49 protein-coding genes and 1 pseudogene (1 of these 50 running past the window's edge) are annotated in these 57,671 nt (G+C 71.7%); 29 read left to right on the top strand and 21 right to left on the bottom strand.

The features are described 5' to 3' along the window. Positions 1-709, top strand: partial view of a LacI family DNA-binding transcriptional regulator gene (locus tag ACWDD9_RS33790; protein WP_387823737.1) — the 3' portion only. 284 nt of this gene lie to the left of the window's left edge; 709 of the gene's 993 nt are visible here — the last part of the coding sequence; its start codon lies beyond the left edge, outside the window; the stop codon is at positions 707-709. Positions 710-796: 87 nt separating this feature from the next. Here the strand turns inward: ACWDD9_RS33790 and ACWDD9_RS33785 are convergent, their stop codons facing one another. Beyond that, positions 797-2,143, bottom strand: coding sequence for an MFS transporter (locus tag ACWDD9_RS33785; RefSeq protein WP_449813712.1), 1,347 nt, complete (start codon positions 2,141-2,143; stop codon positions 797-799). 952 nt (positions 2,144-3,095) lie between these two features. On the opposite strand from ACWDD9_RS33785, the gene ACWDD9_RS33780 reads away from it, so the two are divergent. The 8 genes from ACWDD9_RS33780 (at position 3,096) to ACWDD9_RS33745 (ending at position 27,116) form a co-directional block, all read left to right on the top strand. Further along, entirely contained in the window at positions 3,096-9,110 is a 6,015-nt protein-coding gene (locus ACWDD9_RS33780) for an acyltransferase domain-containing protein (RefSeq protein ID WP_449813711.1), read from the top strand. Further along, positions 9,107-10,936, top strand: a complete 1,830-nt coding sequence (locus ACWDD9_RS33775; RefSeq protein WP_449813710.1) for a non-ribosomal peptide synthetase — start codon at positions 9,107-9,109, stop codon at positions 10,934-10,936. The genes ACWDD9_RS33780 and ACWDD9_RS33775 overlap by 4 nt, the downstream gene beginning before the upstream one ends. 51 nt (positions 10,937-10,987) lie before the next feature. Then, positions 10,988-12,769 (top strand): beta-ketoacyl synthase N-terminal-like domain-containing protein, encoded by a 1,782-nt coding sequence (locus ACWDD9_RS33770; RefSeq protein ID WP_387967337.1) that lies wholly within the window; start codon positions 10,988-10,990, stop codon positions 12,767-12,769. Positions 12,770-12,771: 2 nt separating this feature from the next. After that, complete coding sequence (locus ACWDD9_RS33765) at positions 12,772-14,004, top strand: cytochrome P450 (protein WP_449813709.1); 1,233 nt, start codon at positions 12,772-12,774, stop codon at positions 14,002-14,004. Next, positions 14,001-14,693 (top strand): formyltransferase family protein, encoded by a 693-nt coding sequence (locus ACWDD9_RS33760; protein ID WP_449813708.1) that lies wholly within the window; start codon positions 14,001-14,003, stop codon positions 14,691-14,693. The genes ACWDD9_RS33765 and ACWDD9_RS33760 overlap by 4 nt, the downstream gene beginning before the upstream one ends. Positions 14,694-15,337: 644 nt before the next feature. After that, entirely contained in the window at positions 15,338-19,726 is a 4,389-nt protein-coding gene (locus tag ACWDD9_RS33755; RefSeq protein ID WP_449813707.1) for a LamG-like jellyroll fold domain-containing protein, read from the top strand. 88 nt (positions 19,727-19,814) lie between these two features. Beyond that, a complete protein-coding gene (locus ACWDD9_RS33750; protein ID WP_449813706.1) occupies positions 19,815-26,336 on the top strand; it encodes an RHS repeat domain-containing protein in 6,522 nt (2,173 codons plus the stop codon). 3 nt (positions 26,337-26,339) lie between these two features. Continuing rightward, positions 26,340-27,116 carry a hypothetical protein gene (locus ACWDD9_RS33745; protein ID WP_449813705.1) on the top strand — a complete coding sequence of 259 codons (777 nt, stop codon included), beginning with the start codon at positions 26,340-26,342 and terminating at the stop codon, positions 27,114-27,116. An 84-nt stretch (positions 27,117-27,200) separates the two neighbouring features. On the opposite strand, the gene ACWDD9_RS33740 is transcribed toward ACWDD9_RS33745, so the two are convergent. Both ACWDD9_RS33740 and ACWDD9_RS33735 read right to left on the bottom strand, forming a co-directional pair. Then, positions 27,201-27,575 carry a winged helix-turn-helix domain-containing protein gene (locus ACWDD9_RS33740; protein WP_449813704.1) on the bottom strand — a complete coding sequence of 125 codons (375 nt, stop codon included), beginning with the start codon at positions 27,573-27,575 and terminating at the stop codon, positions 27,201-27,203. Then, the gene (locus ACWDD9_RS33735; protein ID WP_449813703.1) at positions 27,572-28,270 is read right to left on the bottom strand and encodes a hypothetical protein; all 699 of its coding nucleotides are present in this window, start codon (positions 28,268-28,270) and stop codon (positions 27,572-27,574) included. The genes ACWDD9_RS33740 and ACWDD9_RS33735 overlap by 4 nt, the downstream gene beginning before the upstream one ends. A gap of 147 nt (positions 28,271-28,417) precedes the next feature. Here ACWDD9_RS33735 and ACWDD9_RS33730 point away from each other — a divergent pair, with 147 nt between their 5' ends. Continuing rightward, positions 28,418-29,011 carry a DUF4291 domain-containing protein gene (locus ACWDD9_RS33730; protein WP_449813702.1) on the top strand — a complete coding sequence of 198 codons (594 nt, stop codon included), beginning with the start codon at positions 28,418-28,420 and terminating at the stop codon, positions 29,009-29,011. A 35-nt stretch (positions 29,012-29,046) separates the two neighbouring features. Here ACWDD9_RS33730 and ACWDD9_RS33725 read toward each other — a convergent pair whose 3' ends face one another. Beyond that, the gene (locus tag ACWDD9_RS33725) at positions 29,047-29,562 is read right to left on the bottom strand and encodes a DinB family protein (protein ID WP_074006049.1); all 516 of its coding nucleotides are present in this window, start codon (positions 29,560-29,562) and stop codon (positions 29,047-29,049) included. Positions 29,563-29,898: 336 nt separating this feature from the next. Between ACWDD9_RS33725 and ACWDD9_RS33720 the strand changes: the two genes are divergently transcribed. After that, complete coding sequence (locus ACWDD9_RS33720) at positions 29,899-32,106, top strand: M4 family metallopeptidase (RefSeq protein ID WP_181970787.1); 2,208 nt, start codon at positions 29,899-29,901, stop codon at positions 32,104-32,106. A 401-nt stretch (positions 32,107-32,507) separates the two neighbouring features. On the opposite strand, the gene ACWDD9_RS33715 is transcribed toward ACWDD9_RS33720, so the two are convergent. From ACWDD9_RS33715 to ACWDD9_RS33705, 3 genes are all read right to left on the bottom strand, one after another. Beyond that, positions 32,508-33,350, bottom strand: coding sequence for an alpha/beta fold hydrolase (locus ACWDD9_RS33715; RefSeq protein ID WP_449813701.1), 843 nt, complete (start codon positions 33,348-33,350; stop codon positions 32,508-32,510). Positions 33,351-33,356: 6 nt separating this feature from the next. Continuing rightward, the gene (locus tag ACWDD9_RS33710; RefSeq protein WP_387972324.1) at positions 33,357-34,001 is read right to left on the bottom strand and encodes a dihydrofolate reductase family protein; all 645 of its coding nucleotides are present in this window, start codon (positions 33,999-34,001) and stop codon (positions 33,357-33,359) included. 228 nt (positions 34,002-34,229) lie between these two features. Next, positions 34,230-34,409 carry a hypothetical protein gene (locus ACWDD9_RS33705; RefSeq protein WP_117486762.1) on the bottom strand — a complete coding sequence of 60 codons (180 nt, stop codon included), beginning with the start codon at positions 34,407-34,409 and terminating at the stop codon, positions 34,230-34,232. A 126-nt stretch (positions 34,410-34,535) separates the two neighbouring features. On the opposite strand from ACWDD9_RS33705, the gene ACWDD9_RS33700 reads away from it, so the two are divergent. The 4 genes from ACWDD9_RS33700 (at position 34,536) to ACWDD9_RS33685 (ending at position 37,114) form a co-directional block, all read left to right on the top strand. Continuing rightward, on the top strand, positions 34,536-35,129 hold the full coding sequence (locus ACWDD9_RS33700) for a DinB family protein (protein WP_449813700.1): 594 nt from the start codon (positions 34,536-34,538) through the stop codon (positions 35,127-35,129). 206 nt (positions 35,130-35,335) lie between these two features. After that, the gene (locus ACWDD9_RS33695) at positions 35,336-35,740 is read left to right on the top strand and encodes a hypothetical protein (protein WP_117486764.1); all 405 of its coding nucleotides are present in this window, start codon (positions 35,336-35,338) and stop codon (positions 35,738-35,740) included. Positions 35,741-36,030: 290 nt separating this feature from the next. After that, entirely contained in the window at positions 36,031-36,216 is a 186-nt protein-coding gene (locus tag ACWDD9_RS33690; protein WP_117486765.1) for a hypothetical protein, read from the top strand. Positions 36,217-36,361: 145 nt separating this feature from the next. Next, on the top strand, positions 36,362-37,114 hold the full coding sequence (locus ACWDD9_RS33685) for a phosphotransferase family protein (protein ID WP_375873527.1): 753 nt from the start codon (positions 36,362-36,364) through the stop codon (positions 37,112-37,114). 144 nt (positions 37,115-37,258) lie between these two features. Here the strand turns inward: ACWDD9_RS33685 and ACWDD9_RS33680 are convergent, their stop codons facing one another. From ACWDD9_RS33680 to ACWDD9_RS33665, 4 genes and pseudogenes are all read right to left on the bottom strand, one after another. Then, positions 37,259-37,450: a DUF397 domain-containing protein gene (locus ACWDD9_RS33680; protein WP_375873526.1), complete on the bottom strand. Its 192-nt coding sequence runs from the start codon at positions 37,448-37,450 to the stop codon at positions 37,259-37,261. Between the two features lie 20 nt (positions 37,451-37,470). Beyond that, complete coding sequence (locus ACWDD9_RS33675; RefSeq protein ID WP_375873525.1) at positions 37,471-37,662, bottom strand: DUF397 domain-containing protein; 192 nt, start codon at positions 37,660-37,662, stop codon at positions 37,471-37,473. Then, positions 37,659-37,868 carry a DUF397 domain-containing protein gene (locus ACWDD9_RS33670; RefSeq protein ID WP_449813699.1) on the bottom strand — a complete coding sequence of 70 codons (210 nt, stop codon included), beginning with the start codon at positions 37,866-37,868 and terminating at the stop codon, positions 37,659-37,661. Before ACWDD9_RS33670 ends, ACWDD9_RS33675 begins: the two co-directional genes overlap by 4 nt. Positions 37,869-37,905: 37 nt before the next feature. After that, positions 37,906-38,700: pseudogene (locus ACWDD9_RS33665) on the bottom strand (helix-turn-helix domain-containing protein); the annotation flags it as partial. Between the two features lie 161 nt (positions 38,701-38,861). Between ACWDD9_RS33665 and ACWDD9_RS33660 the strand changes: the two are divergent. From ACWDD9_RS33660 to ACWDD9_RS33650, 3 genes are read left to right on the top strand one after another with little or no spacing between them, the layout of a single operon-like run. After that, positions 38,862-39,296, top strand: a complete 435-nt coding sequence (locus ACWDD9_RS33660) for an ATP-binding protein (RefSeq protein WP_449813698.1) — start codon at positions 38,862-38,864, stop codon at positions 39,294-39,296. Positions 39,297-39,310: 14 nt separating this feature from the next. Beyond that, the gene (locus ACWDD9_RS33655; protein ID WP_449813697.1) at positions 39,311-39,904 is read left to right on the top strand and encodes a hypothetical protein; all 594 of its coding nucleotides are present in this window, start codon (positions 39,311-39,313) and stop codon (positions 39,902-39,904) included. Further along, positions 39,904-40,173 (top strand): transposase, encoded by a 270-nt coding sequence (locus ACWDD9_RS33650; protein WP_449813696.1) that lies wholly within the window; start codon positions 39,904-39,906, stop codon positions 40,171-40,173. The genes ACWDD9_RS33655 and ACWDD9_RS33650 overlap by 1 nt, the downstream gene beginning before the upstream one ends. A 15-nt stretch (positions 40,174-40,188) precedes the next feature. Here ACWDD9_RS33650 and ACWDD9_RS33645 read toward each other — a convergent pair whose 3' ends face one another. The 3 genes from ACWDD9_RS33645 to ACWDD9_RS33635 all read right to left on the bottom strand — a co-directional run bounded on the left by ACWDD9_RS33645 (position 40,189) and on the right by ACWDD9_RS33635 (position 41,531). Then, on the bottom strand, positions 40,189-40,560 hold the full coding sequence (locus ACWDD9_RS33645) for a hypothetical protein (RefSeq protein ID WP_449813695.1): 372 nt from the start codon (positions 40,558-40,560) through the stop codon (positions 40,189-40,191). A 36-nt stretch (positions 40,561-40,596) separates the two neighbouring features. Further along, positions 40,597-41,007, bottom strand: coding sequence for a VOC family protein (locus ACWDD9_RS33640; RefSeq protein ID WP_375873520.1), 411 nt, complete (start codon positions 41,005-41,007; stop codon positions 40,597-40,599). Between the two features lie 152 nt (positions 41,008-41,159). Beyond that, positions 41,160-41,531, bottom strand: a complete 372-nt coding sequence (locus ACWDD9_RS33635) for a winged helix-turn-helix transcriptional regulator (RefSeq protein WP_449813694.1) — start codon at positions 41,529-41,531, stop codon at positions 41,160-41,162. 77 nt (positions 41,532-41,608) lie between these two features. Between ACWDD9_RS33635 and ACWDD9_RS33630 the strand changes: the two genes are divergently transcribed. Further along, complete coding sequence (locus ACWDD9_RS33630; RefSeq protein WP_449813735.1) at positions 41,609-42,256, top strand: NADPH-dependent F420 reductase; 648 nt, start codon at positions 41,609-41,611, stop codon at positions 42,254-42,256. A gap of 196 nt (positions 42,257-42,452) precedes the next feature. Here ACWDD9_RS33630 and ACWDD9_RS33625 read toward each other — a convergent pair whose 3' ends face one another. Further along, positions 42,453-44,852, bottom strand: a complete 2,400-nt coding sequence (locus ACWDD9_RS33625; RefSeq protein WP_449813693.1) for a serine/threonine-protein kinase — start codon at positions 44,850-44,852, stop codon at positions 42,453-42,455. Positions 44,853-45,262: 410 nt separating this feature from the next. On the opposite strand from ACWDD9_RS33625, the gene ACWDD9_RS33620 reads away from it, so the two are divergent. After that, a complete protein-coding gene (locus ACWDD9_RS33620; protein ID WP_449813692.1) occupies positions 45,263-45,877 on the top strand; it encodes a hypothetical protein in 615 nt (204 codons plus the stop codon). A gap of 244 nt (positions 45,878-46,121) precedes the next feature. Here ACWDD9_RS33620 and ACWDD9_RS33615 read toward each other — a convergent pair whose 3' ends face one another. Both ACWDD9_RS33615 and ACWDD9_RS33610 read right to left on the bottom strand, forming a co-directional pair. After that, complete coding sequence (locus tag ACWDD9_RS33615; RefSeq protein ID WP_259316457.1) at positions 46,122-46,628, bottom strand: nucleotidyltransferase domain-containing protein; 507 nt, start codon at positions 46,626-46,628, stop codon at positions 46,122-46,124. A 98-nt stretch (positions 46,629-46,726) separates the two neighbouring features. Next, a complete protein-coding gene (locus ACWDD9_RS33610; protein ID WP_449813691.1) occupies positions 46,727-47,047 on the bottom strand; it encodes a hypothetical protein in 321 nt (106 codons plus the stop codon). A gap of 186 nt (positions 47,048-47,233) precedes the next feature. Here ACWDD9_RS33610 and ACWDD9_RS33605 point away from each other — a divergent pair, with 186 nt between their 5' ends. Next, positions 47,234-47,539 (top strand): hypothetical protein, encoded by a 306-nt coding sequence (locus tag ACWDD9_RS33605; protein ID WP_449813690.1) that lies wholly within the window; start codon positions 47,234-47,236, stop codon positions 47,537-47,539. Positions 47,540-47,674: 135 nt separating this feature from the next. On the opposite strand, the gene ACWDD9_RS33600 is transcribed toward ACWDD9_RS33605, so the two are convergent. After that, positions 47,675-48,253, bottom strand: a complete 579-nt coding sequence (locus ACWDD9_RS33600) for a TetR/AcrR family transcriptional regulator (RefSeq protein WP_380779172.1) — start codon at positions 48,251-48,253, stop codon at positions 47,675-47,677. Positions 48,254-48,339: 86 nt separating this feature from the next. Here ACWDD9_RS33600 and ACWDD9_RS33595 point away from each other — a divergent pair, with 86 nt between their 5' ends. Beyond that, entirely contained in the window at positions 48,340-49,221 is an 882-nt protein-coding gene (locus tag ACWDD9_RS33595; protein ID WP_449813689.1) for an SDR family oxidoreductase, read from the top strand. Between the two features lie 125 nt (positions 49,222-49,346). Continuing rightward, a complete protein-coding gene (locus ACWDD9_RS33590) occupies positions 49,347-50,198 on the top strand; it encodes an NAD(P)H-binding protein (RefSeq protein ID WP_449813688.1) in 852 nt (283 codons plus the stop codon). Between the two features lie 201 nt (positions 50,199-50,399). Here the strand turns inward: ACWDD9_RS33590 and ACWDD9_RS33585 are convergent, their stop codons facing one another. From ACWDD9_RS33585 to ACWDD9_RS33575, 3 genes are all read right to left on the bottom strand, one after another. Then, positions 50,400-50,834, bottom strand: coding sequence for an ester cyclase (locus ACWDD9_RS33585; protein ID WP_380742075.1), 435 nt, complete (start codon positions 50,832-50,834; stop codon positions 50,400-50,402). A 148-nt stretch (positions 50,835-50,982) separates the two neighbouring features. Then, the gene (locus ACWDD9_RS33580) at positions 50,983-51,525 is read right to left on the bottom strand and encodes a GNAT family N-acetyltransferase (RefSeq protein ID WP_449813687.1); all 543 of its coding nucleotides are present in this window, start codon (positions 51,523-51,525) and stop codon (positions 50,983-50,985) included. A 111-nt stretch (positions 51,526-51,636) separates the two neighbouring features. Next, complete coding sequence (locus tag ACWDD9_RS33575; protein ID WP_449813686.1) at positions 51,637-52,239, bottom strand: TetR/AcrR family transcriptional regulator; 603 nt, start codon at positions 52,237-52,239, stop codon at positions 51,637-51,639. Positions 52,240-52,367: 128 nt separating this feature from the next. Between ACWDD9_RS33575 and ACWDD9_RS33570 the strand changes: the two genes are divergently transcribed. From ACWDD9_RS33570 to ACWDD9_RS33545, 6 genes are all read left to right on the top strand, one after another. After that, complete coding sequence (locus ACWDD9_RS33570) at positions 52,368-53,243, top strand: NAD(P)H-binding protein (protein ID WP_449813685.1); 876 nt, start codon at positions 52,368-52,370, stop codon at positions 53,241-53,243. A 105-nt stretch (positions 53,244-53,348) separates the two neighbouring features. Next, positions 53,349-54,092 (top strand): N-acetyltransferase family protein, encoded by a 744-nt coding sequence (locus ACWDD9_RS33565; RefSeq protein WP_449813684.1) that lies wholly within the window; start codon positions 53,349-53,351, stop codon positions 54,090-54,092. A gap of 468 nt (positions 54,093-54,560) precedes the next feature. Continuing rightward, positions 54,561-55,031, top strand: a complete 471-nt coding sequence (locus ACWDD9_RS33560; protein ID WP_375873507.1) for a DIP1984 family protein — start codon at positions 54,561-54,563, stop codon at positions 55,029-55,031. 293 nt (positions 55,032-55,324) lie between these two features. Further along, complete coding sequence (locus tag ACWDD9_RS33555; RefSeq protein ID WP_449813683.1) at positions 55,325-55,894, top strand: DUF6434 domain-containing protein; 570 nt, start codon at positions 55,325-55,327, stop codon at positions 55,892-55,894. A gap of 10 nt (positions 55,895-55,904) precedes the next feature. Next, positions 55,905-56,267 (top strand): ATP-binding protein, encoded by a 363-nt coding sequence (locus tag ACWDD9_RS33550; protein ID WP_449813734.1) that lies wholly within the window; start codon positions 55,905-55,907, stop codon positions 56,265-56,267. Between the two features lie 42 nt (positions 56,268-56,309). After that, the gene (locus ACWDD9_RS33545; RefSeq protein WP_388051468.1) at positions 56,310-57,377 is read left to right on the top strand and encodes a protein kinase family protein; all 1,068 of its coding nucleotides are present in this window, start codon (positions 56,310-56,312) and stop codon (positions 57,375-57,377) included. Positions 57,378-57,671: the final 294 nt, after the last annotated feature.

The raw sequence follows: 57,671 nt of genomic DNA, 5'->3' as shown, positions 1-57,671 counted from the left end.
GGTGGTCTCCGACGCCGCCAACGACACCGCCGTCGAGGCCGAGCAGATCGAGACCCTGCTCGGCGGCCGGGTCGACGGGCTGCTCGTCGTCCCGGTCTCCGCCGGCGCGTCCGGCCCCGCCGTCCGGGCCGCCGCCCAGCGCACCCCGGTCGTCCTGTTCGACCGCTGGGCCACCGGCTCCGGCACCGTGGCCGTCACCCTCGACAACACCGCCGCGATGCGGCTGCTCCTCGACCACCTCGAAGGCCTCGGCCGCCACCGGATCGCCCTGGTCGCCGCCGACCAGGCGTCCTCCTCCGGCGCGGAGCGCCTCGCCGCCTTCACCGGGGCCCGCGGCGCCGACGCCACCACCGTCCTGCTGCCCAGCTTCACCACCGACGCCGGGCGCACCGCGGGCCGCCGGATCGCCGAACAGCACGCCGGGATCGACGCCGTGGTCTGCGGGGCGGACGTCCTCGCGGTCGGGCTGGTCAGCACCCTGCAGCGCTCGGCGATCCCCGTCCCCGGCCGGATCGCCGTCACCGGCTTCGACGACACCGAGATGCTCGAACTCCTCGACCCGCCCATCACCTCGATCCGCCACCCGCTCACCGCCATGGCCGAGCGCGCCCTGACCCTCCTTCAGTCCCCGGCCCGTGAACGGTCGGAGCGGGTGGAGCGCTTCGCGCCGCAGCTGGTGGTGCGCTCCTCCACGGACGCGAACGCCTGAGCGGGCGAGAGGCGGCCCCGGCGTGCGGCGCGCACCCCGGGGCCGCCTCTCGGCGGGCCGCTCCGGCCCTCGACCTGGCGGGGGCCCTCAGGCCTTCCGCCGCACCGCGATGACGGCCGCGCCCAGCACGCAGGCGACGGCGGCGGTGACGTAGGCGAGGTGGTAGCCGCCGAGCTGGTCCGAACTGGTCCCCGCGACCAGGACCATCACCGCGACGCCCGCGCTGGCGCCGATCTGCTGCGTCACGACGTTCACCGCACCCGCGACGGCGTGCTGCTGCTCCGGGACGCCGGAGAGCCCGGCCGTGGTCATCGAGGGGAAGTTCAGCCCCTGGCCGATGCCGCTGACCACCAGGCCGGGCAGCACGTGCAGCACGTAGTTCCCGTCCTGCGGCGTGCCCAGCCACAGCCCGGTGCCGACGCCGATCAGGACCAGGCCGACGGCCATCAGCGTCCGCGGGGAGTACGTGGCCAGCAGCCGGCCGGTGACGAAGTTGGCGGTGAGGAACACCGCCAGGGACATCGGCACCAGCGCCAGGCCGGACTCGGAGGGCGAGTAGTGCAGCATCCCCTGGAGGTACAGCGGGGCGAAGAACAGCATCCCGATCGAGCCCGTGTACTGGAGGAACGCCGACAGGCTCGCGTCCCGCACCGAGGCGATCCGGAAGAGGCCGAGCGGGAGCACCGGGTCGGCGGTGCGGTGCTCCCGGACGACGAACAGCACCAGGGAGACCGCCGCGGCGGCCAGGACGGTCCACGCCGTCGCGCCGCTGCTGCTCACGCCGACCACGAGCAGGGTGAGGCCGAGGGTGCCGGTGATCGCGCCGGGCAGGTCCAGCCGGCCGCGGTGACCGGCGCCGTCGGGCAGTCCGACGCGGGTCGCGGCCAGCACGCCGACCCCGATCAGCACCGAGAACCAGAGCACCGAACGCCAGCCGAAGAACTGGGTCAGGACGCCGCCCAGCAGCACCCCGCCGCTGAAGCTCACGGCGCCGACGGCCGTGTACACGCTGATCGCCCGGTTGCGGGCCGGGCCGACCGGGAAGAGCGCGGTGAGCAGGCCCAGCGCGGCCGGCCCCGACAGGGCGGCGCCGATCCCCTGGACGGCGCGCGCGCCCAGCAGCGTGACGGTGTTCGGGGCCACCGCCCCGACCAGCGCGGACACGGTGAACAGGGCGACGCCGACCTCGAACACCCGCCGCCGCCCGAGGACGTCGGCGAGCCGGCCGCCCACCAGCAGGAAGCCGGCGAAGGTGACGGCGTAGGCGGTCATCACCCACTGGAGCGTGGTCTCCCCCAGGTCGAAGCGCTCTCCGACGGACGGCAGGGCGGCGTTGAGCACGCCGAGACCGCTCACGTCCAGGGCGAACGCCCCGGCCAGCACGCCGAGCGCCAGCCCCGGCCGACGGGCCGACTCGACCACGGCGGCGGTCATGCGGGCCCGCCCGGGAGCTCGCGGCCGAGCGCACGGCGCCGCGGGAGGGACCTTACTAAGGAGCTGTCGGCACTGGCTGACGATGCATCAAGATTCTCAACTGCCATGCGGTCAGCTTGCATTGATCGCTCATCCGCTGTCCACCCCGCCCGGCGCGCATGGTACCGGCAGTCGGCCCTTCCCCAGGTCATTCGATTTCCGTCGACCTCTACCCGACGGCGGCACCCATCACACATTCGTACATCTGTCGCATCGAGGAGATCGAATCGGACACTTTGTCGATCAAATCCCGCCAGCGCTTCATCCGGCCGTCGAAATACGCGATCCTTGAATCGATGAACGCGTAGTCGACACATCTCTCCGCACCCCGAGGGCGGATGAACATACCCGCGCTGCGGAATTCTCAGCAGCGGAAGTGGCCGGCAGCCCGACCGGCAGGAGCCGAACGCGTCGGCCAGAATTCCACAGTGTGCCGCTGATCAGTGAGCCGCTGAACGGCGACCACTCAAGCACCCCCGAAGACCCGACCCTCACCCCGTCCTGCCGCGCCGCGCGGTCGGCACCCCGAGTCCTTCCTCCTGTCGCGAGAGGAGCAGCGCTGCCCGACCGCACGTCCATGCATGTCATGTACAGACCTACTACCGTGCCGGCAGGCTGACCGGCGCTGCCCCGACGCCGCCCACCCTCCACTCCGCCCCGACCGCTTTTCGTTCGCTCCACCGGATTTCCCGTTCACTTCACCGGACTTCCCGTTCACGTCGAGCGCGAACTCCGGAAACACCGGCCCCGTCCGCTCGCCGCCCCGCCGATTCCGCGACGGCCCCCGGCGCGGAGGACGGATCCCGCCGTGCCCCGCCCCCTGTTCCCGGCTGCCCTGAAATCGGCGTCCCCCCCGACCGGCCGGCCGCGAAGCCCCGTCCTCCATTCCATCCGCCCTGCTGAGGGAGTCGCCATGCCCCACGAGCGCGCAGCGCGAGACATCACCGACGTCACGGATTTCCTGCTGTCCCGCTTCGCCGAGCTGTCGGACGTGTCCGCGGCCTCGGTGGACCTCCGGGCACCCATGCACCGGTACGGGCTGGACTCGTTGAAGTCGGTGAACCTCGCGGCCTCCCTGTCCGAGTACCTCGGCTGGCAGGTCCCGGCCACCTGGATGTGGCAGTACCCGACCCTGGACGGACTGGCCCGCGCCCTCGTCGACGGCCCGCGCGCCGCCGGGCCCGCCCCCGGCGCCGAGCGCCGCAAGCCCGCGCACGAGCCGGTCGCGGTCGTGGGCATCGGCTGCCGCTTCCCCGGCGGACCGGACCCGTCCTCGTTCTGGCGGCTGCTGGTCGAGGGCGGCGACGCCGTCGGACCGGTGCCGGCCGCCCGCCGCGAGCTGCTGGGCGACCGGGTGCGCTGGGGCGGGTTCATCGACGGCATCGACCGGTTCGACCCGCTGTTCTTCGGCATCTCGCCCCGCGAGGCCGTCCAGATGGACCCTCAGCAGCGCCTCGTTCTGGAGCTGTGCTGGGAGGCGCTGGAGGACGCGGGCATCGCGCCGGACAGCCTCGTCGGCACCGACACCGGCGTGTTCATGGCCTCCTGCTGGAACGACTACGCCGCGCTGGCGCACTACCGCGGCCCCGACGCCCAGATCACCCCGCACACCGCGACCGGCATCCACGACGGCATCATCGCCAACCGCGTCTCCTACGTCCTCGGCCTCCAGGGCCCCAGCATGGCGATCGACGCCGCCTGCGCCGGATCCCTGGTCTCGGTGCACGTGGGGTGCCAGTCGATCCAGCTGGGCGAGAGCGACCTGGTGCTGGCCGGCGGCGTCAACCTCAGCTTCGTCCCCGACTACTACACCGCCATGGACCAGCTGGGCGCGATCTCCCCCGACGGCCGCTGCAAGACCTTCGACGCCCGGGCCAACGGCACCACCCGCGGCGAGGGCGCCGGCGTCGTCGTGCTCGCCCCGCTGAGCGTGGCGCTGGAGCGCGACCTGCCGGTGTACTGCCTCATCAAGGGCAGCTCCTCCAACAACGACGGTCCCAGCAACGGGATGACGGCGCCCAACCCGCAGGCGCAGGAGAAGATGCTCCGCACCGCGTACCAGCGGGCGGGCATCGCCCCGGACCTCGTGGACTACATCGAGTGCCACGGCACCGCGACGCCCCTCGGCGACCCGATCGAGGCCAACGCCGTCGGCGCGGTCCTGGGCGGCGCCGACCGCGCGGCGCCGCTGAGGATCGGCTCCGTCAAGTCCAACGTCGGGCACCTGGAGGCGGCGGCCGGCATCGTCGGCCTGGCCAAGCTCGCGCTGTCGATGCGCAACGGCGTCCTGCCGCCGAGCCTGCACTACAGCGCACCCAACCCGCAGATCCTGTTCGACGCGTACAACCTCACCGTCCAGGACCGGCTGACGCCGTGGCCGCGCCGCTCCGACGCCCGCCGGGGCGGCGTCAGCTCCTTCGGCTTCGGCGGCGCGATCTGCCACATCGCCGTCGAGGAACTGCCGCGCCCCGAGGCCTCGCTGCTGCTGCTGGCCGCGGACTCCCCCGCGGAGCTGGCCGAGCGGGCCCTGGAGTCGCGGGACGCGACCGACCTGCGCGCGCTCTGCCGCCGCACGCCCGGCGACGGCCCGTTCCGGCTCGCGGCCACCGCCCGCGACATGGCCGAACTCCGCAGCAGCCTGGACGCCTTCGCCGCCGGCACCACGGCCCCCGGCCTGAGCGTCGGGGAGGTCGGGGAGCGGCCCGGCCGGCCGCGGGTGGCGTTCCTGTTCTCCGGCAACGGCTCGCAGTGGGTCGGCATGGGCCGCCAACTGCTCGCCGGCCGACCCGAGTTCCGCCGCTCCATGACGAGGTCCGACCGGCGGATGCGGGAGCTGCTGGGCTTCTCGCTCGTGGAGCAGCTGATGGACCCCGACGGCCGCCTCGACGACATGGACGTCTTCCAGCCGCTGCTGTTCTCCCTCCAGGTCGCGCTGGCCGAGACCTGGCGCTCGCTGGGCGTGGAGCCGGACGTCGTGGTGGGGCAGAGCGTCGGCGAGTTCGCCGCCGCGCACATCGCCGGCGCGCTCGACTTCGAGGACGCCTCCCGGCTGGCCGCCCACCACGGCCGGCTCCTCCAGCAGCTGGCCGTCGGCCGCGGCGAGGGCATCGTGGTGATGACCCCGGCGGACGAGGTCCGGCCGCACCTGACCGGCGGGCTCACCCTCTCCGGCCACAACGGCCTGAGCTCCACCCTGGTCACCGGCACCCCGCAGGAGATCGACGACCTCGTCCGGCGGCTGACCGACGCCGGCGTCGTCAACCACCGGGTGCGGATGGGCCACGCCCCGCACTCGCCGCTGGTCGACCACGTCCTCGCCCCGCTGAAGGCCGAGCTGGACGGCATCAGGCCGCGCACCGCCCGCGTCCCGATGATCTCGACGGTCACCGGCGAGCCGGTCGACGGCGCGGAGCTCGGGCCGGACTACTGGGCGGACAACCTGCGCCGGGAGATCCGGGTGGTCGACGCCCTGACCAGGCTGCGCGACCACGACGTCGACGCGGTGGTCGAGCTCAGCCCCCACCCCCTGCTGCTCAAGTCGGTGTCGGAGATCCTGCCGGCCGTCACCACCCTGCCCTCGCTGCGGCGCGGCGCCGACGAGGCCGCCACCCTGCTCGGCTCGCTCGGCGCCCTCTACGCGGCCGGACTCCCCGTCGCCGCCCACCCCTTCCTCGCGGGCGACCGCGGACGGCACGCCGCACCGGGCGGCGGCGAGGCCGCGGCGGCCGACCGGGTGCACCTGGTCCCCGTCACGGCCCGCACCGCGGACGCGCTGGCCGACACCTGCCGCGCGCTGTCCAACCACGTCGAACGCGACCCGGCCCTGCGGGTCTCCGACCTCGCCTACACCCTCGCCGCCCGGCGCACCCACCACGCCCACCGGATCGCCCTGTTCGCCCGCGACCGACAGGACGTCCTGGACGGGCTCGCCCGGATCGCCGACGGCCGGCCGCACCCCGACGCCGTCACCGGCACGGTCTCCGGCACCGCCGACCGGCGGGTGGCGCTGGTGTTCTCCGGCACCGGCACCCACTGGGCCGGCATGGGCCGCGAACTGCTGCGCTCGCACGCCGGCTTCCGGCGGTGGATGCACGCCTGCGACGACGCCGTGCGCGCGGCCGGCGGCGGCTCGGTGCTCGACCGGCTCACCGCCCCGGACGGGCAGGCCCGGTACGAGGAACTGGACGTCCAGCAGCCGGTGCTGTTCGCCCTCCAGGTCTCGCTGGCGAAGGTCTGGCTCGGACTCGGCGTCGAGCCGGCCGCCGTGGTCGGGCACAGCCTGGGCGAGGTCGCGGCCGCCTGCGTGGCCGGCGCGCTGTCCCTGGAGGACGCCGCCAAGGTCGTGGTCGCCCGCTCGCAGCTGCTCGAACACGAGGCCGCCGCGGGCGCGATGCTCTCGGTCGACCTGCCGGAGGCGGAGCTGCTGCCCCGGCTCGCCGCCTACGCCGGGCAGGCGGCCGTCGCGGCGGTCAACAGCCCCACCAGCACGGTGGTCTCCGGCCCGCGCGAGGCCCTCGACGCCCTGGCGGCCGACCTCGGCCGGGACGGGATCACGGCCAGGAGGCTCCGGGTCGAACGGCCGATGCACAGCCCCGGCATGGACGCGCTGACCGGCCCGCTGCGTGAGCGCCTCGAGTCCGTCACCCCGCTGACGCCCGGCATCGACTTCCATTCCACCGCCCTGGCCGGCGCGGTGAACCCGCTCGTCGACGCCGACTACTGGGTGCGCAACCTGCGCGACCGGGTCCGGTTCGCCGAGGCGACCGCCGCGCTCGTCGACCGGGGCGTCTCCACCTTCATCGAGATCGGCCCGCACGAGACGCTGCGCGGCGCGGTCGAGGAGACCGGGCTGTCCCGGGGCGTCCGGGTGCACGCGGTCAACTCGATGCGGCGCGGGGAGAGCGACCTCCGCTGCCTGCTGGGCGCCGCCGCCGAACTGTTCGTCAGGGGCCTGCCGCTGACCTTCGACCCGCTGTTCGGCGACGACGTCGAGGTGGTGGAGACCCCGCTCGTCCAGTGGCAGAAGGAGCGCTACTGGATCGACTCCGAGCCCCGCCGCGAGCCCGCCCCGGCCCCGGCCGCCGCCGTCGCCGAACCGGTCGCGGCACACCCGGCGCAGGCCCCCGTGGCGGAGCGGCCGGTGGCGGAGGTCGTCCTCGCCGAACTCGCCGACGCGCTGGGCGTACCGGCGGGCAGGTTCGACGCCGGCGCCGGCCTGCGCGACTTCGGCCTCGACTCGATGCTCGCGATCCGCCTCGTCAACCGGATGCAGGCCGTCCTCGGGCACCGGGTCTCGCCGGTGGTGTTCCTGGACGGGCGCTCCATCGCCGAGGTGGTCGGCCACTTCGTCGGGCTCGCCGACGGACCGGCCGCGCCCGCTCCCGCCCCGCAGCCGCCCCAGGCGGTCCAGGCGCCCCAGGCTTCGACGCCCACGCCCGAGCCTGCGCGGTCCTTCCTGGAGGACCTGTCCGAACTGGACGCCGAGGAGCTGCTGGAGGAGCTGGACGCGCGCGGCCTGCTGGAGGCCACCGACGCGCCGGCGCCGGAACAGCTGCGCGCCGAAGGCCTCGGCCTCGAACTGGCGCCGGCCTCGCACGGCCAGGCCTCGCTCTGGTTCATGCAGATGGTCGCGCCGGACGCCGTGCCCTACAACTACATGGTGACCGCCCGGATCCGGACGGCGGTCGACGAGGACGCCCTGGAGCGCGCCGTCCTGGCCGTGCTCGACCGGCACCCCGCGCTGCGCACCCTCTACGTGGAGGCGGGCGGCCGCCCGTACCAGGTCGTCCTGGACGAGCCGGTGTACGAGTTCCTCGTGGTGGACACCGCCGACCTGGACGACGAGGAGGCCCGCGAGGAACTGGCCCGGTACGGGCACGAGCCGCTGGACATGGACAACGGTCCGCTGGTGCGGGTCGTCCTGATGCGGCGCGGCCCGTCCGACCACTTCCTGATGGTGCTGGTCCACCACATCGCCTCGGACGCGGCCTCGGCCGACATCATGATCCGCGAGCTCCAGGAGTTCTACGAGGGCGCCGACCCGGCCGGCCGCACGCCGGTCGCCCCGTACACCGAGTTCGTCGAGTGGGAGCGGCAGTGGCTGGCCGGGCCGGCCGCGGAGGCGGCGCTGGACTGGTGGTCGGAGAAGCTCGCCGACCCGCCCGCCCACCTGGACCTGTCCAGCAAGGAGCGGCCGCCGGGCGTCACCTACGAGGGCCGCGACCTCGCGTTCCGCTGGAGCGCCGAGGAGACCCGCCTGCTGCGGGAGTTCGCGGTGCGCGAGGGCGTGTCGGTCAGCACCGTCGTGCTGGCCGGGTTCTTCGCCACGCTCAACCGCGCGGCCGGGACGGAGGACTCGGTGCTGGCCACCGCGATCGCCCAACGGGCCGAGCCCGGCTGGGAGTCCGCGATCGGCTACTACCTCAACACCGTGCTGGTCCGGGCGAACCCCGCCGGGGACCGCAGCTTCCGCGAGCTGCTGCGCGAGGTCCACGCCTTCTCGCTCGGCCTCCTGGAGCACATGAACTACCCCCTCGACCTGCTGGCCGCCCAGCTCAAGCCGCCGCGCGCCGAGGGCCGCTCCCCGTGGTTCGACGTGGTGGTGAACTGGCTCTCCTCGGACGCCTTCCCCCGCTCCGTCAAGCTCTTCCACGGCGTCGGCGAGACCCTCTCCCCGGACGCCGCGCTGCCGCTCGAGCCGCTCCAGGTGCGCAGGCACCTCGCCAAGTTCGACCTGGAGATCTCGATGGCCGACATCGACGGCCGGGTGGCCGGCCACGTCCAGTTCAAACCGGGCTACCTGGAGAGGCAGACCGTGACGGCCCTGCTCGCGCTGTACCGCACCGTGCTCTTCGACTCGATCGCCCGACCCGACCAGGCCCTCGGCGACATCGCGCCGGCCGGCCTCCCCAAGGAGACAGAGCAGTGACCGAAACCCTGCACTCCGAGTTCATCGCCCAGGCGGTCAAGAACCCCGACGCGACCGCGGTCTACTCCGACGCCGGCGTGCTGACCTACGGCGAGCTGAACGAGCGGTCCCGCGAGCTGGCCGAGCGGCTCCTCGCCGACGGCGCGGGCCCGGGCGTCCCGGTCGGCATCTGCGTCGAGCGCACCCCCGACCTGCTCGTCGCCGTCCTGGCGGCCCTGCGCACCGGCTCCTGCTACCTGCCGCTGGACCCGAACTACCCCGCCGACCGGCTGGCCTTCATGGTCGAGGACAGCGGGACCCGGCTGCTGCTCACCACGCCCGCGTCCCGGGCCAGTTGCCCGCCCGGCCCGACCGTGGTCGTGCTCGGCGGGACCACGGTCACCGAGCCCGGCGCCGAGCCCGTGGCGGTCGTGCCCGAGGACACCGCGTACGTCATCTACACCTCGGGCTCCACCGGCACGCCCAAGGGCGTGGCCGTCCGGCACGCCGGCGCCGTGGCGATGCTCGCCGAGATGGACCGGGTCCTGGAGGGCTGCGACCTGAGCGGCGTCTCGGCGGCCAGCTCGGTCTGCTTCGACCTGTCCGTGATGGAGGTCTTCAACGCGCTGTGCCGCGGCGGCGCCGTCGTGCTCGTCGAGAGCGCCGTCCACCTGACGGAGAGCCGGTACGCGGACCGGATCACCCACCTGTCCGTCGTCCCGTCGGTCATGAACGGCCTGCTCGACGCCGGCGCCCTGCCCCCGAACGTGCGGTCGATCGTCTTCGGCGGCGAGGCGCTGCGCCGCAAGCTGGCCGACCGGGCCTACCGGGAGACCGGCGCCACCCGGGTGTTCAACGCCTACGGCCCCACCGAGGGCACCGTCTTCTGCTCGTTCGGGCTGGTGCCCGAGGACGGGACGGACGAGCCGACCATCGGCCCGCCGACCACCACCGACCTGGTCTACGTGCTCGACGACGAGCTGCGGCCGCTCCCGGCCGGCGAGTCCGGCGAGCTCTACCTCGGCGGCGTCGGCCTCGCGCACGGCTACGTCAACCGGCCCGGCACCACCGCCGAGCGGTTCGTGCCGGACCCGTTCCGCGACGGCGAGCGGATGTACCGCACCGGGGACGTCGTCAGGTTCACCGAGGACGGCGAACTCCGGTTCCTCGGCCGCTCCGACCACCAGGTCAAGCTGCGCGGCTACCGGATCGAGCTGGAGGAGGTCGAGGCCCGGCTGACCGGCTGCCCCGAGGTCCGGGAGGCCGCCGCCGCCGTCCGGGGCAACCGGCTGGTCGGCTACGTCGTCCCCGCCGGCGAGGGCGCGCCGCAGGACGGCCCCCGGCTGGACCCGGCCCTCCAGGGCGCGATCACCGGCCGGCTCGCCGCCGAGGTGCCCGACTACCTGGTGCCCGCGACGCTCGTCTTCCTGCCCGCCCTCCCGCTGGGCCCGGGCGGGAAGCTCGACCGCGACGCGCTGCCCGAGCCGCCGGCCGCCGGCACCGACGGGCCGCGGTCGGCCGCCGGCACGCCGACCGAGGTGGCGCTGGCGGAGATCTGGGGCGAGCTGCTCGACCTCGATCCGTCGGGCATCGACGTGCAGTCCGCCTTCTACGACCTCGGCGGCGACTCCCTGCTGCTGATCCGCCTCGCCCGGCTGATGACCCGTCGCTTCGACCGCCGCGTCCGGGTGCCCGACCTGTTCAGCTTCCGCGACATCGCCTCCCTCGCCCGCTGGCTCGACGACGACAGCGGCGCCACCCCCGAGGTGGTCGAGTCGGCCCGCCAGCGCGCCGGCGCCCGCCGCGCCGCCCTGCGCGGCCGCGGCGCCGGCGGCACCGGCCGATAGCCACCCGCGTCACCTCCACCCGACACGAAGCACACGAAGCAGGAGCCTTCCATGACCGACAGCCCCGAGCAGGAGTACGACCCGGGTGACGTGGCCGTCATCGGCATGTCCCTGCGGGCGCCCGGCGCCCGCACCAAGGAGCAGTTCTGGGACGTCCTCGTCCACGGCCGGGAGACCGTGTCGTTCCTGGCCAAGGAGGACATCCACGTCGACGAGACCCTGATCCACAACCCGTCCTACGTCCGGGCCTGCGGCGTCCTCGACACGTACGACAGGTTCGACCCGTCGGTGTTCGGCATCAGCGACCGGATGGCCGCCGCGATGACCCCGGAGAACCGGCTCTACCTGGAGAGCGCCTGGGAGTCCCTGGAGGACGGCGGCTACGACCCGGACCGGCTCACCGCCGAGATCGGCATGTACGGCGCCAACAACCCGCAGACCGCCGCGCTCTACAGCTCCCCGCCGGACCGGGCGTCGGTCGGCCCCGAGGCGATCGAGGCCAGCCTGGCGTGGTCGCCGGACAGCATGACCTCCAACGCCCTGTACTACATGGGGCTCACCGGCGAGGCCGTCACGGTCGCCGCCGTCTGCGCGGGCTTCCACTACGCGGTGCACCTGGCCTGCCAGTCGCTGCTGCTCGGCCAGAGCGACATGGCGATCGCCGGCGGCGCGATGGTCCGCCTGCCGCACCCGCGCGGGCACCTGTGGGAGGAGAACCGCATCCTGTCGAAGGACGGCCACTGCCGTCCGTTCGACGCCAACGGCACCGGCAGCGCGCTGTCCAGCGGCGTCGTCACCCTGCTGCTGAAGCCGCTCGGCCGGGCCGTCGCCGACCGCGACCACGTCTACGCCGTCGTCCGGGGCTCGGCCGTCAACAACAACGGCGTCAGCGCGATGGCGTACGGCCTGGCCCAGCCCGAGCGGCTGAGCGCGTGCATCGCCGCCGCCATGGAGGTCGGCGGCGTCAGCCCGGACACCGTGTCCATGTACGAGGCCAACGGCCTCGGCCTGCCGGTGACCGACGAGCTCGAAGTGCACGCGGCGACCATGGCGTTCGGGAAGCGGACCGCGACCGCCTCGATCGGCGGGGTCAAGGGCAACGTGGGCCACGGCGGCGTGGTGTCCGGCGGCTTCGGCACGGTCAAGGCCGCGCTGGCGCTGTACCACCGGACGCTCCCGGCCACCATCAACCTGACCGAGGTCAACCAGGACCTCGACTTCCCCAGCACCCCCTTCGTGCCGCAGATCGAGGGCGCGGCCTGGGAGCCGGAGGCCGGCATCCGCCGCGCGGGCATCACCTCCCTCGGCGGCGGCGGCTACAACGCCCACCTGGTGCTGGAGGAGCCGCCGGCACCGGCCGGACGCGCCCCCGAGGAGGCGGGCCGCCCCCGGCTGGCCACCCTGTCCGCGATGGACGACGACGCGCTGGCCCGTCAGCGCACCCGGCTCCGGGAGTGGCTGGAGGCCCGCCCGGAACTGCGCCTGGACGACGTCTGCTTCACCCTCAACCTCGGCCGCAAGGTGATGGGCCGCCGGTGGGCGGCCGTGGTCCGCAGCCGCGAGGAGCTGATCGCCGCGCTGTCCGACGACGCCCGCGGCCCGGTCGCCTCGACCGCCGCCGCCCCGCGCACGGACCCGGGCTCCTTCTCCCGCACCGACGACGGGATCGTGCCGGCCGGCCAGGACGCGCCGGCCCTGACCGGCCTGGCCGCCGCCTGGGTGACCGGCCTGCAGGTGGACTTCGACGCCCTGCACCGGGACGGGGCCGGCCGCCGCGTGCCGCTGCCCGCCTACCCCTTCCAGCCCCGCCGGTTCTGGCGGACGGACTGGTAGGCATGAGCACACCGGCACTGGACACCGTGGACCTGGGCGACCCGGCCACCTTCGCCGACCACGACCTCGACGGGTTCTGGCGCACCCTGCGGGACACCGCGCCGATGCACTGGAACCCGCCGGTCGACGGCCGCCGGGGGTTCTGGGTGCTCTCCCGCTACGACGACATCATGGCCACCTACCGGGACAACGTGAACTTCACGTCCCAGCGCGGCAACGTGCTCGTCACCCTCCTGGAGGGCGGCGACGCCGGGGCCGGCCGGATGCTGGCCGTCACCGACGGGCCCCGGCACCTGGAGCTGCGCAAGATCCTCCAGCGCGTGCTCTCGCCCCGGGTGCTCGACGAGGTCGCGCGGACCGTCCGGGTCAACACCCGGCAGTGGATCCGCGAGGCCGTCGGCTCCGGCGGCTGCGACTTCGCGGAGCGGATCGCCTCGCGGATCCCGATGACCACCATCTCCAACCTGCTCGGCGTCCCCGAGCGGGACCGGGACTACCTGCTCAGCCTCACCAAGACCGCGCTGTCCGCGGACGACGAGGACGTCGAGGAGGTCGACTCCGAGATGGCCCGCAACGAGATCCTGATGTACTTCATGGACATCGTCGAGGAGCGGCGCGAGGCACCCGGCGACGACGTGATCAGCATGCTGATCGGCAGCGCCGTCGACGGTGTGCCGCTGTCCGACGAGGACGTCGTGCTCAACTGCTACAGCCTGATCATCGGGGGCGACGAGACCAGCCGGCTGACGATGATCGACTGCGTCCGCACCCTCGCGGCCCACCCCGGGCAGTGGCACCGGCTCAAGCGGGGCGAGGTCGCGATCGAGACGGCCGTGGACGAGGTGCTGCGCTGGGCGTCGCCCACCATGCACTTCGGGCGCAGCGTCGAGCGGGAGACCGAACTGCACGGCGTACGGCTGCGGCCGGGCGACATCGTCACGCTCTGGCACGCCTCCGGCAACCGGGACGAACGGGTCTTCGCCCGGCCCGGGGAGTTCGACCTCGGCCGCACCCCCAACAAGCACCTGGCCTTCGGCTACGGCCCGCACTTCTGCGTCGGCTCGTACCTGGCCAAGGTGGAGATCGCCGAACTGCTCAAGGCCCTGCGGGACTTCACCCTCGGGTTCGAGCAGACCGAGGAGGCGCTGCCGATCCGGTCCAACTTCCTGACCGGGTTCTCCACCATGCCGGTGCGCTTCACGCCCGACCACTCCGGACTGAGAGAGTGCGGATGAACATCTACATGTCAGGACAGGGGGCGTTCGCGGTCCAGGTCGCGGAAGCCCTCCTGGACAAGGGGCACAAGATCGTCGGCGCGGCCGCGCCCCGGCTGCGCAAGGGCAGGACCGACGAGAGCGACGCGATGTCCTGGGACCGCCTGCGCGCCTGGGCGTTCCCCCGGGACATCCCCTGGACGGACTCGCTCGAACTGCGGGCGATGCACATCCCGGACGGGGTGGACGTCATCCTCGCCGCCCACTCGCACGCCTTCCTCGGCCGGCGGACGCGCGCCCGGGCCGGCATCGCCACCATCGGCTACCACCCCAGCCTGCTGCCGCTGCACCGCGGCCGGGACGCGATCCGATGGACCATCCGCGACGGCGACAAGGTGACCGGCGGGAGCGTCTACCACCTCACCGAGCGCACCGACGGCGGCCCGCTCGCCGCCCAGGAGCACCTGCTCGTGCCCCCGGGCTCGACCGCGCAGAGCCTGTGGCGCGACCACCTGGCGCCGCTCGGCGTGCGACTGCTGCTGAAGGTGGTCGACGACCTCGCCGCCGACCGGCGGATCGAGGTGCCCCAGGACGAGAAGCTGGCGACCTGGGAGCCCGCGATGGACACCCAGCCGCTGTTCAAGCCCGAGCTCATCGCCCTGCCGGGCAGCGCCCGGGTCGACGGCAGCGCGCGGGCGCTGCACGAGTGAGAGCCGTGTAGCGCCGCGCCGGCTGAATTGCCGCGATCAACTCCTCAGGTGCCCCCGGGTGTTCGATACTCCGGGGGCACCTCTGTGCTTTCGGAAGGCCGGAGTTGGCAATTCTTCTGCCCATTTCTCCGACAACTCGACTGCGGTGAAGCCTGGTTATCCGACCTGACGGCCAGCCAGCAGGAATCGGATTTCCCGCGCCGAACCTCGCAAGAACGACCTTTCGGATCCCGGGAACCGTACGGCCCCGCCGAGCGTCCCGCCTCGCGCCCGCCGCCCGGATCCCGCCGCGAAACCCATGGTGACCAGCGGAGATTGCCCGGCGGAGCGTCGTCGATCCGGCGGCCGGAGCGGCGCCCCGGTGCCGTGCGTCACCGTTCGCGACCGCCGGACGTGCCTCGGAGGCAGGCCGGCGACCGCCCTTTGGGGCGTGATTTACCTCACACCCGAGTGGTCGGTTCATCCGTTTTCACCCGAGCTGCCCCCCGTCTGACAGGGCCGCAGCAAGGGCTCTTTTCTCATGCATTTCTGATGAAGCGTTGACAGCTCTTTTAGGTGTCCATAAAGATCCGCTCAAACTTCGCCCACATTCCGGAAGTCGGAGCTTACGCACAGTGAGAACAGCAGCAAGACGGTCGGGCAGCATGCTCGCCGCGGCACTCGCCGCGGTCGCGCTCGCCGCGACCGCGGTGGTGCCCGCCGCCGCCGCCGGAGGGACACCTCCCCCCGGCGTGACGGAGCCCCAGGACACCGCCGAGACCCTGGCCGTCCAGGAGGCCGCCCGCACCGGCCAGCCGGTCGAGGTGCTCGCCAAGCGCGGCGAGACCAGCGACACCGTCGCCCAGCCCGACGGCAAGCTGAAGACCACCACCTACGTCCAGCCCAAGCGGGTGCGCAAGAACGGCGCCTGGGTCGACCTCGACCCCACCCTCCGGACGCTGCCCGGCGGCGCGATCGCCCCCAAGGGCTCCACCGCCGACCTGACGTTCTCCGGCGGCGGCACCGCACCGCTGGTCACCATGGCCCGGGCCGGCAAGGAGCTGAAGCTCAGCTGGCCCAAGCCGCTGCCCAAGCCGACCGTCAACGGCGCGACCGCCGAGTACGCGTCGATCCTGCCGGACGTCGACCTGAGGCTGTCCGCCACCAAGACCGGGTTCACCCAGGTCATCGTGGTGCACACCGCCGAGGCCGCCAAGAACCCCGAGCTGGACCAGCTCCGGCTCGGCCTCCAGGGCAACGGCCTGACGGTCAGCCAGGAGGCGGACGGCACCCTCAAGGCCAAGGACCCCTCCGGCGGCGGCACCGTCTTCGAGGCGCCCGTCCCGGTGATGTGGGACTCCTCCAAGCCGGCCGGCGCCGCGCCCGCTCCGAGTGCCCCGGCCGCCGCGCCCGCCGCACCTGCCGCGCCCGCCGCACCCGCCGCGCCGAAGGCGTTCAAGGCCGCCCCGCAGGCGGCACCGCAAGCCGAGGCCGCGGCCCCCGCCGCTCCCGCCGCTCCCGCGCCGACCGACCCGGCCGTCGCCGGCTACGGCGACCTGCCCGGCGAGGGCGCCAAGATGACCCGCCTCAAGGTCGAGCTGCCCAAGGACGCCCTGCTGCTCTCGCCCGACCAGGCGATGCTGGACGCCCCGGACACGGTCTACCCGGTGATGATCGACCCGGCGTGGAACACCCCGCACGCCGGCGACTGGGCGGGCGTCTCGCGCACCTACCCGAGCCAGGCGTACTGGCACTTCACGTACAACAGCAGCTACGTCCACGACTGGGGCGTCGGCTACTGCGGCGACACCTCCCGCTGCGCGCCGACCGACGTGAAGCGCGCCTTCTTCCAGGTGTCCAACCCGTTTGTCGGCAAGCAGATCCTCGGCGCCACCTTCGGCACCTACGAGAGCTGGTCGTACTCCTGCGACGCCCGGCCCGTCGAGCTGTGGAGCACCGGCTACATCTCCCCCGGCCTGAACTGGAACGCCCAGAACGCCTCCGGCTTCTGGAGCCGCTACCTGCAGACCATCAACACCGCCAAGGGCTGGAGCGGCAACTGCCCCGGCGGCTGGCTGGAGTACGGCGAGACCGGCGCGGTGAAGAACCTCGTCCAGGACGCCGCCAACTGGGGCTGGCCGACCATCACCTTCGGCCTGAAGGCCCAGAACGAGGGCGACACCCTCGCCTGGAAGCGCTTCACCGACGACGCCTACCTGCAGGTGTACTACAACCTGCGGCCGAACCAGATCCCGATGTCCGACATGACGATGTCGCCGGGCTCGGTCTGCCAGTACCCGGGCATCAAGATCAACAAGATGCCGCAGGTCACCACCCGGGCCACCGACCCGGACGGCGAGGCCATCGGCGTGCAGTTCGCCGTCGGCTGGGACGACGGCACCGGCCTGCGCCGGCGCTGGTGGTCCACCGGCTCGGAGGACGCCGCGCCGGGGGGCAACACCTTCAAGGCCTCCGGCTCGATCTTCTCCTGGCCGCTGCCGACCGACCTGCCGAAGAACCTCCAGCTCGACTGGGAGGCCCGCGCCTGGGACGGCGCGCAGTGGGGGCCGTGGTCCTCCGACGGTGACCCGACCGGCTGCTACTTCATCGTCGACACCTCCGCACCGGACGGCCCGGCGATCACCTCGGACGCCTACCCCGGCTCCAAGGACGCCACCGCGGCGCTCCCGTGGACCGACGGCGTCGGCAAGAGCGGCCAGTTCACCCTGAAGTCCGCCGCCACCGACGTGGTCAAGTACCAGTGGGGCCTGGACACCTCACCGTCCGCGGCGAACGAGGTCGCCACCAGCGGCGGCGCCGGCCAGACCGTCCGCATCCAGCCGCAGACCGCCGGCGTCCACTTCATCTCCGCCCGGGCCGTCGACGGCGCGGGCAACGCCTCCCAGCCCGAGACGTACTACTTCAACGTGCTCACCGGGCAGGCCCAGCGCACCGGCTGGTCGATGGACGACCCGAGCGGCACCAGCGTCACCGGCACCGGCGGCGGCTTCGAGGCGACCCTCGGCTCCGGCGCCACCGCGGGGGCCCCCGGCCACCTCGCCGAGGGCCTCGCCCTCGACGGCACCGCCAACGGCTACGCCGAGACCCAGGGCAACGTGCTGGACACCACCCGCGGCTTCGCCGTCTCCGCCTGGGTCAACCTCACCGGCGACACCACCCGCAACCGGGTCGCGGTCAGTGAGAACGGCAACTGGGCCGCCCGCTTCGCCCTCGGGCTGATGAACGGCAAGTGGACGATGTGGACCTCCACCCAGGACACCAACGCCGTCTACACCCTGGAGCCCGCGAGCTCGGACACCCCGGTCGTGCTCGGCCAGTGGACCCATCTGGTCGGCGTCTACGACCCGACCGCCAGGACCAGCACCCTGTACGTCAACGGCGTGCCCGGCACCCCGGTGGCCGTCACCGCCACCTGGGACGCGCGTGGCCCGCTGGAGTTCGGCCGCTCCAAGTGGCACGGCAACTGGACCGACCCGTGGACGGGCTCGGTCGACGAGGTCCGGCTCTGGGACCGCTCCCTGAGCAAGGCCGAGGCCGCCGACGCGGCCGCCGACAAGCAGCTCGCCACCGGCCGCCCCGCGAAGGCGGTCTGGCACCTGGACGGCAGCTCCGCCAAGCCCGTCGGCACCACCGAGACCGACAACCTGACCGCCTACAACGGCGTCGCGCTCGGCCGCCCCGGCATCGCCGACAAGGCGATCCACCTGGACGGCGCGGACGACTACCTGCGCGGCACCCGCCCGCAGGTCGACGGCAGCCGGGACTTCTCGGTCTCCGCGTGGGTGAAGCTGCCCGCGCCGACGCCGGGCGACACCACCCCGAAGATGGCGGTCACCCAGATCGGCCAGCACAACAACGAGTTCTCGCTGTACTACTCGCCCTACTGGGGCCGCTGGATCTTCGGGCGCTACAAGGAGGACAGCTCCACCGACACCCTGGTGCGCACCTGGCAGGACGCCTGCACCGCGGGCAGCCAGATCAACGGCGTGCCGTGCTTCACCGGCACCACCGGTGAGTGGACCCACCTGCTGGGCGTCTCCGACACCGCCGCGAAGAAGCTGCGCTTCTACATCAACGGCTTCCTCGTCGGCCAGTCCGACTACACCCAGAACGCGCCGTGGGCCAACCCCGGCCCGATCCAGATCGGCGCCGTCAACCGCGAGGGCGCCAACGGCGAGTTCTTCGGCGGCGACATCGACGACGTGCGGATCTACGACCGCGTCGTCACCGGCCCCGAGGCCGGCGCCATGGTCCAGCAGCGCCCGCAGCTGGCCGGCCGCTGGAAGCTCAACACCGCCACCAGCACCCCGGCCGATGCCCCGGCCGTCACCCCCGACGAGGGCCCGGCCAAGGCCGGCGCCCAGCTCGGCGGCGGCGCCTCGATCAAGGCCGACGGCGGCCTGTTCCAGACCCCCGGCACCCTGCTGCTGAACGGCTCCACCGGCTACGCGGCCACCGGCTCCGTCCCGCTGCACACCGGCCAGAGCTTCACCCTGGCCGGCTGGGCGAACACGGCGGGCGTCCCGACCCGGGACATGACGGTGCTCTCCGTGGCCGGCGCCAACAACAGCGCGGTCACCCTGCGCTGGCACCCCCTGGGCAACGACGCCAACGGCCAGCCGACCGGTCAGTGGCAGGCCGAGGTCCGCGACTCCGACGCCAACGGCGCGGCGCGCACCCTGACGACCCACACTCCGGCCACCTCCGTCATGGAGAACTGGACGCACCTGGCGGTCAGCTACGACGCCTTCGCGGACCGGCTCGCCCTGTACGTCAACGGCCAGGTCGAGAACCAGGGCTGCGCGGACGGTGACAAGACCTGCACCCCGCACATCTCCTGGACGGGCGCTCCGCAGCCCTACGAGGCGGGCGGCGGCGTGCAGTTCGGCCGCACCAAGGCGTCCGGCGCCTGGGGCGAGTACTTCTCCGGTGAGCTGGACGACGTCTGGCTGTACCAGGGCGTGCTGAGCCCCGCGCAGATCGCCAAGCTGGCCGACTACAACGTCGAGCTGGGCACCTCCACCGGCGTCTGATTCCCCAACCTTCCGTGGGCCGGGCGGCTTCCTGCCGCCCGGCCCACGGTCCGTCACACCCGTTTTCCCCTGAGGAGTTGTTCCCCACATGAGCAGGAAGAGGTCGGTGCCGAGGCCGACCCGCACCAGAGTGTCCGCGATCATCGCGGGCACGCTGGTCGGGTCGCTGCTGCCGGCACTGCCGCTGGCCGCCGTCGCGGCGGCCGCGGAACCGTACACCAAGCCCTCGGCGGTCTCGCCCGAGAAGCCGGTCAAGGGCTCGGACGCGAAGGCCAAGGGCCGCAAGGCCGACACCACCGTCAGCACGGTCGACGGCAAGCACGGCGCCCTGCCCGGCGCGGGCAGCGCCACCCTCGACGTCCCCGGCGAGAAGGGCAAGGCCGTCAAGGCCGGCAAGCTGCCCGTCGCCCTCTCCTCCGCCGGCGCGGCGGGCAAGGCCAAGGTCGAGCTGCTCGGCCAGGACGCCGCCGCCAAGGCCGGGATCAACGGCCTGCTGCTGACCGTCTCCGGCGCCGACGAGAACAGCGGCCTGGCCGTCGACTACTCGTCCTTCGCCCAGGCCGCCGGCTCCGGCTTCGGCTCCCGGCTGAAGCTGGTCCGCCTGCCCGAGTGCGCGCTGACCACGCCCGACCTGCCCGAGTGCCGGGTGCAGACCCCGCTGCCGGGCGGCAACGACGTGGCGAAGCAGACCGTCGCCGCGGACTCCCTGACCACGGCCCCGGCCGGGTCGATGCGGCTGGCGTCCGCGCCGGGCGCGATGGTGCTGGCCGCCACGGCCGGCAGCGCCGGGCCGAGCGGTGACTACAAGGCCACGCCGCTGACCCCGGCGTCCTCCTGGTCGACCTCGCTGAACAGCGGGTCGTTCAGCTGGTCGTACGACATGCCGCTGACCACGATGCCCGGCGGGCTGACCCCGAAGATCGGCCTGTCCTACAACTCCGGCGCGATCGACGGCCGGACGGCCAACAGCAACAACCAGGCCTCCTGGGCCGGCGACGGCTTCGAGCTCTCCCCCGGCTTCGTCGAGCGCAGCTACAAGGCCTGCGCGGACGACGGCGCGCCCAAGACCGGCACCAACAGCCCGGGCGACCTGTGCTGGGGCACCGACAACGGCACCATCAGCTTCGGCGGCCACTCCGGCGAGCTGATCCCGGTCTCCGGCGACGAGTGGCGGATCAAGGGCGACGACAACACCAAGGTCACCCGCCTGCGCGACACCGGCCGGGGCAACGGCGACAACGACGGCGAGTACTTCCGCGCCACCACCGCCGACGGCACGAACTACTACTTCGGCTACAACCGCCTGCCGAACTGGTCGGCGGGCAAGCCGGAGACCAAGTCCGTCTACACCGTGCCGGTGTACGGCAACAACGCGGGCGAGCCGTGCAACGGCGCCGACTTCGCGTCCTCCTGGTGCCAGCAGGGCTGGCGGTGGAACCTGGACCTGGTGGTCGACGCCCACGGCAACGACATCACCTACTGGTACACCCCCGAGACCAACAACTACGGCCGCAACCTGAAGGCCTCCGACCGCACCCCCTACATCCGGGGCGGCCGTCTGGACCACATCGAGTACGGCCAGCAGCAGCAGGACATCCACTCGGCCACCGTCAAGCCGATGGGCCGGGTCGACTTCGGCACCGCCGAGCGCTGCCTGGAGTCCAACGCCGCGCTCTGCGACCCGGCGAAGATCGACGCCAACCGGCAGTACTGGTACGACACCCCGTGGGACCAGAACTGCAAGGACGGCACCGACTGCACCGGCCAGTCCTCGCCGACCTACTTCACCCGGACCCGGCTGACCTCCGTCACCGCCAGGACGCTCCAGGCCGACGGGAACTACGCCGCGGTCGACACGTGGACCCTGAACCACAAGTGGGGCACCGCCGACTTCGACTACCAGCTGCTGCTGGACTCCATCCAGCACACCGGGTCGTCCGCCGCCCCGGCGATCACCCTGCCGAAGACCGGCTTCGCCTACAAGCAGCTGGCGAACCGGCTCGACAAGGTCGGTGACGGCCGCATGCCGTTCATCAAGCAGCGCCTGGGCACCGTCACCGACGAGCAGGGCGGCCAGCTCGACGTCAACTACTCGGCCGCGGCCTGCGACTGGAACGCCCTGCCCACGCCGCAGTCCAACACCACCCGCTGCTTCCCGCAGATGTACCAGCCGTCCAACGACGTGCCGGTGACCACGGAGTGGTTCAACAAGTACGTCGTCGAAGCGGTCATCGCCACCGACCGCACCGGCGGCGCGCCCGACATGGTCACCCACTACAGCTACCTCGGCGACGCCGCCTGGCACTTCGACGACGAGGACGGCCTGACCCCGGCCAAGCTCAAGACCTGGTCCCAGTGGCGCGGCTACGCCCACGCCCGGGTCGAGACCGGCGGCGTCACCGGCATGACCACCCAGGCCGACCACTACTTCCTGCGCGGCATGGACCAGGACCGCGACAACCCCGGTGACAAGAACAGCAAGCGCGGCGTCACCGTGGACGACGGCCAGGGCACCGTCCTGACCGACGACCAGGCCTGGGCCGGCTACGAGTACCGCAGCGAGCAGTACGACAAGCCCGGCGGCGTGATCCTCTCCAAGTCCGTCAGCACCCCGTGGAAGAAGGAGACCGCCAAGCGCTCCAACGACTGGGGCACCACCACCGCCAACCTCACCGGCACCCAGGCGACCCGGTCCTTCACCTCGCTCGACAAGGGCGCCGGAAGCTCCTGGCGCGAGACCCGCACCGCGACCTCGTTCGACGGCTACGGCCGTACGACGCAGACCGAGGACCTGGGCGACGTCGCGGTCGGCACCGACGACACGTGCACCCGCACGACCTACGCGGACAACACCGCGGCCTGGATCCTCACCGGCAGCATCCAGATCGAGATGGTCGCCGCCAACTGCTCGGCGGCCGTGAACCGCGACACCCAGGCGGACGGCACCTCCGCGGTGCTGTCGGACATCCGCACCCGCTACGACGGCCAGGCCTACGGCGCGGCTCCCGTCAAGGGCGACGCCACCACCGTGCACACCCTGAAGTCCCGCTCCGGCAACCGCGCCACCTACCTGGACGGGACGACCCACTACGACGCCTACGGCCGTGCCGACAGCACCACCAAGCTGGCGTCCACCACGGTGTTCGACACCACGGGCGCCACGGGACCGGTGACCACGGCCAGCCCGCTGGCGCAGACCACCACCACCGGCTTCGCCCCGGCGAACGGCCGGCCGACCAAGGTCACCACGACCGGGCCTCCGGTGGTCGCGGGCAACCCCGCCACCGCCATGGTCTCCGTCGCCGACCTCGACCTGCTGCGCGGCCAGACCGTCGACACCGTCGACGCCAACAACCGCCGCACCGACTCCCAGTACGACGCGCTCGGCCGCACCCTCAAGGTCTGGCTGCCGAACCGCTCCAAGTCGACCGGCCAGACCCCGAACCACGAGTTCGGCTACACCGACAACGACGGCCAGATCCGCGTCGTCTCCACCAAGGCGCTCAACGCCGACGGCTCCCAGGCCACCGCGTACACCCTGTACGACGGTCTCGGTCGGGCCCGTCAGACCCAGTCCCCCGGGGACAACGGCGGCCGGGTCCTGACCGACACCTTCTACGACGAGCAGGGGCAGGCCGCACTCGCCTACGCCGGCTACTACGCGACCGGCGCGGCCTCCGGCACCCTGTTCAAGGTCGAGGACGCCACCGGCGTCGAGACCCAGACCGCCGTCGCCTTCGACGGCCTCGGCCGCGTCGTCAAGTCCACCACCCTGGCGGGCAACGGCGTCGGCACCCCGATCGCCACCACGCTCACCGAGTACGGCGGCGACCGGGTCACCGTCACCCCGCCCACCGGCGGCACGCCGGCGACGACCATCACCGACGCCCGCGGCCGGACCAGCGAGATCCGCCAGTACCGCGGGGGCTCCCCCGGCGGCGCCTACGACACCATCCGGTACGGCTACGACCCGGCCGGACACACCACCCAGCTGACGGACCAGTACGGGACGCAGTGGAACTGGACGTACGACCAGCAGGGCCGTCAGGTCAAGACCGTCGACCCCGACTCCGGCACCTCGGTCAAGACCTACGACGACCGCGGCCGGCTGGCCACCAGCCGGGACGGCAACAACCAGACCCTGGCGTACACCTACGACAACCTCGACCGGCAGACCGAGCTGCGCTCCGGCTCCGTGTCGGGCCCGCTGCTCACCTCGCAGACCTGGGACCCGTCCGGCAACAAGGGCCTGATCTCCTCGGCGACCCGGTACGCGACCGTCGGCGGCACCACCTACCCGTACACGACCACCTGGTCGCTGTACGACGCGCTGGGCCGCCCGACCCGCAGCACGCTCAATGTGCCGTCCGTCCCCGGCCAGGAGGCCCTCGCCGGGAACTACGTCAGCGGCACGATCTACCGGCTCGACGGCAAGCAGCAGAGCATCAGCTACCCGGCGGCCGGCAACCTCGCCGCCGAGTCGGTGGCCTTCGGCTACGACGCCCTCACCCGGATGACCACGGCCCAGGGTCTGAGCAGCTACCTCACCAACCAGACCTACAGCCTGACCAGCAAGCCGCTGCAGAGCACGCTGTCCGACGGGACGGCGAACAAGCAGCTCTACCTCACCAACGCCTACGAGTGGGGCACCCAGCGGCTGGCGTCCAGCCGCACCGACCAGTACGGCGTGGCGAGCCCGCTGCGCGCGGCCGCCTACACCTACGACCAGGTCGGCAACGTCACGTCGATCACCGACACCTCGCGCGCCGGCACCGACCGGCAGTGCTTCCAGTACGACTACCTGGCCCGGCTCACCGAGGCGTTCACCCCGAGCGGCACCGGCTGCCCGGCCACACCCGACGCCAAGGCGCTCGGCGGCCCGGCCCCGTACTGGACGAGCTGGCAGTTCAACCCCGACAGCACCCGGGACACCCAGACCCGGCACGACACCACCGGAGACCCCGCCAAGGACGTCACCACCAAGTACAGCTACCCCGGCCCGACGGCCGCCCAGCCCCACACCCTGAAGGGCACCAGCGGCGCCGGCGTCCTCGCCGAGACCGCCGGCTACGACCCGGCGGGCAACACCATCGCCCGCCACCGGGACCTCACCGCCGGAGCCACCAGCGACCAGGCGCTGACCTGGGACGCCGAGGGCAAGCTCGGCAAGGTCGTCGACACCGTCAAGAACGGGCCCGTCACCAGCACGAAGACGACGGAGTACCTCTACGACCCCAGCGGCAGCCGGCTGACCTCGCACGTCCTGGACAGCGCCAACCCGGGCGCCGAGAACTGGACGCTCTACCTCGGAACCACCGAGCTGACCCTGACCAAGGGCGCGGCCAAGCCCGTCGCCACCAGGTACTACTCGCTGGGGCAGGCCTCGGCCGTCCGGACCGACGACAACAAGGTCGCCTTCCAGGTCGCCGACCACCACTCCACCGCCGAGCTGAACGTCGACGCGTCCACCGGCGCCGTCGCCCAGAAGCGGACCACGCCGTACGGCGAGCAGCGCGGCGCGGCGCCGGCCACCTGGTCGGGCAGCCACGGCTTCCTGGGCGGTGTCACCGAGCCCACCGGGCTGGTCCACCTCGGAGCGCGTGACTACGACCCGTCCCTGGGCCGGTTCCTCAGCATCGACCCGGTGTTCGACCCGGCCAGCCCCAAGGAGCTGAACGGGTACGCCTACTCGGGCGGCAACCCGACCAGCACCAGCGACCCCGACGGTCGCAAGATGTGCGCCGACGACTGCTCCGGCAACGACATGGCACTGCACGGCTGGGTCGGCATGAACGGCGCCTTCCACGAGCCGACCATGGGCAATCAGTGCGTCACCAACTGCACCGACGACGGTGACGACGACGAGGTTCCCAGTACCCGTGGCGGCGGTGGCGGTGGCGGTGGCGGATCGCCGTCCCCGACCAAGACCACCGCAGGTACCCCGGAGAACCGCAAGAAGTGGCACGAGGCCCGGGTGGCCTGGCTGATGCAGCCGGACAACCCGATCATCGGCGAGTACCTGGAGAAGATCCGGGAGATCAACAAGAAGTACTGCCACCGCTCGGCCCGGGACGGCTGCCAGTGGGCCAACCTGGCTCAGGACATCGTCGACCGGAACTACGTCGAGGACATCGCCGGCCGGATCGACGAGTCCGACACCCCCTTCGATGAGAAGCGGTTCAAGACGCTGACCAAGAAGGGGAGCAATCTCACCACCCTGTCGCTCAGCAACAGCGAGTACGCGATAGCTTTCGAACTGGCCCGGAGCGGCGCCCACGTCAAGGCGCCCCTCGACACGGGCGGACGGGACGGAAAGGGCTTCGACGCCTGGGTCGACGGGGTACCGTCCGAGTTCAAGCAGACCAAGCCCGGGGACAATGCCGTCCGCCACAACATGTCGAAATCCAACGGCAAGGGTGCGGTGCGTACGTACATCCGTATGCCGGACAACTATTCCGCCAAGACGGCCATGTCAAGCCTGAACGAATACCTACGGAACGAAAGTTCGGACTTCCAGGAGTACCACATCTGGGCAGCCGGAGACCCGGGGGGCTGGACCATCAACGGTAGGATCGGTGGCGACTACAAGTGCAAGGGCCACGGGTGCTGAACCATGTCGACCGATGCCGCCATCCTGGTGAGACGACCGACCGGGCCCGCTCTCACCGCTCAGGAGATCGCCGACGTCCTCGCACCGACCACCGACCCGCTCACTGCTCCGTGGCACCACACCGTGGGCGCGGACGGATCGAAGTTCCGTTTCCGCCTGAGTACCAAGCCCGGTGACCTCGCCGGGGCTGCCTTCGACGGGCCGTCCAGTGGTCGGGAGCGTGACTATGACTGCTTCATCCACGTGTCCATCTACTGGACGACCGAGGAGACCGACGACAGCATCGGTTCCCTGCGAGCGTTCTGCCGGTTTCTGGTCGCCAAGCTGCACACCGCGTGGCCGGAGGCGGAGTCGGTGTTCGAGGTCGATGAGGCCTACAGCTACCGCGTCGATCTGCGGGAGCTGTCGGAGGGTACGGTCGACCTGCGGCTCGGGAGCGAGGCTCCGCTGACCGCACCGGGCTTCTCCCTGGTCGAGGCGGCCAACCGCGCCGCCTCGGGCACCGGGCTGGTCTTCACCGAGGACGAGCCCGGCCGGCACGTCGTACCGGCTGAGGAGACGGGCAACTCGGTGGCCTACACCGTGTCGTCCCGTGCGGAGGAACTCCCCTTCGCCGCCGGGGCCCGCTCCGGCGCCGCCGCGGTCGACGCCCGGCAGCTGGGCGAGTTCACCGAGCGCCTGCTCGCCGAACTCGCCCGGCACACCGCCGGCGCCGACCTGGCGTGCTGGGTGAACGACCGGCTCTACCGCTACGAGGTGGAGCTGACCCCGCTCGGCTGACCGGACGGGAACACACAGGGCGGCAGCACCGGTTCGGCCGGTGCTGCCGCCCTGCGGCATGTCCGGAGGTCCTCCGGGGTGATCTCAGTGGGGCGCCGGGGCGGCCGAGGGGCCGGGGTCGGTCGTCCCGGTGGCTCCCCCGTCGGGTTCCTCGGCTCCTTCGAGGCGGTGGATCAGGCTCCGGAGTGCCGCGATCTCGTCGTGCAGGGCCTTCTTGCCGGCCTTGGTGAGCTGGATCCAGGTGCGGGCGCGCTTGCCCTCGTAGCCCTTGTCGATCGTGACCAGGCCGGCCTTCTCCAGGACGCCGAGGTGCTGGGAGAGGTTGCCGGCGGTGAGGCCGAGGGTGGTCCGCAGGAAGGTGAACTCCACCCGCCGGGCCTCCTTGGCGACCGCGAGGATGCCCAGGCGGACGCGCTGGTGGACGACGTCGTCGAGGCCGCTGGTGGGGTGCTCGGTCATTCGGCCGACCGTCCCTGGGCCCGGTGGTGCAGCAGGGCGAGGGCGATCCCGCCGACCAGCAGCACGCCGCCCTGCAGCAGCACGCCGGGGAGGAAGGACCACGGGGACAGGCCGGGAAGGTCGTCGGAGGAGAGCATGGCGATCAGGTATCCGCAGGTCACGGCGAGGAGCGGCCGGCTGCGCTCGATCCAGGCGAGCAGCAGCAGCGCCAGCCCGATCGTGCCGGCCGGGCTCATCAGCGTGTCGGCAACCGCGGAGAGCGGGCCCGGCTGCCCGTAGAGGTCGGCGAGGAAGCCCGGGTGGGACGCCGTCCAGGCCTGGTCGGCGGCCATGAGCAGGGCGAGGACGACGCCCAGCACCAGGTACGGCCGGATCCGGGTGCCCAGGCCGAGCCGGGCGGACCGGCGGAGGTAGAACCAGCTGATCGCGGCGTAGGCGAGCAGCAGCGTCACCGGCCAGTACCACATGGCAGGGGGAAGGGAGTTGACGCAGAGTCCTCCCGATTCACCGCCGGGCACGTCGCAGGGGCCCTGGCCGTACCGCACGACCGGTATCGCGCCGAACCTCACGGCGGCGAAGGCCAGGAGCGGGAACCACGCGCCGCGTTGCTCACGGCGGACGCGCTGGATCACGGCGCCGGTCGCTGCCAGGAGGTGCCGGGGGTCGCTTGAGGGCTGAACGGGTTGAGTCGCCATGAGGACCAGGTTTGCATGACAAACCGGTTGCGTCCAGAGATCAGTTTGCGAACTGGCCGTACGCGGCGGGCGGTTGACGGGCACACACCCCCGCCGAGCTGGGAAAATCGCTGGCGCGAGGTGCGTTGAAGGCCGACCCTGGTCACCGTGTCAGAACCGAAGCACCAGATCCGTGCCCTCCACACCGACTCGACGGTGACCGTCTACCAGGCGTACGCGCCGGAGATCGGGCTGCCCGCCGCTCGGGACGGCCACTTCCCCGCGGCGTGGAAGCGGGACCGGATGACGTGGATCAAGCCGTCGTTCCTCTGGATGATGTACCGCTGCGGGTGGGCGAGGAAGGAGGGCCAGGAGACCGTGCTGGCGGTCGACATCACCCGCGAGGGCTTCGAATGGGCGCTGCGGAACAGCTGCCTGTCCCACTACGAGCGCGGGCTGCACCCCGACCGGGCCTCCTGGCAGCGCCGGTTGAAGAGGTCCCCGGCGCGGGTGCAGTGGGATCCGGAGCGCGATCTGCACCTTCGGCCGCTGCCCCACCGGTCGCTCCAGCTCGGCCTGACCGGGGAGGCGGCCGCGCGGTACGCGGAGGAGTGGATCGTCGCGGTCGAGGATGTCACCGCGCTCGCGCACGCGGTCCACGACCGGGTGCGGGAGGGGGAGTTGGAGGCCGCCCGGCAGCTCCTCCCCGCCGAACGCCTCTACCCGGCGGGCGACGCGCTGCTCGCCCACCTGGCCGGCTGAGCCGGCGGGCGCACCCCGCCCGCCGGCTGCGACTGTCAGCCGGTGGCGCCGTCGGTGAGCTCGCGGACGATGTCCAGGTGCCCCGCGTGGCGGGCGTACTCCTGGAGGACGTGGAACAGGATCCAGCCCAGGGTGGGCCGCGGGGTGCCGTCGTCGGGGAAGCGGCCGCCGGGTGCGGCGACGGTGGACAGGGGCGTGCCCGACACGACGGCCCGGGTGTGCTCGCCGCCCGCGTGCAGCGCGGCGAGGAGTTCGGCGGCCGTTTCCTCCGGTCCGACGTACCAGCGGTCCTCCGGGCCCCGGTCGCCCCAGGGCGCCGGGACCTGCTCGGCGCGGAAGCCCCAGCGCAGCCAGCGCTGCTCCATGTGGACGAGGTGCTTCAGCAGTTCGAGCATGGTCCATCCGGAGGGGAGCCGGCTGGCGCGCAGCTCCGCGTCGGACATCCCCTCGGTCTTGGCACCGATCACGGAGCGGTAGTAGTCGAGGTAGTCGAGCAACAGCTCACTGGGGTCGGAGAGTTGCTGGTCGGGCTCGGGCAGGGAGATCGTCATGGGCCGAGTCTGCCACGGCGCCGTGCCGGTACCCACGACAGCGCGGTGCAGCGGTTTTCCCCCCGCATTGCCCACCTTCTGGCGAAGAATTACCTCCCCATTACGTCATTGGCGAAGGTATTCGGCCAACTTGTTGCACAAAGGGTGACGCGTTCAGACCAAAAATGACACTGTTCCTTCCCATCTCATTCGAACCACCAGCTCTACCGGGCGGCGTCACCCCAGGCCGCCCGGCTGACTCCGGCCCCCGAACCCGGGCCGTCGCAGAAGGAGTTCCGTGTGACTCGATCCCCCCGAAAGTCCACCGCCGCAGGCGCGTTGCTAGTCGGCGCCGCGATGGTCGTGGCCGCTCTGACGCCCGGCGTCGCCGCCGCCGACACTCCTGCCGGGACTCCCGCCGAGGCCCCCGCCGGGGTCCAGGCCTTCGCCGGCGCGATGCCGGTGCAGCTGTCGCCCGAGCAGCGCGGCGAGCTGCTGGCCTCCGCGGACGCGTCCCTGGCGAAGACCGCGAGGTCGCTGAACCTGGACGCGAAGGAGGCGCTGGTCGTCAAGGGCGTCACCAAGGACGCGGACGGCAGCCTGCACACCCGCTACGAGCGGACCTTCGACGGACTCCCCGTGCTCGGCGGCGACCTGGTCGTCCACACCGCCCCCGACGGCTCCACCAGGGGCGTCACCAAGGCCACCGAGGCGGACATCGCCGTCGACACCACCCCCAAGGAGAGCGCCGACGCGGCGAAGGGCCTCGCGCTCGACAGCGCCGGGAGCGCGAAGGTCACGGAGGCGGCGGCCGACGACGCCCGCAAGGTGGTCTGGGCCGCGTCCGGCACCCCGCGGCTCGCCTGGGAGACGGTGGTCACCGGTACGCAGGAGGACGGCACGCCGTCCGAACTGCACGTCATCACCGACGCCGACACGGGCAAGAAGATCTTCGAGTACCAGGGCATCGAGACCGGCGTCGGCACCAGCAAGTACTCGGGCCAGGTCACCATCGGCACCTCGGCGGTCGCCGGCGGCTTCGCGATGACCGACAACACCCGCGGCGGCCACAGCACCTACGACCTGAACGGCACCAGCGGCACCAGGACGCTGTTCACCAACCCGACCGACACCTGGGGCGACGGCACCGTCGCCAACCGGCAGACCGCGGCCGTCGACGCCGCCTACGGCGCCCAACTCACCTGGGACTACTACAAGAACGTCCACGGCCGCAACGGCATCAAGGACGACGGCGTCGGCGCCTACACCCGGGTCCACTACGGCAAGAACTACGTCAACGCGTTCTGGTCCGACGCCTGCTTCTGCATGACCTACGGCGACGGCGCGGGCAACGTCAAGCCGCTGACCTCCATCGACGTCGGCGCCCACGAGATGACCCACGGCGTCACCTCCGCCACCGCGAAGCTGGTCTACAGCGGCGAGTCCGGCGGCCTCAACGAGGCCACCTCCGACATCATGGCCGCCGCGATCGAGTTCTGGGCCGACAACCCCGAGGACAAGGGCGACTACCTGGTCGGCGAGAAGATCGACATCCGGGGCGACGGCAGCCCGCTGCGCTACATGGACAAGCCCTCCAAGGACGGCCGCTCCAGGGACTACTGGTCGGCCGACGTCGGCTCCGTCGACGTCCACTACTCCTCCGGCCCGGCCAACCACTGGTTCTACCTGGCCTCCGAGGGCAGCGGCGCCAAGACCGTCAACGGCGTGGCCTACGACTCCCCGACCTCCGACGGGCTGCCGGTGACCGGCATCGGCCGGGACGCGGCGGCCAAGATCTGGTACCGGGCGCTCACCACCTACATGACCTCGTCGACCAACTACGCGGCCGCCCGCACCGCCACCCTCCAGGCCGCCGCCGACCTGTACGGGAAGAACAGCACGACGTACCAGAACACCGCCAACGCCTGGGCGGCCATCAACGTCGGCCCGCGCGTCGTCGACGGCCTCCTGCTGGAGCCCGTCGCCAACCAGATCACCGCGATCGGCACCTCCGCCGACCTCGGGGTCGAGGCCTCGAACCTCAACCCCGGCATCGTCACCTACCACGCGACCGGCCTCCCCCTGGGCCTGACGCTCCACCCGGTCACCGGCCGCGTCACCGGCGTCCCGGCCCTCCCGGGCACCTACACGGTCACCGTCACCGCCCAGAGCTCCCACCGCGGCAGGACGTCGACGACGTTCACCTGGCGGGTCTCCCCGGGCATCTTCGCGAACAGCACCTCCCTGCCGATCCCGGACGGCGGCCCGGCGGTCTTCTCCGACATCGTCGTCGACCGGCTCCAGGGCCAGGCGCCGAGCGACCTCAAGGTGAGCGTGGACATCAAGCACACCTGGCGCGGCGACCTGGTCATCGACCTGGTCGGCCCGGACGGCACGGTGTACTCGCTGAAGAAGGGCAGCTTCAGCGACTCGGGCGAGAACGTCATCGAGACCTACACGGTGGACGCCTCCGCCCAGCCCGCCAAGGGCACCTGGCGCCTCCGGATGCAGGACACGTACCGCGGCGACTCCGGCCACCTCGACGGCTGGAAGCTCATCTTCTGACCGCACCCGCACTGAGCACGGCCCCCTGAGGCGATCCGGTCGGCGACGGCATCCACGCCATCGCCGACCGGATCACCTCTTTCACGTGCGGCACTGGCCGCCACCCGAGATCAGCCGGGGAGCCACGACCCACGGGCGGGCCGCCCAAGTCGCACGGTACGAAGGGCGGTGTTCGCGGGTGGGCCTTCACAGCCGTCGACGGTTCTAACACCCCCGACGGGCCGTCATCCCGCCGTTCCGTCCGGGATGATCGCTCCGGCGCCCGCCGTCCACGCGCGCCCGTACGGATCCTCCGGCCCGCCTCGGCCGATCGGCCCGCCGCTCCCCTCCCGCGCCTGGCGCAGCCGCTCCGCGGGTGCACCGCCCACCAACCGCCGCCGCTACCCGCTATCCGCTATCCGCTATCCGAGCGCGAGCATCGCCTCGGCGACCGTGCCGACCGCCGCGTCGGGGATCGCGGTGGCGCCCCCGTCGAGGACGAGCAGTCGCGCCCCGGGGATGGCGCGCGCGATCGCCTCGCCGTTGCCGACGGGGAAGAACCGGTTGCGGCGGCCGTGGACGACGAGGGTGGATACCCCGATCCCGGGCAGGCGCTCGCGCCAGCGGGGTCTGCAGTCCAGCCCGGCGAACACGGTGCCCAGGTGGTTGGCCGTCTGGACCGGGGGCGCGGTGCCGGGCGTGCGGTCCCAGATACGCGCGGCGACGGCGCGGGCCGTGATCGGGTCGTCGCCGAGGATCTCCGCGCCGGTGGCGGCGAACTCCGCGACCGCCGTACGGTCGCTCCAGTCGGGCGCGGGGCGGGCGAACAGGCGGCTCATCGTCGCCCGGTCGTGGTCGGGGAGGTCGTCGTCGGGCGGGCCGGGGGCGACGGCGCGGGTGTTGACCAGGGTGAGCGCGGAGAACGCGCCCGGGTGGTCGAGCGCGGCCACCTGGGCGACCATCCCGCCGACGCCGGTCCCGGCGAGGTGCGCGGGCGCCCCGCCGAGCGCGTGGGCGAGGGCCGCCGCGTCGGCGGCGAGGTCGCGCAGGGTGTAGCCGGGTGCCCGCGGGTCGGTCGTCGTCGACTCCCCGCTGTCGCGCAGGTCGTAGCGCACGGCGCGGCGCCCGCCGGCGGCGAGGCGTTCGCAGAGCGCGTCGGGCCAGGAGAGCATCGTCGGCCCGCCCGCGAGCAGGACGAGCGGCGCGTCGACGTCACCGAACGACTCGACGCCCAGGGCGGTCCCGTTGACGGAGACGGTGGCCATCCCGGGTCACCGGGCGTCGTCGTCGTGCCCGAGGCCCCGGTCGGGCAGGCTCATGTCGCCGGTCCTCGGCGTGCCGTCGGCGAGCCCGTAGCGCAGGTACACGGTGCCCTGCGCACCCGCCACCGGCGGTTCGAGGAGCGTGAGGTTGGTGGGCACCGCGCCGTCGTCGAAGACCTTCTTCCCGACGCCGAGCACGATGGGGTGCACCCACAGGTCGAGCCGGTCGAAGAGCTTCTCTCGCAGGAGGGTCTGCACCAGGTTCAGGCTCCCGACGACCTTCACGTTCCGGTGCCGGTCGCGGACTGCGCGCACCGCGCCGGCCAGGTCCGGGCCGAGCAGCGTGGATCCGGCCCACGGGAGGTCGGGGGTACCCCGGGAGGCCACGTACTTCGGGACGCGGTTGAAGAGTTCGGCGATCTCGCCCTCCTTCTGCTGCGGCCAGTAGGAGGCGAAGAGGTCGTACGTCCGCCGGCCGAGCAGGAGGGCGTCCGTGCCCTCGTACGCGGCGAGGATCTGCGCGCCGGTGACCTCGTTCAACAGAGGTGCCTGCCAGCCGCCGTACGGGAACCCCTCCGGGTCCTCGTCGGGCCCGCCGGGCGCCTGCCCGACGAGGTCGAGGGTCGCGAACAGTTCGATCTGGATGAGGCCCATGTCTGTGCTCCCGGTGGGGGGTGAGGTGGTCGTCCCGGTCGAGATGTAGACCGTCCGGGGCCGGAAAACTCATCGCCACGCCGACACCCGGTTTCCGCACCCGCCCACCGATGCTCCCCTCAGGGTCAGACGGGCGGCAGCAGGTCGCTCCCGCTGACGGTGTACGTCAGCGGGGGGGTAGCCGGGGCGGGCCGGGCCCCACCGGCTCACCGTCCGTCGCGCGTCGTCTCAGGCCGTGACGGTGCGGAAGATCTGCTGGGTGATGGCGAGAGCCTTGTCGAAGTACGCCAGTACGAAGGTGTCGCTGTAGTTGATGACCGAGTCGTCGACCGAGAGCTTGCCGATGACGGTGACGAGCTCGGCCGTTCCGCGCCGCCTGTTCGGCGACCGTCCCGCATGTACGGACATTGTCTCAGGTGGCACGTCTCGCGGGCTTCTTGCAGCAGGTCAGGGCCGCGGCCAGGGCCAGGCCTCGGCGCTGCCGGGCGTACGGGATCTTGAGACCACGAGCAGTCCATGGCAGCCTCATGGCGCATGATCGATGAATTCGCGAAGGACAACCTGCACGGGCGACTGCGGCGGGACCGCGAGGCACTGCTCTGGAAACTCGACGGCCTTTCCGAGTACGACGCCCGCCGACCTCTGACAGCGACCGGGACCAACCTCCTCGGCCTGGTCAAACACGTGGCCACCGTCGAGGCCAGGTACTTCGGCGAGGTCTTCGACCGCCCTTCCCCGGAACCGCTGCCCCGGTGGCAGGACTCCGACGGCGGCGATCTGTGGGCGACCGAGGACGAGACCCGCGAGCAGATCACCGGGTTCTACCAGCGCACATGGGAACACTCGGACGCGACGATCAACGAACTCCCCCTCGACGCCCCGGGCCACGTGCCGTGGTGGCCGGAGCCTCATGCCGGCACGAACCTGTTCGCCGTCATGGTCCATGTCCTCGGCGAGTCCAACCGCCATGCCGGGCACGCCGACATCCTCCGCGAGAGCCTCGACGGCCGGACCGGCATGCGCCCCGAACACGCGAAGCAGATCGACGGGCAAGCCCGTGCGGCCTACTTCGCGAAGATCGAGCAGGCCGCCAGGTCGGCCGCACCGATCGAGGCTCAGGCCGTCTGATGCCGTGATCAACTCGCCGACGAGCAACGGACGTTCATCGAGTCATCCTGAGCTTGTGGGCGGCTCCACGCCACATCGCGGTGTCATTCCGGACATCCACAACTCTTCTGGCTCCCGGGTCAGTGGCGAACCGCAGCATGGGGGGCTCGGAAGCTCCCCTGGATCACCCCATCCCGTCCGTTGCCACTGCCGGAGAGAAGGTTGTCATGAGCGCACCTACCCGTACCAAGTTCGCCCGTTTCCTGGCCGTCCCCGCCCTTGCCATGGCGAGCACGGTCCTCGCAGCCGCGCCCGCGAGCGCCGGAGGCCTCTCCATAGGCGTCAACGGCGCCACCGTCGCGGATGCCGGGCGGACACTGAACGTCTCCGTCACCTACCGGTGCCTCCCGATATTCGACTGGGTCAAGATCACCGTCCAGGCCACGCAATCCGCCGTGTCGGGCGTCGGCTCGGTCCAGCTCCCCTGCACCGGCGGGGAGACCGTGAGCATTCCGGTGGGCGTCACCTCGCCCGGTGACACGTGGATCAGGTCCTCGGTGAACGTGGTCGTGCACATCTACGACGCCGAGCTCGACCGCGGCGGGGCCGCGGCCACCGTCGTCACCACCTGACCGGCGTCCACGGAGAACGAACCGGCCGGTCGATCCGAAGATCGACCGGCCGTCCCGGTTTGTCGGGGCCGGCCCTCCACCCGGGCACTTGTGCACCGGCGGCCCGGCCGTGTCATGCGCACCCGAACTCGATGAACGTCCACTGCTCGTCGGTGAGTTGCCAGCGTGCCACACACAACGTCCTACCGGATCCCACTTCCGGGCAAGCACCAGACCGCAATGCCGCCCCGGCAGGATCGCACTACGATCGCCCTGCAACGGCGTGGCAAGGGGTGGAGATGCCGGATGGGATGTTCGTCGTGTTCTGGTCGGTGCCGGTGGTCGCGGTGGCGCTGGTCTGCTTCGCCGCTCTGAGGGAGCACGGCACGCCTGCCGCCAAGCGGGCCGCTTACGTGTTCCTGGGCATCGCGGCGCTGCCGGCGCTGACCCTGGCGCTATTCCTGGCGTTGATCGTGTCCGCGCTCGCGACAGGCTGAGCGGCATCGAGCACTCGGCCCGCATACGCTGTCCGGAGCATCCCCCGGACGGGCTCGTCACACTCGGGCACCGGGACGGACGTTGCCCGAGCAGACGCGGTAAATCCGGCGACGGCGGCGGTGATCCCCGGAATACTGGTCACCCATGGATGAGGTCGAAGTCGTCGTCGCCCATTCCGAGCGCGCGACCCTGCGCGTCGGCGACGTGTTCCTGAAGGTGGACGCCGATCAGGCGCGCATCGACCGCGAGGTCGAGGCGATGTCCCTCACGCCGGTCCCGACGCCCGAGGTGCTGTGGCACAAGCCGCCCGTACTCGCGCTCGCCGCGGTCCCCGGGACGACGCTCGGGCGCCTCGGCGGGCCGGCGACCGGATCACCGGCCGCGTGGGCGGCGGCGGGCGCCGCCATCCGGAAGCTGCACGACGCGCCACTGCCGCCCCGGCCCGGCCGGGCGGGCCGGAGCGTCGCCGCGCTGGAGGCTGAACTCGACGAGGAGTGCGGGGTGTTGGTGACGAACGGCATCCTGCCCGTCGACCTGGTCACCCGCAACCGCCGGGTCGCCGAGGCCGCCTTCCGGCCATGGACCCCGGCGTTCACCCACGGCGACCTGCAGATCGCGCACGTCTTCGTCGACGGCGACGAGGTCACGGGCATCATCGACTGGTCCGAGGCCGGCCGGGGTGACGCCCTGTACGACCTCGCCACCTTCACGCTCGGCCACGAGGAGCACCTCGACGACGTCATCGCCGGCTACGGCACCGATGTCGACGTCGACCTCGACGTGATCCACGCGTGGTGGTCGCTGCGGAGCCTGCTGGCGCTCCGCTGGCTGATCGAGCACGGCTTCGACCCCTTCGCGCCGGGCTGCGAGGTCGACGCGCTGAAAGCCCGGATGTGAGGCAGCACGGGATGGCAACCTCCGCGACCTCATTGGAAGCTTTCACTAACTCCCATTTGCCATAAGGCGGTTGGAGCTAGTCCAAGCGGTATGGCGACGGGCAGGGCCCTGACCCCGACGGCCCCCGGAGGCGCCACAGCGGGTTCACTCAGGGAAGTCACCGGAACGGATCGCGGCGATGAAGGAGCCCCAGGCGGCGGACGGAAAGAGGAGGGCCGGGCCGTTCGGGTCCTTGGAGTCACGCACCGGGACGGTACCGGGGAGAAAGCCAAGGGCCACCTCGATGCACTCGCGCCCGTCACCCCCGCTGTAGCTGCTCTTACGCCAGATCAACACAGCCAACTCCCTGAAGAGGTCTACGCCGGGAACTCGCACGAACGGACAGCCACCACGAAGGCTTCCCAAGCGGCAGCCCGGAAAACGAGCGCCGGGCCGCGCGGGTCCTTGGAGTCACGCACGGGGACGAGACCGGGGAATCCGGGGGCTACCTCGATGCAGTCGCCGCCGTTGCCCCCGCTGTAGCTGCTCTTGCGCCAGACCAGACTCATGCAGGGAACTTACCCTCCTGAATCGCGGCAATGAAGGAGCCCCAGGCAGCGGAGGGGAAGACGAGCGCCGGGCCGCGCGGGTCCTTGGAGTCACGCACGGGGACGAGACCGGGGAATCCGGGGGCTACCTCGATGCAGTTGCCGCCGTTGCCCCCGCTGTAGCTGCTCTTGCGCCAGACGGCCACGTCGAACTCGTTCCTCGTCATCCCTGAACCCTTCCAGCGCATCCGCGAACAGCGCGAGCGAGTCGGCCACTGGCAGCGCCGCCCCATGGAGCAGATCATAGCTCCAGCGATGCCGCGCAACGATCTCCGGAACATCGCTGGAATGCCCGCGATCGAGGCTCTCGGAATACACACAGGTTCGTCCGTCAGGCATCTCCAGCAGCACCATTGAGACATCAACGCTGGCCTGTCGACACGTGAACGGCACAACTTGGATCACGATGTTCGGAAGCTTTGCAACCGCCAGCAGGTGCTCCATCTGACGCACCATCACGCCAGGCCCGCCATAGACGGTTCGAATGCAACTCTCGTCCAGGATCGCCAGCAAGGGCGGCCCGCCCGGCTCCAGGAATCGCTTCTGCCGAGCCAACCGAGCCTGCGTTCGCTGCTTGATCATCTCCGGCTTACCGGCTGCATCGCTGACCGCAAAAACGGCTTCCGCATACTCGCGGCATTGCAACAGCCCGTTCATCACCGCGATCTGAAAGACTCTGGCCGCCACAGCCTCGGACTCCGCGTCGGCATGAGTCTGGAACCAATCCGGGTGTTCAACTTCGGCGTTCCAGTCCACCCGATCCCAGAGCCGCTTCAGCGCCCCGTCGGCGCCAAGCAGTACGTCGGCCTGCATGACCATGTCCGGCGGCATGCGCCTCTTGCCGGACTCAAACCGTGTGATATTCGGCCTGGTGGAGTGCAGCAGCTTCGCCAACTGCTCCTGCGTGTAGCCCGTCGCCTCCCGGTAGAAGCGCAGCTCTTCGCCGAACAACCGCGCCGAACTGGCCGTCACCTCGTTGACGAGTCGCCGGTGTGCCATGTCAGACCCCCTGACGTACCGCAGGTGCGTGGTACCTGATTTCGGCCATCACCGTACATCCGAAGCCCGGATCATTGAGACCGGAACGCAATCATCTGCATGCACAGCGTGACTGTGCGCGCTCCTGTCGCACGCCCCCTCTGCCCCCATGAGGTGTCCCCATGCTCATGTCCCGCCGGCCCCGTGCCTTCGTCGCGCGTCTCGACTCCTGCATCGAATCCACGCCCCTGGCGAGGTACTTGCTCCGGGCCTATCTCGCGGGCCTGCCCTCCGGCGACCGCTACGCCGACACCGCCGAACTCCTCCTCGGCGAGCTCTTCGCCAACGCCGTCCAGCACTCCGACGCCCCCGACGACCGCCACATCGAGATCCGCTTCAACATCGTCAACTCCCGCCTCCGGCTGGAGGTCCACGACGCCGGCAGCGGCCGACCGTCCCTCCACTCCCCCACCCCCTCCGACGAGCACGGGCGCGGCCTGTTCCTCGTCAACGAGCTCGCCGAACGCTGGGGCTGCACCTCCCGACCCGACGACATCGGCAAGTTCGTCTGGGTGCTCATCGCCCCGGCCCCCATCTCCGCCCTCGCCACCGCCTGAAAGCCGTCACCCCCATGCACCTCACGACCCTGGCCCGCCACGCCCTCTCCCGCGGCCGCACCCCCGCCGACACCTACGCCCTCCTCGCCAAGCGCACCCGCAAGCCCCTCCCCTCCGCCCGCGCCGTCTGCCTCGCCCTCACCATCCCCCTCGCCGAAACCACCCGCCGCCTCAACGACTGCTACGACGCCCTGCTCGCCGACCCCCGCCCCGACTCCGAGACGGACACCGGCGAACTCCTCGAAGCCCTCGGCGTCTTCGACATCCCCAAGTCGCTCACCGACACCGAACTCGCCGTCGTCGACCTCTTCATCACCGCCGTCGACGCCATGGGCGGCATCCGCCCCGGCCACCAGCACGGTCTCCAGCGCTGGTTCACCACCGGCAACCTGACCACCGCCTACCTCTCCCTCACCGCCGCCCGCCCCATGCCCCGCACCGGCGACCCCACCCTGTACTGGGCCACCCTCGTCACCGCCGGCGAACTCCTCACCACCACCCACCACTCCGAGACCCGCATCAAGTACGCCCTCGCCCACTGCCGCACCCGAGCCGCCCGAGCCGCCCGAACCCAGGCCGTTCCTTCGGATCATCCGATCGCCGGTTGATGTGTGCGTCATTGACTGGCGCCCAGCGGGCAAGGATCGAGCCGTTGCCGCCGGATCCGACAACTCGGCGGGGAGGGCAGTGGCGTGATCACCGGCAGGTGATCGGCGCGATCGCCTTCAAGTACCGCACCGGGGTGCCGTGGATGGATCTGCCTGAGCGCTTCGGCTCGTGGAAGGGCGCCCACAACCGCTGCGGAAGTGGGCCGCCGACGGCACATGGGAGAGGGTCTTCACCGCCCTGCTCCATCGTCATCCGGTCGGCCAGGTGACTCCAGCCGGGCTGCCTAGACCCATCCCTCGTCGAGGTAGACCGTCCAGGCGTCTCCCACCGCTTTGTGCAGTTCAACCAGGGCCGCAACCTCCGCGACGGCTGCCGGGGCGTCGGACAGTCGCAGCGGGGAGTCCGGGACGCTGTTGCGGGTGTAGACCGGTAGCTCGCCGTCGCAGCTGAAGGCGTGAAGCGATGAGGGGGCGAGGCTGAACCATGCGGGACGGTTCTCCTCGGCCCATGCAGCCGCAGCGTCGACACGGTCTACATGCACCAGTAGATGCTCAGGTGCGGGCCCGCAACTGAACTGCACGAGGAAACCGTGGGCGTCCACTGCCCACCAATCCCACATGAACCCAGGTCGGGGATGCCGCAGGATCGTCGTCATGTCAAAGGATCAGCAGCCGACTTCACCAAGGCCGCGTCAGCCGCGCTCGGGCCAGATCGGGCCCTGGTCGGTCCAGATGACGCCCTTGTTGCGGCACAGGCAGAAGGGGTGGCCGATCGGGTCGGTGTAGACCTGCCAGCCGTAGCCGTTGGGGCCGATGAAGTCCTGCCTCAGCGTCGCGCCGAGGTCGAGGACGCGGCGCTGCTCGGGCCCGATCTCGTCCACTTCGAAGTCGAGGTGGAACTGCTTGGGGTGCTCGCTGTCGGGCCACTGCGGAGCGCGGTAGTCGTCCACCCGGATGAATGCCAGCTCGATCTCGCCGAACTGGATGCCGGCCCAGTCCGCCGAGCTGCCTTCCTTGATCGGACGGCCCGTCACCTCGGAGTAGAAAGCCGCCAGCTTCATCGTGTCCGGGCAGTCGATGATGAAATCGGTGAGTCGCAGCATCCCGCGATCTTGTCACAAGCTCACACCCGACTTCGAGACAGGTGCCCCAGGCCTCGTTCACCTGGGGCGGCCGGGTTCGTGCCGCAGGCGCGGATCGGCAGCGGGCTTCGGCGGAGCCGCTTGGCGCTCCGGTTGTGACGTCGTGATCGGCGTCAGTCGCGACCGTGCCCGGTTGCCTCCGCCCGCTCCCGGGCCGCCATCACGTCCTCGCCGTGTTCGAAGGCCCAGGCGCCGAACGCCTCGATCGGTTCCAGGAGTGTCCGCCCCAACCCGGTGAGGGTGTACTCCACGCGCGGCGGCGACCCGGCGTACGCGCGGCGTTCCACCAACCCGTCGGACTGGAGCCGGCGCAGCGTCTCCGTAAGGACCTTGGGACTGATCCCGCCGATCCGCTCGCGCAGTTCGCCGGGCCGCGCGGGCCCGTCGCGCAGCGCCCACACCAGGACGGCGTTCCAGGTGTTGGCGAGAAGGTCGAAGGCGAGCCGGGCTCGGCAGTCGGCGAGGAAGCCGTGGTCGGTGGTCACTTACCAGATGGTGCCCCAGGACTTTCCTACTGTCTCCCTGTTCCGACTGGCAGGTCGTCACAAGGAGGTTGGTCATGATGAGGATCGGAATCATCGGTACCGGCGCAATGGCGCGGGTGCTGGGTACCCGGTGGGCGGAGGTCGGCCACGACGTGCTGGTGGGCGGACGGGACACCGGCCGCGCCGCCGCCCTCGCCGATCGGATCGGCGGGCTGGCAGGGACTCCGCGGGACGCGGTCGAACACGGCCTGGACGCGGTGCTGCTGGCCGTGCCGTACTCGGCGGCGATCGGCGTGGTCTCCGGCCTGGCCGACGCCGCGCTGGGAAGGACGCTGGTCGACTGCACCAACCCGGTCGCCCCGGGTTTCGTCCTGGAGACCCATGGCGGGCCGTCGGCCGCCGAACGCATCGCGGCCGCGGCGCCCGGCGCGTCCGTGGTCAAGGCGTTCAACCTCTGCCACGAGAGCGTATGGCGCAGGGCCCCGACCGTCTTCGACGGACGCCCCCTCGCGGTGCCGCTCTGCGGCGACGACGCGCCGGCCCTCGACGCCGTCGGACACCTCGTTCGCGACCTCGGCTGCGTACCGCTCAACGGAGGAGGGCTCGACCGGGCAGGCCTCCTGGAGGCGACGGCGGCGTTCCTGATCGGCCTGTGGGTGGGCGAAGGCGCGGACGCCCAGGCGATCGCGCCGCCACTGGAGTACGCGGGCGTCGATCCCTCCTGATCTGCGATGGCTCCCAACCAACCCCGCCCGCACGGGAAGTCGGACCCGCCGACTTCTCACGCAGCCGACTGGTGCGGGGACCGCTCTGCCGACCCCTCCCGTACAGCACGTGCTGGTCGCGGGGGTGATCGCCGCGTCCATGGACGTGGCGGAAGACCGGCGGCCCGGACGGCCGGCGCCGTCCGGGCCGCCCCGCTCACTCCACGACCTCGGTGCTCCACGTGCCGTTCCGCAACGCGGTCTCCTGGAGCTCCCCGTCGCTCCGGCGGGCCGTGTAGACACGGGTGACGCCGCCGTGGTCCACCACCGCCGGCTCGAAGCCGTCGGCCACCTGCTGAACACCGGCGTTCGCCAGGGAGGCCTGTGGCGTCCACCCGTCGCCCGCCGCCTTCGTCTCGGTCAGCAGGCCGTTCCCGTCGACCAGGAAGAGGCTGGTGGTCCCGCCGTGCACCAGGGCCGCCGGGGCGGAGCGCGGCGCCGGCACCCGGAAGTCCTTGGTCAGGTCGCGGCGCCCCCACCCGGCACCCTGCGTGCCGCCCGCCGACGTCCCCGGAGGCGTCAGCCGGGCCTCCGAGAGATGGCCGTCGCCGCTGTTGACGGTGAAGACGCTCGTCACCCCGTCGTGCACCACCGCGGTCGGCGTCATGGCGGACGACGGCACGCCGGTCATGGGGAAGATGTTCCACTTCTCGCCGGACTTCAGCGACGCCTCCTGGAGCTGCTGGCGCTCCGTGATCGTGTACACCCTGAGGACCTTGTCCGCCACCACCGCCACCGGCGCGGTGCCGGCGGCAACCGGCTCGGCGGGCTGCTGCTCCTGGCTCAGGACCCCGAGGTCGTCCTGTAGGTCCTGCCTGCCCCAGCCCGAGCCGTCCAGGTAGGACCGCCGCAGGTGGTTGTCCACTCCGACGGTGAACACGTTGACCATCCCGTCCAGTACCGCCGCGGTCGGAGTGCTGCGGACCTCCTGACCACCGAGGTCCGCGAACTTCCACTTGACCCCGGGCTCCGGCTCCAACCGGGCCTCCACCAGGTGCTTGTTCGCGGAACTCACGAAGAACACCCGGACGATGTTCTTGTCGAGCAGCGCCACCGGGCGGGTGCCGGTCAGCACCTGGGGGATGTTGGGGTCATCGGACTTCAGTGCGAAGTCCACCACCCTGACCTGGCCCGGGTACGGGATGTTCCGGAGCTTCGCCGCCTCGTGGTCGAGGTCCACGTAGCTCTCCAGGAGCTGCTGGCCCTTGTACGCCGTGAAGACACGGAGGTGCTGGTCGTCGGCCACCGCCGGACCGGCCGCGTTCCCGGGCGTCGCCGGGGCCGTCGTGGCGGCGGCGTCCTGGGCGGGCGCGGAGGCCGAGGGTGTCGCGGAGGGCGAGGGGGCGGAGGAGGCCGAGGGGGCCCCGGTGTCCCGGGCGGGCGAGGAAGCCGTGGCGGCGGCACCGTGGCCGGCGTCGTCATCGCTCCGGAGCAGGGCCCAGGACAGGACCGACGCGCAGACGACGACCGCGGTGGCCAGCGCGATCCGGGTCCGGGGCTCCCGCAGCCGTCCGGGGCGGGGCGCGGTCGGTGTGGGTGTGGGTGTGGGTGTCGCCGTCGGTGTCGGTGCCGATGCCGATGTCGCCGTCACCGTCGGTGTCGGCGTCGCTGCTGGCGTCGATGTCGCCGTCACCGTCGGTGTCGATGTCGCCGTCGGCGTCGCCGGAGGGGTGACCGGAGGGGCCGCCGGGAGGTCGAGCTCGGTGGGCGTGGCGGCGCCCGCCGGTCCGCCGGTCGGTTCCGCCGCTACGGGGTCGTGCTGCGGAGCGGCGTCCCCAACCGCCGGTCCGGGGCCGTCGAGCATGGCCAGCCCCGCCACAGCGTCAGGCCGTCCGGCCGGGTCCCGGGAGAGCAGCGCGGTGATCAACGGAGCCAGCCGGCCAGCCCGTTGAGGCGGCGGGACGAGGGCGAGCGCGATGGCGGCGAGCGTCATCGCGGTCGTCTCCCGCCGGAACGGCGGCACCCCCTCGACGGCCTCGTACAGCGTCGCGCCGAGACTGAACAGGTCGACGGCCGGGGTGTCCGGCTCGTGGGCCAGCCGCTCCGGTGCGATGTAGTCCAGCGTCCCGACCAGGCCCCCGGTGGTGGTCAGCACGGTGCCCGCGTGGGTCTTCGCGAGGCCGAAGTCGGCCAGCAGCACCCCGCCGTCGTCGGCCAGCATGATGTTCGACGGCTTCACGTCGCGGTGGAGGATGCCCACCTGGTGCGAGGCGGCCAGCGCCCGCAGCACCCCGACGGCCACCTCGGCGGCCCGCTCCGGCTCCAACGGCCCGTCGGCCCGGAGCACCTGTGCCAGCGAACGGCCGCGGACCAGCCGCATCACCATCCACGGGCCGCCGTCCTCCACCACCACGTCGTGCACCGTCACGATGTTGGGGTGGTCGCGGAGCGCGGCCGCGTGGCGGGCCTCCGCCATGGCCCGGGCGATGGCCTGCTCGTGCTCGTCCTCGGAGAGGTCCTCCTCCCAACGGACCTCCTTCACCGCGACCTCGGCATCCAGCAGTTCGTCCCTGGCCTCCCAGACCTGGCCCATGCCCCCGGCCGCCAGAGCTCTCACCAGCCTGAACCGTCCGCCGACGAGCCTGTTCGGTGCGGAACTCGAGTCCATGCGAAACCCTTACGCGGTCGGATGGTGACGGAACGTCAGATCGAGTGCCGAGCATAGCGAGGGTGTGCCACGGTTCGGACCCCGAACCGCAACCGTCCGGTGCCCGGCCCCGATGCCCGCGCCGGGCCGGGCCGCGCCGGACCGCTCCGGTTCGCGCCGGTCCTCCCTGGTTCGCGCCGGTTCGCGCCGGACCGCCCGGTCGGCCACTCCAGGACCTCGCCCCCGAGACGAACCCCACGGACCGGCGGCTCGCCTTGACGGCCCGCTGGTCGGCCGGGCAGGGAAGTGGGGCCGCCCACCTCCGGTGTCACCGGCAGCGGATAGCCTCCGGCCGGAACGAACGGCTGACGGGAGTGGACGTGGACATCGAGGAGACACTGGACCGGCTCGGCGCGGTCATCGGGCCACCGCCCGCGGGCGGAGTCGTCCCGGTCCCTTGGGAGCTCGGGCCCGAGGTGCTCGGCTTCCAGCTGCCGGCGGACTACCGGGCGTTCGTCGACCGCTACGGGATGGTCAGCATCAGCGACGAACTGCACATCTACACACCATCGGCGGCGCCCAGTCCCAAGACCGGGCAGCCGTCCGGCTTCGAGGGGTTCCTGTACAACACGACGGATCCCTACGGATACTGCGCCTGGCTAGCCGAGGTCTACCGGGACGGGGACTACGACGAGTGCCCGTACCCGCTGTTCCCGGCCGAAGGCGGGCTGCTGAAATGGGCCAACAACTACAACTCGGACCACTTCTTCTGGCTGATGCGGGGCCCGGACCCGGACCGCTGGCCGGTCGCCGCCAAGTTCCACTCGATGCGGGAGTGGGACCTGTTCGAGGGCGGCTTCCTGGAGTTCCTGCTCGCGGCGGTGACGGAACAGTACCCGTACCACGACGACGTCGTCCCCGGCGGGACGAGGCAGCTCGGCGACGGCCGCGCCTACCGCCCCGGAGGAGACTGGTCGAAGCACCTACCGCAGTGAATCCGCGGACACGGCCGGCCCCGGCCGGCCCCCTGCCGCTACGGCCAGACCTCCAACCACCCGCCCCGCGCAGGAAGTCGACCCCGCCGAGCGCAGCCCCGACTATCCCTCCAATCCCCCGCGCACACCCGACTCGGCCGCTCAACTCCAGCCCTCGCCCTTCAACCACCGGCGCAGGTCCGCCGGAGCCACCCGATCGAGACTCCCGTCCGAGCGGCAGCCCTCAAGATCGGAGCAACGGCCTTCAAGGCGCAGGCATGTAGTCCAGGGGAAGCTCGACTCCTGTGCCGGCGTGCAGCCGTGCCATGTCCTGTCGGTCCTTGTCCGTGGCTTCATAGCCGAGGTGACACAGCACCTGCGTCGCCGCGTCGACACACGGGACCTGGCGCCCGCCGATGCAACCGGTCACCGGCGGCGGGTAGTGGAACCGTTCACCGCCCGGGAGAAGCTGCACCCCGCCCTCGCGGGAGGAGCCGAGGACGGGGTGCAGGTCGATCTCCCGGCCGGCACCGTCCGCGACGGCAAGCGCGGCGGGCAGCCAGTCCCGCAGGACCTCCGTGAACCCGGCCTCGGCCAGCGCGTCTCGCACCACGTCGAGCTGGTCCAGCAGGACGACCAGGTCGAGGTCCGCATGGGTTCGGGTCGTCTCCCCGATCAGGGCGTCCACACCCCAGCCGCCGTCCACCCAGGCTGCGGCCCCTGCGCTCTTGAGCAGGTCCAGCACTTCGAGTACATCGGATTCCTTCAGCACCAGGGCACTCTGGCAGTGCGGACGAGCTGTCGCCACCGAGATACCCGCCGGTCCGGCGCCGTTCGCCACCGGCTACGGCCCGGCCCGCGAGCGCGGGTTCAGTGCCTGCGGTCCTCGACCGTCCAGTCGTCGCCCAGCTCGCGGCGCAGCGCCTCCAGCGCCACGTCGGCCTCGCTTCGGAACGATTCCTGCTGGTCCCGGGTCCAGGGCGAGGGGCCGGCCGGGTGGTCCCAGTCGAGGGAGGACTGGTACAGGTCGGCGAGTCTGGTGAGTTCGTCCCGGGTGGCCGGGGTGATGGGTAGCTTCTCCAGGACGCAGGGGTATTCGTAGGGGCTGTCGAGGTCGGGCGCGCTGTGAGGGCCCGGCCACAACGGGGTGTCGACGCCGTACTCGAAGAAGAACCGCAGGTGAGAGGGCATGCCCCAGCCTTTCACGGCGCCGAGCACACCGTGCGGGCGGCCGACGTGCTCAGCCCAAGGTCCCAACTACCCCCGCGCACAGGAAGTCGGCCCCGCCGACTTCTCATGCAGCCGCATGGTGATCCGAGCCGGGTGGCCACAAAAAGTCGGAGCGAGCGCCGTCGCACAGGCCCGATACTGATCCCCATGGCCGATGAACCCCTGTCCATCCCCCTTGCCGACCTGCGCCGATCGTTCGACCTGGTACTGCGCCACATCGAGGCCGCCACACCCGGCGACAGCCTCGCCCTGGACAAGGACTACTTCTGGTCCGTCCCCCCGGAGGGCCTCTACGACGTCTACCGAGCCCCGAACGAGCTCACGATCGGTCAGCTCTCCGAATCCTGGCAGCACCTGACCGACCTCCTCGCCGAGCCGGATCGTGCGGTGGGGTACCACCTGGTGTGGCTCGCCGACATCCTGCGGGCGATCGGCCAGGACATCGCGGCCTGAGGAGGCGTCGGGTCATTGATCAACCGCATGGCGTGAGGCCCTGGGGGTGAGCTTCGCGGACGCCCCGACCGCGAATCCGCAGCCGTCAGGCCTGCTTCTCGTCCGCCGCGCCGACGCTGGACGATGACCTTCCGGTCAGCCCAGCGATGCGCTCGCCGCGCGCAGCTCGTCCAGGGCCGCCAGGACGTACCCGGCGAGCGCCTGCTCGGCGCCGCCGTCGCCCTCGGCCCATTCGGCGTACCCCCGCTTGAAGGCGAGGACGCCCAGCTCGCCCGCGAGGGCCGCGATCGGATCGGGTACGCCGCGGGCGACCAGCGCGGCGGTCATCGCGGCCGCGAGGCTGACGGTCTTGAGGGTGTCGCGTTCCTGGAGCTCGGCGCTGGCCGCGATGGCCGCCTTCAGGCGGGGGGCGAGTTCGCGGGTGGCCGGGCCCATCGCGGTCGAGGCGCGCTCGAGACCGGCGGCGACGGCCTCCAGCGGGCTGGCGTCTCCGGGCGCTTCGGCGATGCCCTCGGTCAGCAGCCGGCTCAGCGTCTCCTGCCCGGCGACCAGCAGCTCGCGCTTGTCGGGGAAGTGCCGGAAGAAGGTGCTCTTGGTGACCCCGGCGCGCTCGGCGATCTGCGCGACCGTCGTGGCGTCGTACCCCTGCTCCGTGAACAGGTCGACCGCGGCCACGACGAGGCGTTCACGCGCACCTGGTTCCCATCGACTCATGGGTTCAGCATATGTGATGGGACTCTTGTCCCATCATCCTGCTACGGTGATGGGACAAGAGTCCCATCACTTCCGGGAGGATTCCCATGCGCGTCTTCGTCACCGGCGGCACCGGTCTGATCGGCTCCGCCGTCGTCGCCGAACTCCTCGGCAACGGCCACACCGTCCTCGCGCTCGCCCGCTCCGACGCCTCCGCCCGGGCCGCCGAGGCGGCCGGCGCCGAGCCGCTGCGGGGAGGCCTCGCCGACCTGGACGTCCTGCGCTCCGGCGCCGCCCAGGCCGACGGGGTGGTCCACCTGGCCTTCGGCAACGACTTCAGCAGCCCCGAGGCCCTTGCCCGGAACGTCGCCGAGGAGACCGCCGCCCTCACCGCCCTCGGCGAGGAGCTCCTCGGCAGCGACCGCCCCCTGGTCACCGTCTCGGGTACGCCCCACGTGCCGGGCCGCGCCTCCACCGAGGCCGACCCGGTGCCGACCGACGGGCCGGTCGGCGGCCGCGGTCGCACGGTCACGGCGATCCTCGGCCTGGCCTCGCGCGGAGTCCGGAGCACCTCCGTCCGTCTGCCGCGCACGGTCCACACCGAGGGCGCGGGCGGGTTCGCCGGCCTGCTGACCGACATCGCGCGCCGCAGCGGCGTCTCCGGCTACCCCGGCGACGGCACCCAGCGCTGGCCCGCCGTCCACGCGCTCGACGCGGCCGTCCTCTTCCGGCTCGCCCTGGAGCGGGCGGAGCCCGGTACCGCCTGGCACGCCGTGGCCGACGAGGGGGACGAGGTGCGGGACATCGCGGCCGTCATCGGCCGACGACTGGGCCTGCCGGTCCAGTCGGTGCCAGAGGAGACCTACGGCCCGCTCGGCCCGATCTTCCGGGCCGACCAGCCCGCGTCCAGCGCCCGCACCCGGCAGGCGCTCGGCTGGGAGCCGCGGCACCCCGGCCTGCTGGCGGACCTGGAGAACATCCGGCCCTGACCGGCAACCGGCGATCCGCGATCCGCGATCGGGGGCGGACCCGCAGCGGCGCAGCCCGCAACAACCCGCTCCCGTACGGCACTTCACGTCCACAGCAAGGTCCACATCAAGCAGGAGGTTCCATCATGGTGGCAGTCGTCTTCGGCGCCCGCGGCAACGTCGGTCGTCATGTCGCCGACGGCCTGCTGGCCGCCGGTGAGCAGGTCAGAGCGGTCAGCAGGACCCCGGCCACGGGCTCGACGCCCGGGTACGAAGCGGTCGTCGCCGACCTGGACCGTCCCGAGACGCTGCCCGCGGCGCTCGACGGTGCCGACAAGCTGTTCCTGTACGGAATGCTCGACCCCCAGAAGCCCTACGACATCGAGAAGGTCACCGCGGCGGCCGCGGCGGCCGGGATCCGGCAGGTGGTCCTGCTCTCGTCGGTGGCCGTCGTCCTCGACCCCGCCGCCGACCACCCGGTCGCCCGCCTGAACCGCACGATCGAGCAGGCCGTCCAACGGTCCGGCCTGGACTGGACGTTCCTTCGGCCGGGGACGTTCGCGACCAACACCCGCACCTGGTGGGCCGAATCGATCCGCACCGGCAACGTCGTCCGCCTCCCCTATCCGCTCGCGCAGTCGGCGCCGGTGCACGAGAAGGACATCGCGGCGCTGGCGGTGACCGCCCTCACCGAACCGGGCCACTCGCACCAGGCCTACACCGTCCACGGGGCCGAGTCCCTGACCCTGCGACGCCAGGTCGAGCACATCGGCGAGGCCATCGGCCGTCCCATCCGGGTCGAACACGTCTCCCACGAGCAGGCCCGCGCGGACGTCGCCAGGACCATGCACCCGGTCGTGGCCGAGGCGATCGTCGGCCAGTGGGCCGCCGCCGACGGCGTCGCGGCCGTGACCTCCGTCATCGCCGAAAAGATCACCGGCGCCCCGGCACACGCCTACGCCCAGTGGGCCGTCGACCACGCCGACGACTTCCGCTGAGCCCGTCGTACCGACCGGCCGACGTGTCGGGTCATCACCAGCATGGCGCGCACTGCCGAGGGTGGTCTTCGCGGGCGGCGTCCCGTCCGCGAAGGCCACCCTCGCGTGTGCGCGTCTGCGCGAGCCGCCGACAGATGGTGGACGCCGCCGCCGACTTCGTCGCCAGGAGCACCGCCTGAACTGCTCCGAGAGCCCCCCGAGTTATTCCGGGGGCCCGCCGAGCGGCGGGATCACGTCCAGTTGCTGGAGGAAGCCGAGGACGTCCTTGTCCGACCACTTCTCGGCGAGCTTCCCGTTCTCGATGCGGTGGATCACCGTCGCCGTCATCGTGATCGGCCGGCCGGTCGCCGGGATGCCCGGGAGGTCCCCCACGCACATCCCACGGCCCGTCAGCCGGGTCACGACCTTGTCGCCCTCCGCGATCTGGTCCTCGATCTCGTGGACTCCGGGCGTGGCCTCCCAGAACAGGCGGAACGCCTGCTTCAAGCCCTCCCGGCCGGCGGCGAGCCCCGGGAACGGCGGCGGCGAGTGGTCCTGGTAGTCCTCGGCGACGAGGTCGTCCATGGCCTCCAGGTTGCCGGCGTCCACCTCCTGGTAGAACCGGCGGACCAGCCTCTTGTTCTCCTCGATCGACATGGGCACCTCTCCGTGCGTACGGTCGCGCCGCCGGAGCGGCGCACGACGCCCGCATCGTCGCCCGCCCGCTCCCCGCGCCACGTCCTCGGCACGCGCGGCCGCCGTGGACGTTCACCCGGAAAGCAGCCGAAGCCGTGCGGGCCCGCCGTCAACGGGCAGTTGGGGCGTACTGGTCCGCCGACAGGGCGAAAACCCGGACTCGCCGGCCGCCGGTGGGATTGACGGTCTCGCGCTCCAGCCGCATCCCCAGCTTGGTCATGATCCGCTCGGAGGCGTCGTTGCCCACCTGGGCGATGCTGACGATTCGCTCCAGCCCCCGCTCCTCGAAGCCGAACCGTACGGCGGCCGCGGCCGCTTCGGTGGCCAGGCCCCGCCCCCAGTGGGCACGTCCCAGCCGCCAGCCGACCTCGACCGCCGGCAGCACCTCCGGCAGGTAGGAGGGCACCGAAAGGCCGGTGAACCCGGCCAGTTCACCGGTGGAGCGGATCTCCACGGCGAACAGGCCGAAGCCCCGTGCCTCCCACTCCCCCTCCCACGCCCGGATCCCGTCGCGGGTCTGCTGCTCGTCACGGACGCTGCCGTCACGGATCCACCGCATGACCTCGGGGTCGGCGTTGACGGCGGCCATGGGCGCGACGTCCTCCTCGCGCCAGCGACGCAGGATCAAACGGGGAGTCTCAAGCCTGATCATCCGATCATTCTGGATCGCCGAGGGGCTCTCCGCCAGCGTCGCCGGGCAGGGGGCACCGGGCACCGGGCACCGGGCGCCGAGGGAACTTGCACGAAGGCCGCGTCCGGGCCGCTACCGCAGGCGGGCGAAGGCCTGGTCGGCGTCGGCGACGGCCTCGGGCCGCACGTCGCGGGCGCTCCGCCCGTCGGCGATCTTCTGCCAGTTGGCGCGGGCGAGCACCCGTTGGACCGCGATCGCCTGGGCCGCCCTCAGCCGCGCCTGGACGTCCGGGCCCGGATCGAGGGCCTCGGCCAGCGCCTGCTCGTCCGCGAGCATGTACTGCAAGAGCCGCCCCGCCAGGCTCGGCGTGGTGAACACCAGACGGTGGAAATCCACCACCGCGGGATGGTCGTTGAGGCCGGTGACGGGTTCGAACCGATCGAGGCCGTCCAGGAAGTGCGCGTGCAGTGCCGCCATCGGCGAGACGTCGGACGGGCGGTCGCGCACGACGCGCGCGGCCTCGCCCTGGTGGTCCGCGAACCGCTGAAGGACCAGGTCCTCTTTGGTGGGGAAGTACCGGAAGAGGGTCGGCTTGGAGACCTCGGCCACGGCGGCGATGTCGCTGACCGAGACCTGGTCGAATCCGTGCGCCAGGAACAGTGAGACCGCCGCTTCGGCGATGGCGTCACGGGTCCGCGCCTTCTTACGGGCGCGCAGCCCCGTCGGCTCGATCACCCGAGCAGCATAACATTAGTGACCAGGTTGCGTTTTTAACCGAGTAACGATTTCCTGGAGTAATGACCCAGCCGAACAGCACGCGAAGCACCGCACGAAACGCCGCACGAAGCACCACACGAACCCCCATGCCGCCGGTGCTCGTCACCGGGGCCACCGGCCGGATCGGGCGCGGAGTCGTCGACGAACTCCTCACCGCGGGCGTGCCGGTCCGCGCCCTCACCCGTCGTCCCGAAGCGGCCGCGACGCTGCCGCCCGGCGTCGACGTCGTCACCGGCGATCTCACCGTGCCCGCCTCCCTCGACGGGGCGCTGCGGGGCGTCGGCGCCGTCTTCCTCCTCTGGACCGCACCGCCGCCGACCGCCGCGGCAGTCGTCGAGCGCCTGGCCGCCCACGCGCAGCGCGTCGTCCTCCTCTCCTCACCGCACCAGACACCCCACCCCTTCTTCCGGCAGCCGAACCCCATGGCGGTGCTCCACGCCGAGATCGAGCGACTCATCGCGGCCACCGGCCTCGAATCGACGATCATCCGGCCGGGGATGTTCTCATCGAACTCCCTGGCCTGGTGGGCACCCGCCATCCGCGCCGGCGAGGTGGTCCGCTGGCCGTACGGCGCCGCCGAGACCGCCCCCGTCGACGACCGTGACATCGCGGCCGTCGCGGCCCGGACCCTCTACGAGGACGGTCACGCCGGCGGCGACTACGTCCTCACCGGCCCCGAGTCCCTGAGCCAGGCGGCGCAGGTGGAGATCATCGGGAACGTCCTCGGACGCCCGACCAGGTTCGAGGAGCTGTCGCCGGACGAGTTCCGCGGCGCGATGGACGGAAAGGCACCGCGCCCGGCCGTCGACATGCTGCTCAACGCCTGGGGCGCGACGATCGGAAGGCCCGCGTACCTCACCTCCGCGGTGTCCGACATCCTCGGAATACCGCCGAGGCCGTTCTCCCGGTGGGTCGCCGACCACGCCGAAGCGTTCAGGCCGGGCCCGACCCCGTCGACCTGACCTTCGCCCGAGTCATCGCCCGAGCCGTCGGCCGGGTGGCGGGGGCCGCGTCGGCCGCCATAGCGTGGCAGGCCAGGACAGCACCGGCCCGGCGGGAGGGACGACATGGCAGGGACGGATCCGCGGTTCGCCGCCTACGCCCCCGCCCCGGCCGAACGGCACGCACCCGTGATCGCGGTGGTGGCGGAGGCCACCGAGGACGACGTACCCGCGCTAGCCAGGCTGCAGGCCCGGGCACGCGGCGGCTCGACGGACGAATGGGCGGACCGCATCCACCGGGCACTCCATGGCGAGCGCAGCCTGGTCGTCACCGCGAAGGTCTCCGGTGAAGCCGTCGGGTACGCGAGTGCGGCCTACCTGCCCGCGCACCCGGCGGACGGCGCCCCGGCCGGCCACTACCTGACCGGCGTCACGGTGGATGCCGCCTGGCGGCGCCGGGGCCTGGCGAGGCTGCTGACCCGACGCCGGATGGAATGGGCCTGGGAAAGGGACTCGGCGGTCTGGTGCTTCATTTCCGCCAGGAACCGCGCCTCGCTCGACCTGCACCGGGAACTCGGCTTCGTGCAGGTGGAGTTCGGCGCCTCCTTCCAAGGCGTCGGATTCGCGGGCGGCGAAGGCCGGCTCCTACGGGCGGACCGGCCGCGGACGCCCTCGCCCGACGTCGCAGGAACGTCCCGTGGGAGCCTGCCCGAACGCCACGATCCAGGCCCCGGGCCCATCAGCACCTGCGATGCCACCACGCCAACTCGGCGTCCGGCGTCGGCTCATGATGCGTCCGCCCGAGAAGCACCACGTCCAGGCGATCCAGCTGAACCCGGAGTTCGCCCGCAGCCCTTGGCGGAAGCATGAACAGAGCCTCCTGCAACGCGTCCCGGGCCCAGCCCGACCCACAGCACGGACAGGTGAACTCGGCCTCCCACCGCCTCCACCGGCGCTCGGTGCCGTGGACACGCACGGACCACACGCTCAGCGCCACAGACACCATGCCCGGGGCCAACCGCTCCCGCTCAAGCACACGGACGGCGGCGTTGGCCGCCCCCGAAAGACCCGGGACATCGCGATACCGCACCCAGGCCCTCCCCCAGCCGCGTACGCGCGGCCGAAGTGAAGCCGGTGTTCTACGCGGCATAGCCCCTTTGAATGCACGTCATGGATGACATCATCCCATGCTCCGAGATCGACCCGGCAGAACCCGGACCCGCCGGACATCAGGATTGAAAGATTTCCCGACGGCTTTCAAACGGTCAAAAACCAGGTGCGGATGCCCCGGCACACACTCCTATACTCGTGCGAACTCACGGAAAGGAGGTGCAGGCGGTGAAACTTGCCGAGGCACTGGCAGAACGCGCGGAGGCGACGCGCCGAATAGAACAGCTGCGGGCACGCGTCGTCAGCAGCGCGCGGCACCAGGAGGGGGAGACCCCCGCCGAGGACGCGGCCCAGTTGCTGGCCGAAGTCGGTGAAGTGCTGGACGCCCTGGAAGCGTTGATCCGGCGGATCAACCGGACCAACGCGACCGTGGAGATGGGACCGGACGGCACGCTCACCGACGCCCTCGCGCGCCGGGACGTCCTGCGGCTGCGCCACTCCGTGGTCACCGCGGCGGCCGACGCGGCGGCGGGTACCGGCGAACGGGGATACGGCCGGCAGCTCCGGTCCGAACTGATGATGCTCTCCGCACTCCCGGTCGCGGACCTGCGCGCCCAGGCGGACGCACTCGCCCGGGACATCCGCGAGGTCGACGTGCGGATCCAGCGGACCAATTGGGAGGTCGACCTGCTGGACTGACCAGTCCGGCAGAGTGGCGGGACGCGATGTGGAGCAGGTAGCAGCTTCGGAGGCGTGCACACACCGAGGGCCGGCGGTACTCCGGCCCACTCCTGGCGCGTGAAGAGCAACGCGGGGTTCGACTCCCCACCAACAGCGCAGCTCAGCACCGCGTACAGGTAACAGTGCACATCACACAGCACATCACCATGTGCAGATCCGAAGCGGCGAGGGCGGGTTCGGGGCTTTCCACACCGCACCGCGGATTCCTCCGTGAACCACCGGACGAATATCTCCCCTCTTACCATGGGGACATGAGTTCGCATACGGGTACTGATTCCCGGCCGGAACTGACCAGGGCACTGAGCGGGGACGAACTGGCCCGCTGGTACTGGACGCTGGCCGAACTGACCACGCTCGCCCGGGACCTCGGAGTACCGCGCGGCGGCGGAAAGGCAGCACTGACGGAGCGGCTCCGAGCCGCACTCGACGGCGCCGCCCCACCCGCCGCCCCACCCCGCGCACCCAAGGCCAGCCGCCAGCTCGCCGCACCGGTGGACGGATCCACCGTCATCCCCGAGGGCCAGCGGTGCAGCCAGGTCCTGCGCGAGTACTTCCGCCGCGAGATCGGCCCGGCCTTCCACTTCGACGCCCACATGCGCACCTTCATCGCCGAATCCGCAGGGCGCACCCTGGCCGACGCCACTGCCCACTGGCACACCACCCGCCAGGCCGCCGCCCAACCCCAGGAAATCGGCCCACAATTCGAACTCAACCGCTTCCTCCGCGCCTGGCACACCTCCCACCCGGCCGGCACCCACACCGAAGCCCTCACCACCTGGCACACCCACCGCAACCGCCCCCGCACCCCGGCCCCGGAGTGACCGGCGGCCCCTGCTATGCCCAGGCTCCAGACTGCCGTTCCAGATCTTCACCGAACGCGAGGAGTGCAAGGCCACCACCGTCGCCGCGAACTCACCCTCCACCGAGTGGGACAAGGCCTTCGGAGACGCCCGGCTCCGCCCGGCCATCGCCGACCGCATCACCTTCTGCTGCACCCTCATCCAGATTGGCACCGACTCCTACCGCTACCAGGCCCCCGGGAAGGCCTCTTCGCAGCTCCGAAATGACCTCCGCCAGAGGTCAGCCGATCGGCGTCGCACGTCGTTCGGGCATCGGCCCGCCGACGGCAAACGAGATGCCGAGCGGTTCTGCGATCGGAGGGTGACCTTGGTGGCGGGAGTGGATTACGTTTGAGCGATCACCGACGCCCTGATCCGGGGGCACAAGGAGTCGTCGATGCGCCACGAATCTCAGCACGGCGCACGTCTGGCCGCCTACGGGACCATTGCCACCCGCCTGTCCCTGCTGAACGACCGGCGTCTCGGCGAGATCGTGGCGTCAGCTCCTCCGGTCGGATCCGGCATCGGCGGCAGGTCGGCGGAGCTGGACATCGACGGGACACGGATCTTCGTCAAGAGGGTGCCGTTGACGGACGTCGAGACCCAGCCGGAGAACATTCGGTCCACGGCGAACCTCTTCGGTCTGCCGATGTTCTACCAGTACGGAGTGGGCTCGGCCGGCTTCGGTGCCTGGCGAGAGCTGGCCGTCCACGTCATGACCACCAACTGGGTCCTCGGGAAGGAGTACGAGGGCTTTCCCCTGATGTACCACTGGCGCATCCTGCCCGATTCCCCTCCCGAAGGCTTCGTGGACGAGTTCGGGGGCATCGACGGAGCGGTCGCCCACTGGGAAGGCTCGCAGGCGGTACGCGAGCGCCTGGAAGCCATCGGCCGATCCTCCCGCAGCCTGGTGCTGTTCTTGGAACACGTGCCACAGACACTCCGCAGGCTGTTGCACGAGCACGGGGAGACTACGGTGGCCACCGGCGGCGGCTCTCCTGCGTGGGCGGAGGATGCTCTGGCGCGGGGCACGGCGTTCATGAGCTCCCGCGGGCTCGTGCACTTCGACGCCCACTTCAACAACCTGCTGACCGATGGCCGGCTGATCTACTTCGCGGATTTCGGACTGGCCCTGAGTTCAGACTTCGAACTCTCAGCAGCCGAGCAGCAGTTCCTCACGGACCACCACGGGTACGACCACGCCTACACGGCGAGCCACCTGATCCACCACCTCGCCGACCGTGTCCGGGGTGACATGGAAGCAGACGCGTTCCTCCAGGAGTGGACCGCAGGTCACAGACCCGAGGCAGTTCCGCCCGAGATCGCCGTGCTCGTCGAGCGGCACGCCCGAGCCAGCGTCGTCCTGGATGGCTTCCACCGCCGACTACTGTCCGAGAGCAAGCAGACGCCGTACCCCGGCGCCGAGCTCAACCGCGTCGCGGACGCCGGTGAGACATCGCGCTGACCTTCGAAGGGGCGGGCCCCGGCCGCGACTTGTCGGGCTCTGGAGCTCACCTCGCCCCGGCTCCTCGCTCGTCGATTCGGCGGCGGCTGACGACTCGACGTAGGAAGTCGGGCCTGCGACTCTGCTGGCGAAGTCGTTCGGGGCAGATGTGGGACAGTGAGTGTCGACAATGTGCCTGTCTGTAGGGGTGGTTGTGCTTCGTCCTGGTGGTGTGTCGGGGATTCCGGCGGAGACGGTGGCGCTGGCTCGCCGGGTCCATCCGCGGGGGACGGACGAGATGCGGGTTCGGGACGC

Source organism: Kitasatospora sp. NPDC001119 (assembly GCF_053598475.1).
The sequence above is the reverse complement of the archived record's forward strand: the minus strand, read 5'-3'. Positions and strand labels throughout refer to the sequence as shown.

Coding starts and splice junctions, on each gene's coding strand:
- ACWDD9_RS33640 (WP_375873520.1), bottom strand. CDS start 41,007: ATGCTGCGACTCACCGATTTCATCATCGACTGCCCGGACACGATGAAG.
- ACWDD9_RS33750 (WP_449813706.1), top strand. CDS start 19,815: ATGAGCAGGAAGAGGTCGGTGCCGAGGCCGACCCGCACCAGAGTGTCC.
- ACWDD9_RS33605 (WP_449813690.1), top strand. CDS start 47,234: ATGGCCGATGAACCCCTGTCCATCCCCCTTGCCGACCTGCGCCGATCG.
- ACWDD9_RS33670 (WP_449813699.1), bottom strand. CDS start 37,868: ATGACGAGGAACGAGTTCGACGTGGCCGTCTGGCGCAAGAGCAGCTAC.
- ACWDD9_RS33695 (WP_117486764.1), top strand. CDS start 35,336: ATGAGCGCACCTACCCGTACCAAGTTCGCCCGTTTCCTGGCCGTCCCC.
- ACWDD9_RS33545 (WP_388051468.1), top strand. CDS start 56,310: ATGCGCCACGAATCTCAGCACGGCGCACGTCTGGCCGCCTACGGGACC.
- ACWDD9_RS33745 (WP_449813705.1), top strand. CDS start 26,340: ATGTCGACCGATGCCGCCATCCTGGTGAGACGACCGACCGGGCCCGCT.
- ACWDD9_RS33755 (WP_449813707.1), top strand. CDS start 15,338: ATGCTCGCCGCGGCACTCGCCGCGGTCGCGCTCGCCGCGACCGCGGTG.
- ACWDD9_RS33705 (WP_117486762.1), bottom strand. CDS start 34,409: ATGTCCGTACATGCGGGACGGTCGCCGAACAGGCGGCGCGGAACGGCC.
- ACWDD9_RS33760 (WP_449813708.1), top strand. CDS start 14,001: ATGAACATCTACATGTCAGGACAGGGGGCGTTCGCGGTCCAGGTCGCG.
- ACWDD9_RS33785 (WP_449813712.1), bottom strand. CDS start 2,143: ATGACCGCCGCCGTGGTCGAGTCGGCCCGTCGGCCGGGGCTGGCGCTC.
- ACWDD9_RS33740 (WP_449813704.1), bottom strand. CDS start 27,575: ATGACCGAGCACCCCACCAGCGGCCTCGACGACGTCGTCCACCAGCGC.
- ACWDD9_RS33770 (WP_387967337.1), top strand. CDS start 10,988: ATGACCGACAGCCCCGAGCAGGAGTACGACCCGGGTGACGTGGCCGTC.
- ACWDD9_RS33715 (WP_449813701.1), bottom strand. CDS start 33,350: ATGGCCACCGTCTCCGTCAACGGGACCGCCCTGGGCGTCGAGTCGTTC.
- ACWDD9_RS33675 (WP_375873525.1), bottom strand. CDS start 37,662: ATGAGTCTGGTCTGGCGCAAGAGCAGCTACAGCGGGGGCAACGGCGGC.
- ACWDD9_RS33735 (WP_449813703.1), bottom strand. CDS start 28,270: ATGGCGACTCAACCCGTTCAGCCCTCAAGCGACCCCCGGCACCTCCTG.
- ACWDD9_RS33650 (WP_449813696.1), top strand. CDS start 39,904: ATGTGTGCGTCATTGACTGGCGCCCAGCGGGCAAGGATCGAGCCGTTG.
- ACWDD9_RS33660 (WP_449813698.1), top strand. CDS start 38,862: ATGCTCATGTCCCGCCGGCCCCGTGCCTTCGTCGCGCGTCTCGACTCC.
- ACWDD9_RS33720 (WP_181970787.1), top strand. CDS start 29,899: ATGGTCGTGGCCGCTCTGACGCCCGGCGTCGCCGCCGCCGACACTCCT.
- ACWDD9_RS33685 (WP_375873527.1), top strand. CDS start 36,362: ATGGATGAGGTCGAAGTCGTCGTCGCCCATTCCGAGCGCGCGACCCTG.
- ACWDD9_RS33610 (WP_449813691.1), bottom strand. CDS start 47,047: ATGCCCTCTCACCTGCGGTTCTTCTTCGAGTACGGCGTCGACACCCCG.
- ACWDD9_RS33710 (WP_387972324.1), bottom strand. CDS start 34,001: ATGGGCCTCATCCAGATCGAACTGTTCGCGACCCTCGACCTCGTCGGG.
- ACWDD9_RS33645 (WP_449813695.1), bottom strand. CDS start 40,560: ATGACGACGATCCTGCGGCATCCCCGACCTGGGTTCATGTGGGATTGG.
- ACWDD9_RS33690 (WP_117486765.1), top strand. CDS start 36,031: ATGTTCGTCGTGTTCTGGTCGGTGCCGGTGGTCGCGGTGGCGCTGGTC.
- ACWDD9_RS33555 (WP_449813683.1), top strand. CDS start 55,325: ATGAGTTCGCATACGGGTACTGATTCCCGGCCGGAACTGACCAGGGCA.
- ACWDD9_RS33725 (WP_074006049.1), bottom strand. CDS start 29,562: ATGACGATCTCCCTGCCCGAGCCCGACCAGCAACTCTCCGACCCCAGT.
- ACWDD9_RS33590 (WP_449813688.1), top strand. CDS start 49,347: ATGGTGGCAGTCGTCTTCGGCGCCCGCGGCAACGTCGGTCGTCATGTC.
- ACWDD9_RS33780 (WP_449813711.1), top strand. CDS start 3,096: ATGCCCCACGAGCGCGCAGCGCGAGACATCACCGACGTCACGGATTTC.
- ACWDD9_RS33595 (WP_449813689.1), top strand. CDS start 48,340: ATGCGCGTCTTCGTCACCGGCGGCACCGGTCTGATCGGCTCCGCCGTC.
- ACWDD9_RS33630 (WP_449813735.1), top strand. CDS start 41,609: ATGAGGATCGGAATCATCGGTACCGGCGCAATGGCGCGGGTGCTGGGT.
- ACWDD9_RS33765 (WP_449813709.1), top strand. CDS start 12,772: ATGAGCACACCGGCACTGGACACCGTGGACCTGGGCGACCCGGCCACC.
- ACWDD9_RS33600 (WP_380779172.1), bottom strand. CDS start 48,253: ATGAGTCGATGGGAACCAGGTGCGCGTGAACGCCTCGTCGTGGCCGCG.
- ACWDD9_RS33585 (WP_380742075.1), bottom strand. CDS start 50,834: ATGTCGATCGAGGAGAACAAGAGGCTGGTCCGCCGGTTCTACCAGGAG.
- ACWDD9_RS33655 (WP_449813697.1), top strand. CDS start 39,311: ATGCACCTCACGACCCTGGCCCGCCACGCCCTCTCCCGCGGCCGCACC.
- ACWDD9_RS33580 (WP_449813687.1), bottom strand. CDS start 51,525: ATGATCAGGCTTGAGACTCCCCGTTTGATCCTGCGTCGCTGGCGCGAG.
- ACWDD9_RS33700 (WP_449813700.1), top strand. CDS start 34,536: ATGATCGATGAATTCGCGAAGGACAACCTGCACGGGCGACTGCGGCGG.
- ACWDD9_RS33570 (WP_449813685.1), top strand. CDS start 52,368: ATGCCGCCGGTGCTCGTCACCGGGGCCACCGGCCGGATCGGGCGCGGA.
- ACWDD9_RS33565 (WP_449813684.1), top strand. CDS start 53,349: ATGGCAGGGACGGATCCGCGGTTCGCCGCCTACGCCCCCGCCCCGGCC.